Origin of the sequence: Ruminococcus sp. B05 (genome assembly GCF_003628495.1) — a bacterium.
In the GTDB taxonomy this organism is placed as follows: Bacteria; Bacillota; Clostridia; order Lachnospirales; family Lachnospiraceae; genus Schaedlerella; species Schaedlerella hominis.
The window spans coordinates 1-57,671 of record NZ_RBZR01000005.1 but is presented as its reverse complement, the minus strand read 5'-3'; the positions used below and the strand labels follow the sequence as shown (position 1 = coordinate 57,671).

Here is a 57,671-nt window from a genome sequence, read left to right as displayed (position 1 = left end):
GAGCCGGAGTAACAATCGGAAAAGGCAGCGTGGTTCGTGACTCTATTATTATGAGAGATGTTATGATTGGAGAGAATTGTGTGATTGAGAAAGCCATTATAGCTGAAGATACGGAAATCGGTAATAATGTAGTCATTGGTGTTGGAAGTGAAGTTCCAAACAAAGTAAAACCAAATATTTATAGTGGCGGGCTTGCCACAATCGGAGAAAAATCAAAGATTCCGTCAAATGTTCAGATCGGAAAGAATACCGCCGTTAGTGGTGTGACATCCATAGAAGATTACAGTGATGGAGTGCTTGCAAGTGGAGAGACATTAATAAAGGCAGGTGAGCGAGTATGAGAGCAGTAGGAATTATTCTGGCAGGCGGAAACAGTAGAAAGATGCAGGAACTGACAGAAAAACGTGCAGTGGCTGCTATGCCGATCGCAACCAGTTACCGTGCAATTGATTTTGCATTGAGTAATATGACAAATTCCAAAATACAGAAAGTTGCCGTATTGACACAGTATAATGCAAGATCATTGAATGAACATTTGAATTCATCAAAATGGTGGAATTTTGGAAGAAAACAAGGCGGATTGTATGTGTTTACGCCGACAATCACATCAGATAATGGATATTGGTATCGTGGAACAGCAGATGCAATTTATCAGAACTTAGATTTTCTGAAAAAATGTCATGAACCATATGTTGTTATTACATCAGGAGATGCAGTATACAAGTTGGATTATAACAAAGTATTGGAATATCATATTGCTAAAAAAGCAGATATCACAGTGGTCGTTAAAGAACTGAGCGAGAATGAAGATGCAACACGTTATGGTACAGTACGGATGAATGAATCTGCAAGAATCGAAGAATTTGAAGAGAAGCCGATGATTGCTCATTCTCAGACAGTTTCTACAGGAATTTATGTGATGAGAAGAAGACAGCTTATCGATTTGATCGAACGTTGTGCAGAAGAAGAACGTCACGATTTTGTAAATGATATTTTAATTCGTTACAAAAATCTGAAGAAGATTTATGGATATAAAATCAGCAACTACTGGAGTAATATTTCAACAGTAGATGCATATTACAAGACAAATATGGACTTCTTAAAACCAGAAGTCAGAGACTATTTCTTTAAACAGTTACCGGAGATATATTCTAAGGTAAGTGACTTGCCACCGGCGAAGTATAATCCTGGAGCAGTAGTTAAAAATAGTCTTGTAGGAAGTGGTAGTATTATCAATGGTACGATTGAAAATTCGGTTATTTTTAAGAAAGTTTATGTTGGAAATAATTGTGTGATCAAGAATTCAATTATATTAAATGATGTATACCTTGGAGATAATACTTATATTGAAAATTGTATTGTTGAAAGCAGAGATACAATCCGTGCAAATACCAGACATATTGGTGAGAATGGTGTCAAGGTAGTTGTTGAGAAAAATGAAAGATATGCCTTATAAAGAAAAGTGTTAATAGAATCATGCAGACGAGAAAGGAGACTGGAATATGCAGATCACAGATGTGCGCGTTCGTAAAGTCGCAAAAGAGGGAAAATTAAAGGCAGTGGTATCCATTACATTTGATGATGAATTTGTTGTACATGACATCAAGGTAATTGAAGGAGAAAAAGGTTTATTTATTGCGATGCCAAGCAAGAAAGCAATGGATGGGGAATATCGCGATATAGCACATCCAATTAATTCAGGTACCCGTGACCGAATCCAGAGTACAATTTTAGAAAAATACAAACAGGTTTTGGAAGAAGAACCGGAGGCAGCAGTAGAACTCTAATTTCATTAAACGAATAAAGACGACATGCAGCACAGAGTGAGAACGTGTTGCATGTCGTTTTAGTTTGTGGCGCAATCCGAAAGAAATGTAGAACTAAAGATTTACAGCATAATAGGTTTCGGGCAAAAGAAACTCCAAATGTTTATGCGTGCGAGGATGTTTTAAAGTCAGCCGGCAGGCAAATAACTGTAATCCGCAAAAACCAGAAGAGGGATTTTCTGCGGTTCCATATTTGCGGTCGCCGATAATAGGACACCCAAGATGCGACATCTGTACGCGAATCTGATGGTGTCGGCCTGTTTTTAAAGTGATTTCAGCAAGTGTAAAAGCATCTTTTTGTTGCAGTACATTATAATGTAATTCTGCTTTTTTTGCTCCTGGAGTGTCAGGTTTACAAACGGAAGAAGTGTTTGTACGTCCATTTTTTACAAGATAATCTATGCAGTCTCCTTCGTCAGCCGGGAGATGACCAGAAAGCCAGGTACGATAATATTTCCCGAATCCTTCTGACTGAAGCTGGTGATTTAATTCTTTTGCTGCAAAAGGTGTTTTTGCAAAGACAAGCAGCCCGGTGACAGGCTGGTCTAAACGATGAATAACGGCAAGGTAAGGTGGCTGTTTACTGTTTGTGCTGTGAGCAATGTGATTTTTTAAGATACTTACCATATCCGGTGAACCAATGCGTTTACTTTGTGTTGCGATTCCGGCAGGTTTAACACATACGATTAATTCGGAATCTTCATATATAATTTCTGGCTTCATAATATCTGTCCCCTGTTCTTGACTTTTGGCAATATTCTGTCTAAACTGATTATCATATAAAAGAATCATCAGGTCAAGAGAGAGTATAATCCTTTTGAGAAGGAGTAGATGGAAAAATGAAAAATCAAGATTGGGAAAGGTTTGGGGAAGATATAAAAAGAAGTGTGCAGGATGCCGTGGATTCAGGAGATTTCAGTAGATTGAACCAGACAATAACGAATACAGTAAATGGAGCTGCAGATGCATTTGCGGACACAATGCGTAATGTGGGTGATCGGGTAAATCAGAATCGCAGACCACGTTACGGAGAAACTTTTTATGGAATGCCTCAATACGAAAAAAAGACACAACAAAAAAGAGCGAACAGTCAGGAGGGGCAAGTAAATAATAGATATTCAACAGGAGGTTTTGTGACTCCGACAAAGCCTATGCTATATAGAAGTACCAGTGCAGCAAAAGTTGGTGCGATTGTGATGAGTGTATGCGGATACATGATGTCGGGATTTAATTTCCTTGTCTGTATTTCAGCGGTTATAGCACTGGTGGTGGGAGTATCTAATAAGGCAGGAGTACTTGCGGTAGCAATCATATTTGGGATACTTGGGATAGCGACGACATTGATCGGCGTGGCAGGTACGAAAAAAATAGGCGGGATCAAACGTTTCCGACAGTATCTACAGACAATGGGTGGAAAAGAATATTGTGATATACGTAAATTGGCAGAGTATGTTGGGAAAAATGAAAAATATGTTTTGAAAGATATAAAGAACATGATACGGAGAGGCTGGTTTATTCAAGGACACTTGGATACCCAGGAAAAATGTCTTATTTCAAGTCATGATGCGTATCGTCAATATACTGATATGATGGAACAGCAACAAGAACAAAAGGATACGTTAGAAAGACAGCAAAAAGCGGCGGAGGAAGAGCGTAAAAAGAAAGAAGAAAAAGGACTTACGCCGGAAGTACAGGAGATTGTTGAGGCGGGAGAAGAGTATATACGCAAAATTCATGAAAGTAATGATGCAATTCCGGGAGAAGAAATTTCAGCAAAGATTTCCAGAATGGAGATGCTGGTTGATAAAATATTTGACCGAGTAGAGGAAAATCCGGAAACGGTAGGAGATTTACATCGTTTGATGAATTATTATCTTCCGACAACGGTGAAGCTTTTAGAAGCATATGAAGAACTGGACAGACAGCCAATTCAAGGAGATAATATTTTATCTTCAAAAGATGAAATCGAAAAAACGCTGGATACATTGAATGTTGCATTTGAAAAACTGTTGGATGCAATGTTTCAGGATACGGCGTGGGATGTTGCCAGTGACATTTCTGTGTTGAAGACGATGCTTGCACAGGAAGGACTGACAGAGGACGGACTTAAAAAATAAAAAAATGGTTGCGAAAAGAAAAGAGGAAATGTTATGGAAAATAATTTTAAAGATTTTGATACAACGCCTACATTGACATTAGATCCATTTCAAACAGCAGAAGAGAAACAAGAACCGGCTGTGGTAGAAGAAAAGAAAGAAGAAGTTATAGCGGAAGAAAATGTTTTGTCAGAAGAAGAAAGGCAGATGGCGGAGAAATTTGCAGAGCAGATTGATCTTACAAATTCTAATATGATTCTGCAGTATGGAGCAGGCACACAAAAGAAGATGGCGGATTTTTCGGAAAGTGCACTGGAGAATGTGAGAACAAAAGATCTTGGCGAAGTGGGTAATTTGTTGAGTGGTGTAGTAAAGGAACTGAAATCTTTTGATGAAGAGGAAGAAAAAGGCTTTCTGGGAATATTTAAGAAAAGCTCAAACAAGCTCACAGCAATGAAAACAAAGTATGCCAAGGCAGAGACGAATGTAAATCAAATATGTAAAGTGCTGGAATCACATCAGGTTCAGCTTATGAAAGATGTTGCACTTCTGGATAAGATGTATGAATTGAATCTTACTTATTATAAAGAATTAACTATGTACATTGTAGCCGGAAAGAAAAAATTAAATGAAGTCAGAAACGGAGAACTTCAGGATTTGTTACAGAAAGCACAGGCAACAGGGCTTGCAGAAGATGCACAGGTGGCGAAAGATTTAGATTCTATGTGTAATCGCTTTGAAAAGAAATTACATGATCTTGAGCTGACTCGCCAGATTTCGATGCAGACAGCACCACAGATCAGACTGGTACAGGGAAATGATACGTTGATGGTAGAAAAAATCCAGTCGACGATTGTGAATACAATTCCGTTATGGAAGAGTCAGATGGTACTTGGGCTGGGAGTAGAACATTCTGCACAGGCGGCTGCAGCACAGCGTGAAGTGACAAATATGACAAATGAACTGTTGAAGAAAAATGCAGAGAAATTAAAGATGGCAACGATAGATACAGTGAAAGAGTCGGAGAGAGGAATCGTTGATATAGAGACATTAAAACAGACAAACGAGTCTTTGATCTCTACATTAGATGAGGTGATGCATATTCAGCAGGAAGGTCGTGAAAAACGAAAAGCTGCGGAGCAGGAGATGCAGAAACTGGAGATGGATTTAAAACAAAAATTGTTGCAGATCCAGAAGTAATAAGAGGTGGAAATGCAGTTACTTGTCTTGACATTTTTGGGTAATTCGGGTAAAATTGCAACGATATGTGATATGAGCGTTGAACAGGGTTAGTATATGTTGGAGACGGCACAGAGAGGGAATCATTTGCTGGGAGATTTCTGCGGAGATAATATAGAACCTGCCTGGGAGCTTCTGTATGAAAGTACAGCGTAAGTCAGCGTTAATGACAGATAAAGAGAATCACAACAGTGATTAATTAGGGTGGTACCGCCGAGAACTTCGGTCCCTTTTCGTTTGGAAGGGAATGGAAGTTCCCGGCGTTTTTTATTTCCGAAGGCAGGTGCATTTTTAGAAATGAAAAATGTGTTCCGATAAAAATAAAATAAAAAGAAAGGAAAGCAGCAATGGCAAAAGAAAAGAAATTAGTACAGTCAATTACAGCAAGAGATGAGGATTTTGCACAGTGGTACACAGATGTTGTACGCGAAGCAAAGTTATGTGATTATTCAGGAGTAAAAGGATGTCTGAATTATCTTCCGAATGGCTATGCAATCTGGGAAAATATCCAGGCAAATCTTGATAAGAGATTTAAAGAAACAGGAGTGCAGAATGTATATCTTCCTGTTTTGATTCCAGAGTCATTACTTCAGAAAGAGAAAGATCATATTGAAGGTTTCGCACCGGAAGTTGCATGGGTAACAAAAGGTGGCGAAGAGCCTCTTCAGGAGAGATTCTGTATCAGACCTACATCAGAAACATTATTCTGTGATGTATGGAGCAAGACAGTTCAGTCTTATCGCGATCTTCCAAAGGTTTGGAATCAGTGGTGCTCTGTATTGCGTTGGGAAAAGACAACAAGACCATTCCTTCGTTCAAGAGAATTTTTATGGCAGGAAGGTCATACAATCCATGCAACATATGAAGAAGCAGAAGAACGTACATTGATGATGCGTGATGTATACAAGGATTTTGTGGAAAATGATCTTGCAATTCCGCTTGTTACAGGAAAGAAAACACCAAGCGAGAAATTTGCAGGAGCAGAAGACACTTACACAATTGAAGCATTGATGCATGATGGAAAAGCATTGCAGTCAGGTACAAGTCATTTCTTTGGAAATGCATTTGCAGATGCTTATGGAATCAGTTACTCAGATAAAGAGAACAAGCTTCACAGTGTATATGAGACATCATGGGGATTGTCTACACGTATTATTGGAGCAATCATTATGGTACATGGTGATGACAGTGGTCTGGTACTTCCACCACACATCGCACCGGTTCAGACAAGAGTAGTTCCGATTGCCCAGCATAAAGAAGGTGTCTTAGACAAAGCAAATGAATTACTTGCAGCATTAAAGGCAGCAGGATATCGTGCAGAGATTGATGATTCAGAGAAGAGCCCTGGATGGAAGTTTAGTGAGCAGGAGATGCTTGGAATCCCTACACGTATTGAAATCGGACCAAAAGATATCGAAAACGGACAGGTTGTCATTGTACGTCGTGATACAAGAGAAAAGATTGTGGTTGCTTTAGATGAAATCGAAACAAGATTGTCAGAAATTCTTGAAGACATTCAGAAAGCACTTTTTGAGAAAGCAAAAGCGTTTAGAGATTCACATATTCACACAGCAACAAACATGGATGAGATGAAAGACATCGCTGAAAACCAGATTGGATTTATCCGTGCAATGTGGTGTGGAGATGATGCTTGTGAAGAAGCAATCAAAGACCAGACAGGCGGGGTGACATCAAGATGTATTCCAGAAGAACAGGAAGAAATTTCTAATGTATGTGTATGTTGCGGAAAACCTGCTAAACATATGGTATATTGGGGAAAAGCATATTAAGATTTACTGCATCCTCCGTGTCAATCACCTTGTTGGTTGGCACGGAGGATGTACATTTTAAAATAATGCTGAAAACCCCTTGACTTTTCGCTGAAAACATACTAAACTAACAAGCGTGCACACGAGCATACTATGTTTTTGTGCGCTAAATTACAAAAGATAATATGAATTTATTATCTGCAACCCCTCATTCTCATAAGAGATGAGGCAACGAAATCATAGGAGGTGAAAAAGAATGCCAACATTTAACCAGTTAGTTAGAAAAGGACGTCAGACTTCTGAAAAGAAATCTACAGCACCAGCTCTTCAGAAAGGATACAACTCACTGAAGAAACGTGCAACTGATGTATCTGCACCACAGAAAAGAGGTGTTTGTACAGCAGTTAAGACAGCTACACCTAAAAAACCTAACTCAGCTCTTAGAAAGATCGCCAGAGTTCGTCTTTCTAACGGAATCGAAGTAACAAGCTATATCCCAGGAGAAGGACACAACCTTCAGGAACATAGTGTTGTTCTTATCCGTGGAGGAAGAGTTAAGGACCTGCCAGGTACAAGATACCACATCGTTCGTGGAACACTTGATACAGCAGGAGTTGCTAAGAGAAGACAGGCTCGTTCTAAATACGGCGCTAAGAGACCAAAAGACGCTAAATAATAGAACGCCTTAGCAAAGATTGTAACTAAACAGTTAAATCGTATCACAAACAGAACTATGATTAATCGTAGGTTGCGGATTTTATAGAGTCCGGCGGCCACGAGCACATGCAATGCGATTTCCATAGAGAGACACATGTGAGTACCGATGAATTAATCCCGGCGTAATGCCGAAAATCATGATTAAGGAGGGAAGGACCGTGCCACGTAAAGGACATACTCAGAAAAGAGATGTATTAGCGGATCCAATATACAACAATAAAGTTGTTACCAAACTTATCAACAACATCATGCTTGATGGTAAGAAAGGTGTAGCACAGAAGATTGTATACGGAGCATTTGAGAGAGTTGAAGAGAAGGCTGAGAAGCCAGCAATCGAAGTATTCGAAGAGGCAATGAACAACATCATGCCAGTACTTGAGGTAAAAGCAAGACGTATCGGTGGAGCTACTTACCAGGTACCTATCGAAGTTAGAGCTGACAGAAGACAGGCTCTTGCACTTCGCTGGATTACATTGTATTCACGTCAGAGAGGCGAGAAGACAATGGAAGAAAGACTTGCAAATGAAATCCTGGATGCAGCTAATAACACAGGAGCATCTGTGAAGAAGAAAGAAGATATGCATAAAATGGCAGAGGCTAATAAAGCATTTGCTCATTATAGATTCTAATAGGAGGCTACAATGGCTGGAAGAGAATATCCATTAGAGAGAACTAGAAACATTGGTATCATGGCTCATATCGATGCCGGTAAGACTACACTGACAGAGCGTATTCTTTACTATACTGGTGTTAACTATAAAATTGGTGATACTCATGAAGGTACTGCTACTATGGACTGGATGGAACAGGAGCAGGAAAGAGGTATCACAATTACTTCAGCCGCTACAACATGTCATTGGACATTGGAAGATCATACAAAGCCAAAGGCTGGTGCTCTGGAACACCGTATCAACATCATTGATACTCCGGGACACGTTGACTTCACTGTAGAGGTTGAACGTTCACTTCGTGTACTTGATGGTGCCGTAGGTGTTTTCTGTGCTAAAGGTGGTGTAGAGCCACAGTCAGAGAACGTATGGCGTCAGGCAGACACATACAACGTACCAAGAATGGCGTTCATCAACAAGATGGACATCCTTGGAGCTGATTTCTACAATGCTGTAGATCAGATCAAAACAAGACTTGGTAAAAATGCAATTTGTCTTCAGTTGCCAATTGGTAAAGAAGATGAATTCAAAGGAATCATTGATTTGATGGAAATGGAAGCTTATATCTACAATGATGAGAAGGGCGAAGATATTTCTGTTACAGAGATTCCAGAAGAAATGAAAGATGAAGCAGAACTGTACCACACAGAGTTGGTAGAGAAAATCTGCGAGCTTGATGATGATCTTATGATGATGTATCTGGAAGGTGAAGAACCATCTATTGATGATCTGAAAAAAGTTCTTCGTAAAGCTACATGCGAGTGTACAGCAGTTCCAGTATGTTGCGGTACAGCATATAGAAACAAAGGTGTTCAGAAACTTCTGGATGCTATTATCGAATATATGCCAGCTCCAACAGACATTCCTCCAATCGAGGGTGTTGACGAGGATGGTAACGAAGTTGTAAGACATTCTTCAGATGAAGAACCATTCTCAGCTTTGGCATTCAAGATTATGACAGACCCATTCGTAGGTAAGCTTGCTTATTTCCGTGTGTATTCTGGATCTATGAACTCAGGTTCATACGTATTGAATGCAACAAAGAATAAGAAGGAACGTGTTGGACGTATCCTTCAGATGCATGCTAATAAGAGACAGGAACTTGACAAAGTATATGCAGGTGATATCGCAGCTGCTATCGGATTTAAATTCACTACAACAGGTGATACAATCTGTGACGAGCAGCATCCTGTAATTCTTGAGTCTATGGAATTTCCAGAGCCTGTTATCGAGCTTGCTATTGAGCCTAAGACAAAAGCTTCCCAGGGTAAACTTGGTGAATCTCTTGCTAAACTGGCTGAAGAAGATCCTACTTTCCGTGCTCATACAGATCAGGAAACAGGACAGACAATCATCGCTGGTATGGGTGAGCTCCACTTAGAGATCATCGTTGATCGTCTTCTTCGTGAGTTCAAGGTAGAAGCTAACGTAGGTGCACCACAGGTTGCTTACAAAGAGTCTATCACAAAAGCTACAGATATTGACAGCAAGTATGCTAAACAGTCTGGTGGACGTGGACAGTACGGACACTGTAAAGTTAAATTCGAGCCAATGGATGTCAATGGTGAGGAGACATACAAGTTTGAGTCTACAGTAGTTGGTGGATCAATTCCTAAGGAATACATCCCAGCTGTAGGTGAAGGTATCGAAGAAGCTATGAAATCTGGTATCTTGGGAGGATTCCCGGTAGTCGGAGTTCATGCTACAGTATATGATGGTTCATACCATGAGGTCGATTCAAGTGAAATGGCATTCCATATTGCAGGATCTCTTGCATTCAAGGATGCTATGAAACAGGGAGCACCAGTTCTTTTGGAGCCTATCATGAAGGTTGAAGTAACAATGCCAGAAGAATACATGGGAGATGTTATCGGTGATATCAACTCTCGTCGTGGACGTATCGAAGGTATGGATGATCTTGGCGGCGGTAAGATCGTTCGTGGATATGTTCCATTGTCAGAAATGTTTGGATACTCTACAGACCTTCGTTCTAAGACACAGGGACGTGGTAACTACTCAATGTTCTTCGAGAGCTATGAGCCAGTACCGAAGTCTGTACAGGAAAAAGTATTATCAAACAAAAACGCTTAAAATAGTTATAAAACGCTTGAAAAAAGGCTGACTTTGAAATATAATCAAAGTTAGCCGAGTAAAAGCGGATATAATAAGTAAATGCCTGGATTCAGGTTAGATTTTCAAGGAGGACATTCAAAATGGCTAAAGCTAAATTTGAAAGAAACAAACCACATTGTAATATTGGTACAATCGGTCACGTTGACCATGGTAAAACAACTCTGACAGCTGCTATCACAAAAGTTCTGTCTGAAAGAGTTGAAGGTAACGCAGCTGTTGATTTCGAGAACATCGATAAAGCTCCAGAAGAAAGAGAACGTGGTATCACAATCTCTACAGCTCACGTTGAGTATGAGACAGCAAAACGTCACTACGCACACGTTGACTGCCCAGGACATGCTGACTACGTTAAAAACATGATCACTGGTGCTGCTCAGATGGATGGAGCTATCCTTGTAGTAGCTGCTACAGATGGTGTTATGGCTCAGACAAAAGAGCATATCCTTCTTTCTCGTCAGGTTAACGTACCATACATCGTTGTTTTCTTGAACAAATGTGATATGGTTGATGACGAAGAACTTATCGAATTAGTAGAGATGGAAGTTAACGAAGTTCTTGAAGAGTATGAATTCACAGATTGCCCAATCATCAAAGGTTCAGCTCTGAAAGCTCTTGAAGATCCAATGGGACCATGGGGAGACAAGATCATGGAACTTATGGATACTGTAGATGAGTACATCCCAGATCCAGAGCGTGATACAGACAAACCATTCCTTATGCCAGTAGAGGACGTATTCTCTATCACAGGACGTGGTACAGTTGCTACAGGTAGAGTAGAGCGTGGTACACTTCACGTTTCTGATGAAGTAGAAATCATCGGTATCCACGAGGACGTTAAGAAAACTGTTGTAACAGGTATCGAGATGTTCCGTAAGCTTCTTGATGAGGCTCAGGCTGGAGATAACATTGGAGCACTTCTTCGTGGTGTTCAGAGAACAGAAATCGAAAGAGGACAGGTTCTTATCAAACCAGGTACAGTAACATGCCACAAGAAATTTACATGCCAGGTTTACGTATTAACAAAAGATGAAGGTGGACGTCATACTCCATTCTTCAACAACTATCGTCCACAGTTCTACTTCAGAACAACAGACGTAACAGGTGTTTGCGATCTTCCAGAAGGCGTAGAAATGTGCATGCCTGGAGATAACGTAGAGATGACAGTTGAACTGATTCATCCAGTAGCTATGGAAGAAGGACTTCGTTTCGCTATCCGTGAAGGTGGACGTACAGTAGGTTCTGGTACAGTAGCTAAAATTATTGAGTAATCATAATCTAATTTAGATTTAATATTCGATATCAAATCCCTAGAAACTTTATGTTTCTAGGGATTTTTTATATATTAGGAAAGTGTTCTTTCCTAATATATAAAAACGCTCCGCGAGGATGTGCACTGTGGCATATAAGGAAGATGTCGCAAGCGACCGCCGCAGGCACCAGAATGTGCCTTGGCACATTCTTTGGTCTTTTTAGATGGAAATTGATATGATATAATAAAAAGAAGAATGACTACAATTCAGAATGGAGGAAGAAATCATGCTTAATTATCAGAGAACAATTCCAACAAAACTTTATTTTGGTAAAGGTCAGATAAGCCACTTAGAAGAGGCATTAAAATCATTTGGTAAGAATGTGCTATTGACATATGGCGGTGGCTCTATCAAGAAGATAGGACTATATGATGAAGTGATGAAGATTTTGAATGAAGGTGGTTTTAGAGTTAGCGAGTTAAGTGGTATTGATCCAAATCCGCGTATAGAATCTGTTGCTGAAGGTGTAAGGCTATGCCGTGAACAAAATATAGATGTGATACTTGCAGTCGGTGGCGGAAGCACTCTTGATTGTTCAAAGGCAATTGCTGTCGGAACATATTATGAGGGCGACGATATGTGGAAAATGGTTGTGAATGCAGAAGGAATTGCTGAAAAAGCGCTTCCTCTTGTAACGATTCTGACATTAAGTGCTACAGGCTCGGAATACGATGGAGGCGGAGTTATCTCCAATATGAATACGAATCAAAAATTAGGAAGATCATATACTTATCCGGCTGTGTCAATCTGTGATCCGACATATACTTTTTCAGTTTCTCCGTATCAGACAGCAGCAGGTTCAGCTGATATTATGAGCCATATCATAGAAGATTATTTTTCAAGAACAGATGACAGCGATTTGTCTGATGGTATTGCAGAAACAATTCTTCGTTCAGTGATGAAAAATTGTCCAATTGCAATTAAGGAGCCGGATAATTATAGTGCAAGAGCGAATCTGATGACAAATTCTTCCATCGCATGTTCAGGAATACCAGCTTATGGCAAACAGGAGACGGGGTGGCCTTGTCATGCTATGGAACATGAATTGTCAGCATTTTATGATATTACTCATGGAGTAGGACTTGCCATTCTGACACCAAGATGGATGCGTCATATTCTTGCAAAGGACAGTACTGCTACAGGAAGATTTGTAAAATTTGCAAGAAATGTAATGGGCTTAGACGGCGAAGATGAAGCGAAGCTTGCATTAGCAGGTATTGATGCCCTGGAAGAATATTTTAAATCTACGGGCATTCCGATGACACTTACAGAGCTTGGAATAGATGAGGAGCATTTCGAAGTAATGGCAGATCATGCGAATGAAGGCGGATATTTAAAGGATGCATATGTGGCGTTGACAAATGAAGATATTATCCAGATTTACAAAGCATGTTTATAAGTGGATGTAGATGTGGTAAAAATTAAAAGTATACTAGGAGAGTAAAAAAATGACGGTAACAGAGATTGCAAAGCTTGCCGGTGTGTCAAAAGCTTGTGTGTCAAGATATTTTAATCATGGATATGTAAGTGAAGAGAAGAGAAAAAAAATAAAAGAAGTTATTGAGCAGACAGGATATGTTCCTAGTAAAAAAATGCAGTCGCAGCTACAAACAGTGAAACCAACAATCGGAGTAATTATTCCAAAGATAAATTCGGAGAGTATATCGCGGGTTATTGCCGGAATATCCCAGGTTTTAAATCGTGAAGGATATCGTATGTTGCTCGCAGATACAGAAAATAGTATAGAGAAAGAAATCCAGTATTTGCAGTCATTTAAGCAGGATAATCTGGCAGGAATCATATTTAGTGCTACGATTATTACAAAACAGCATCTTGAATTGTTACAATCGTTGACAGTTCCGATTGTTATTTTGAGCCAGAATGTGCCGGAGTTTTCGTGTGTGTATCATGATGATTATGGGGCTGCGGCTGCGATGACAGAAAAGCTGATCGGGCTTAAAAGAAAGAACTATGGAGCAGTTTTTGTTACTTCCGAAGATAAAGCGGCAGGAGATGCGAGATGCAATGGATTTATGGATACGATGAAGAAAAATCATATTCAGCTCAATGATAAAGCAATTACGTATTCTGACTTTTCGTTGGAGTCAGGGTATGATGCTGCAGAAAAACTCTTTTCACAGGCTCCGGATACAGAGGCTGTTTTCTGTGCAACAGATACGATTGCAATTGGAGTAATACAATATTTAAAAGGAATTGGAAAGCGGATACCGGAAGATGTTGCGGTTACTGGAATCGGGCATTCGCGTATGACAGAAATTATATCACCAACAGTGACAACAGCACATTTATTCTATAAATCTACAGGGAGCGAAGGCGCTGATATGTTGATAAAAATAATTGACAGTGGAATAGATATGAAAAATAAATTGAAAATGGGATTTGAAGTGATACAGCAAGAGTCGTGTTGATGTGAAACAAAGAAAGATGAAATATAAGCTAAATATGAAACAGTGTTTCATATTTAGCTTTTTTCGTACAATTTTAAAAAGTGCGATTGATTGTTAAAAATCAAGAGGAACTGTGAAAATATAGTAATACATCTGTCACAAAAAATATGGATTTGGCATTATGCATAATTTTCGATGTGAAAAATTATGAAATAATTCTAATTGAAATTATGAAACAATGTGGTACAATATGAAATAGATATGAAACAAATATAAAAATATATAAAACATGAAGGAGGTATTCAGGTGGATTACAGAAAAGCAGCATCAGAGGTTATTCGTTTGATTGGTGGAAAAGATAACATTGTATCAGCAGCACATTGTGCAACAAGATTACGCATGGTAATTGCCGACAACAGCAAAGTTTCAAAAGAAGCACTGGAAGAAGTAGAGGGAGTGAAGGGTGTTTTTGAAGCGTCCGGACAGTTGCAGATCATTTTCGGGACAGGAGTAGTAAATAAGGTTTACGATGAATTTATTGCAATCGCCGGAATTTCAGCAGCAACAAAAGAAGATGTTAAGAAAGACGCGGCAAGCAAAGGAAATCCTTTCCAGCGTTTTATCAAGACACTCGGAGATATTTTTGTTCCAATCATTCCAGCAATCGTAGCATCAGGTTTTTTGATGGGAATTATGGAATCATTAAATTTCCTGATTAATAATGGATATATTTCTATGTCAAATGAAAGCAGTCTTTTTGTTTTGGCAAATATGTTCTCAAATACAGCTTATGTATTTCTGCCTGTATTGATCGGATTTTCTGCAGCAAAAGTATTTGGCGGAAATTCGTTTTTAGGTGCTGTTATCGGTATGATCATGGTTCATCCGAATTTGCAGAATGCATGGACAATGACAGGCGGAGTAGAACAGTATCTGGATGTATTTGGTCTTTGGAAAGTTCCGCTTGTTGGTTATCAGGGACATGTTATTTCAGTAATCATTGCAGTTTTTGTTATGGCAACAATTGAAAAATGGCTGCATAAACGAGTACCGGCAATGTTTGATCTGTTTGTTACACCGCTTGTATCTGTTTTTGTGACAGGATTTTTGACAATGACAGTGATCGGACCTGTTTTCAACTTTGTGGAATCAAGCATTATCAACGGAATTCAGGCATTGATCACAATTCCTTTTGGAATCGGTTCATTTGTAATGGGAACATTATATGCACCGACAGTTGTAACAGGTATTCATCATATGTATACAATTATTGACCTGGGACAAATCAAAGAATTTGGCTGTACATACTGGCTTCCACTTGCATCAGCAGCAAACATAGCACAGGGTGCCGCAGCGTTGGCAGTCGCATTAAAAACAAAAGACCAGAAATTGAAAGCAATGGCATTGCCATCTTCTTTATCAGCATTTATGGGAATCACAGAACCAGCTATCTTCGGTGTAAATATGAGATTTTTCAAACCATTTATCTGCGCTTGTATCGGTGGTGGATGTGGAGCGATGTTTGCATCAATTACATCTCTTGGAGCAACAGGAACTGGCGTGACAGGTATTTTTGGAATCCTTCTTTGTCTGAATACACCTGTTAAATATATTTTAATGTTCTTAATTACAGCAGGTGTCGCATTTGTTCTTACATGGATCTTCGGATACGAGAATAAAAAAGAGGACGATAAAAAAGTAGAAAAGGATACTTTGAAAGAAACAGTGGTAAATAGCGCAAATGATGATAAAAAAGTACTTTCTCCGGTAGAAGGAAAAGTTGTTGGATTATCTGAAACAGGAGATGAAACATTTGCTTCTGAAGTATTAGGAAAAGGAATTGCAATTGAGCCGGTAAAAGGTGAAGTATATGCACCATTCAATGCGACAGTCAGCACACTTATGGGGCATGCAGTTGGTCTTGAAGGAAAAAATGGAGTGGAATTATTGATTCATATTGGGGTTGATACAGTCCAGTTGAATGGAAAATATTATACATCGCATTGCAGTGAAGGTCAGGAAGTAAAAGCGGGTGATTTGCTTATGGAGTTTGATATGAAAGCAATCAAAGAAGCGGGATTTAAAACAATCACACCGGTTATTGTTACAAATACAGATGATTTTGCAGATATAAAGGTGGAACATGAAGGGGAGATTCTCGTGGGAGAGACGCTTCTTGATATAACAAAATAAAAGAGGATTAAAACGTGAAAAAAGATTTATTATATCAGAAAATCAAAGTAGCCGAAGAACTTGCACTTTCCAAAATGAATAACGATAAATTCAGACAAGGGTATCATTTGATGCCTTTGTCTGGATGGATGAATGATCCGAATGGTCTATGTTTTTATAAAGGAAATTATCATGTGTTTTTTCAACATAGTCCATTAGATGCTAATCGAGGCGATATTTTCTGGGGGCATTATACAAGTAAAGATTTATTGAACTGGAAAAAGCATCCGACATTTTTATATCCGGTAGATTCATGGGATATAAATGGAGTATATTCAGGATCTGCACTTGCGGAAGATGATGCACTGTATTTATATTACACAGGAAATGTAAAGCATCCGGGAGATTATGATTATATTTATGAAGGGCGTGGTCATAATGTAGGGCTTGCGATTACAAAAGATGGAATTTTGCCGGATAGTAATCAGTGCATTTTAGAAAATAAAGATTATCCGGATGATTTGAGCTGCCATGTCAGAGATCCAAAGGTCTGGAAAATGGATGGAAAATACTACATGGTACTTGGTGCAAGAACGCGGCAGGACAAAGGTGAGTTATTGATTTTTGAATCAACGGATAAATATAATTGGAAGCATATCAATGTAATTAAAACAGAAAACGATATGGGATATATGTGGGAGTGCCCGGACATTTTTTGCGTAGATGGACAATGGATTGTGATGACATCTCCACAAGGGATGCAGCCTCATGATGATATTGGTCAAAATGTGTATTCTTGTGGATATTTTCCTTTAAAAGGTGATTTTAGAGGAGAATATGAATTGGGAGAATATTATGAAGCGGATATGGGATTTGATTATTATGCACCGCAGACTTTCGAAGCACCGGACGGACGGCGCATTGTGATTGGCTGGATGGGAATGCCGGATGCAGATTATATCAATCCTACAACTGAAAATATGTGGCAGCATTGCATGAGTCTTCCAAGAGAATTACATTGGGAAAACAATAGGCTGATGGCAAGACCTGTTGAGGAATTGAAAGCACTTAGGAAAAATGAATTTAATTTTGTATGTGAAAAGCAAGTTGGGTTAAAGTCAGAAAAATACAGTGAGTTTATTTTTGAAAATCAAGGTGCTGCGTTGGAAATTCAAATCGGTAAAGGTGTTTGTATTAGTTGGAGAGATGGCGTGGTTAAACTGGTAATGGACGAAAAAACAGGTGCCGGACGTACAGAACGCTTTATAAATCTTCCATCGCTGAATAAAATACAGATTTTTATTGATGCATCTTCGATAGAAGTGTTTTATAATGAAGGTGAGTATGTTATGAGTACACGTTTTTATCCTGAGCAGCCGGAAGAGATACAAGTATATGGCTGTGGTAATGGTGTGCTGTATGAACTTGAACCAATGAAAATTCAGTGGAAGGAATGATTGAATATGAAAAAGTATGATGTAACAGCACTTGGAGAATTGTTGATTGATTTTACGGAAAACGGAGTAAGTGGTCAGGGCAACCCTCTTTTTGAAGCTAATCCGGGTGGGGCACCATGCAATGTTCTGGCTATGTTGACAAAGCTTGGACATAAAACAGCATTTATTGGGAAAGTCGGAGATGACTTCTTTGGAAAGCAGTTAAAAGAAGCAATTGAGGAAGTAGGAATTGATTCAACAGGATTGTGTATGGACAAAGAAATTCATACAACACTTGCGATGGTACATACTTATCCGGACGGTGACAGAGATTTTTCTTTCTACCGTAATCCAGGCGCTGATATGATGCTGAAAGAGTCTGAAGTAAAAGAAGAACTGATCAAAGAGTCTAAATTGTTTCATTTTGGAACCTTGTCAATGACACATGAGGATGTGCGAAAGGCAACAAAAAAAGCCATTCAGATAGCAGAAGAAGCAGGAGATATCATTTCTTTTGATCCAAACCTGCGTGAGCCTTTGTGGAATTCGTTGGATGAGGCGAAAGAACAGATTTTATATGGACTTTCTCATTGTCATATTTTAAAGATTTCTGATAATGAAATTCAATGGCTGACAGGTCAGGAAGATTATACAGATGGAGTGAAGTGGATTTTAGAAAGATACCAGATTCCATTGATTCTTGTATCGATGGGAAAAGAAGGAAGCCGTGCTTATTATGGCGGGAAAATGGTTGAAGTAAAACCATTTATCCAGAAAAATACAATTGAAACAACGGGGGCAGGAGATACGTTCTGTGGCTGTGTATTGCATTATATTTGTGAGCATGGATTGGAAAACCTGACAGAAGAAAATTTATTTGAAATGTTGCAGTTTGCAAATGCGGCAGCTTCAATCATTACAACAAGAAAAGGTGCACTTCGTGTGATGCCGGAAGAAAAAGAAATTGCCGGATTATTAGGATAATGGTTTTGACATTTCTAAAGAGACGTATTATTTTTCGTGTCTTAAAGGAGTTAGATAAATGACAAAATTTACAGAAATGATTCGGGATTTATTTGAAGAGACAGAGCAGAAACAATTGGCAACGTTTGACGAATCCATAACCAACCCGGATAATGTAGTGATATACGAACAAATACAATATGGTGCAGAAAAGCAATGGAATACATTAGATATATACAGACCAAAGGACAGTGTAGGTGAATGCCTTCCAATATTGGTGAATGTCCACGGAGGAGCCTGGATGCAGAGTTCAAAAGAGCGATACAAATATTATTGCTGGAAACTTGTGCAGAAAGGCTTTGCTGTGGTTAATATCAATTATAGACTTGTTCCGCATGCGTATTTTCCGGCACCTGTTGAAGATTTAAATACTGTAATGACCTGGATTTTGGAGCATGCAAAAGAATATAATATGGATCCGTCTCATATTTATGGAACAGGTGATTCAGCTGGCGCCCAGATATTAGGGCAATATGCCGCAATCAGTTCTAATGAGAAGTATGCCGGGCAATTTACATTTCAGATACCGAAAAAAAATGTGTTTGAGGCAATTGTATTAAATTGCGGAGTATACCAGGTAAATTACGAATGCAGACGATCTGACCTTGTTCGAATGATTGCATTTGAATATTTGAATTTAGAAAATAAAAATCCAGAGCAGATAACAGAAGAGGAATACCACTCGTTGTATGAACAGAAAATAGATTTGTTTGAATTTGGCAAATATGTTACATCACAGTTTCCGGATACTTTGCTTGTGACATCTGAGACAGACTTTGTGAAAATGCATAGTCTTGAATTGATGCGCTATTTAATGGAACAAAATGTTAATGCCAGATTGTATATGTGTGTTTCAAAAGAACATGAATTAAATCACGTGTTCAACATCAATTTGAAGCTTCAAGAAGCAGAGCGGTGCAACAATGAGGAAATGGAGTTTTTGATATGTCATACAAAGCAAAATTAATCATAGCGGATGCAGAACATATACTTCAATACGAGAAAAAGATACTCTCTCAGATAGCACCTCAATATGTGAAAAAATACCGGGAGCATAAGATTGAGGAAGACAAAAAACAAGAATTAATGGCAGGATATCTGTTGAAAATGTACTTAAATATTGAGCATGAGGAACAGCTTATCATAAATGAAAATGGAAAACCATTTCTTAAAGCCGGGGAGCCTTTTTTCAATCTGTCACACAGTGGTAACTATGTGGTACTTGCAATTGCGGATTGCGAGATAGGTGTAGATATAGAACATATTATGCAGTGCCATGAAGCAACCGTAAAGAAAGTATACTCACCTCGAATGCAGGAAGAATTAACTGATTTATCGGGAGAAGAAAAAAATGAGAAATTCTCACAGCTATGGACGGAATTTGAAGCAAGATTAAAGTTAAAAGGAATCGGATTTGAAGAAGGCTGGAAAGAGCTTCGAGATATGAATTGTTATATAGATACCAGAAGAGTGGAGAATTATTTTATTAGTGTCGCAACGGAAGAAGAAATATTTCTTGAGGTAATATTTAAATCGATATAGACTATTAAAGGGGAAATCAGTAAATGCAAATTTCCCCTTTTTTCTTCTTATATTTTTATAGTGTTAATTGACAATATCCGTTGTTGAAAATCCTCCTTAAGACTATTCTAATAATATGGGAACAATTTCAACCGATTCTCACCGGAACGATCCGGTTTCTTTAAAGTGACTTCACCGGTAGCGGCCCATTCAACACCGCGTACAAGCATTGTAATGAAGTTAAATCGATCCAGAGCCTCCCAATGACCGATTGATGTGACGAATACACGCCCTTTTCCGTATGTATTTGTCCAGATAACAGGAGTATATTCATTGACTCCAGGCATATTCTCAAGCTTGCCGTCCGGAATCTCAACAGGATGATGAGCAGGTGGAAAACCTGGAATACGATAATTTTCTACGTCATCATAAACAGATGCCAGAACGTGCACATCAGCTTCAGGATGAATGATAAGCTGTGTAAACAGATCATCGAATACATTCATCCATTTATTATCAATTCCTTTGGTGATTGGATGATTTTCATCCATCGTTTCTACATAAAAGTCATCTTTCGGGCAGCGTCTGCAGCCTTTGTCCATAGAACAGTATCCTCCAAGGAGTTTTCGCCATTCATCAGGCCAGTCAGAATCTACCCAGATTGAGGAATGATAGAATACGATCCCTTTTCCTTTGGCAACAAAATCATAGATGGTAGACTCTGTCTGTTCACCGAAGCGGCGGGCGTGGTCGGTCGGCCATGTTTTACCATCATAATCAACAAACAGAACATCATATGGCTCTAAAAAAGCCGGAGTGATATTGCGGAATTCTTCTACGATAGCAACGTGGAATCGTCCGGTGGCTTCCATAAGATCGCGTAGGCGCTGTGTGATTTTACGTCCTTGATGCTCGGCTGTAAGCAGGCCGGTTACTAATAATACGTTTAATTTATCCATAAGTACATCTCCTTATAACTGGTAAAATGATTGCTACCACCCTATATTGTTTCATATCATATAGGGAACAATATAAGGTGGCAGCAATTGTTTTAGATTATTTATTACTCATCAAGTTCAAAGAAAAGTGTTGTATATCTTCCCATATCGTGAAAAACAGGACGTACCCTTACAGGAAGTTTATCTGTGATTTCCCTAGCCTTCTTTTTGTTGATGCCAAGAATAACGGCATTGATGGAAGGACCTTCGTCTAATTTTACTTCACCACAAACATACTTTAATCCTTGATCTTCAAGTTCAAGTCTTGCATTTAAAGCACCTGTGAATACAAAAGTAATTAATTCGCCTTTCCCGGACAATTCAGTCCATTCTGTCTCGTGATAACCACAAGAATTACATGCATGATGAGGTGGGAATTCAATCGCACCACATTCTTTGCATTTCTTTGCATAAATTTTTCCGTCTTTTAAACCATTCCAGAACTTTTCTACAACATGTTCCGGATTCCAGAATTCTTCTGTGCTGATTCTATTCAAATCCATGATAATCCTCCTTTAGAAATTGGCTCTCAAAATCGTTGCACGGACATTCTGTGCACCGCCGAAACCTCTTAAGAATGTATGCTTAGGCATTTTTTTGACCTGACGTTCTCCGGCTTCACCGCGCATCTGAGTTACAGCTTCAAATACGTCGGCCATTCCGGATGCACCAAATGCATGACCATAAGAAGTGCGGCCTCCATTTGTATTCATCGGTTTGTCACCATCAAATGCAAGACGTCCGTCTAACGCATATTTCCATCCTTCACCTTTTGGTAGATATCCAATCTCTTCTGCAGCAAGAAATGCAGATGATCCGATAAAATCATTTACGAATACTAAATCCATGTCATCAGCAGTAAGTCCGGTCATTTCAAATACCTGACGGGCAGCCTCAGCAGTAGCTTTTTTCTCAAGATGTGGAACGATAGCATCCAGTACAGAAGCACCTGTTCCTAAAACTTCGATTGGTTTGTCCGAAAACTTGTGTGCGATTTCAGTAGGAACTACGATACAGCAGGCAGCTCCGTCGGCTACACAAGAATCACTGGATGTTCTTAAGTATTGAGTCATTTTTGGATTGTGAGGGGATTTCATATACTCCCATACATCATCATATCCTGCATCTTTAGCAAGCTTATCATAAGGTGTTCTGCGGATGGCTCTAGGGCAAAGTTCAGCAGCACGGCGGAAATGATATGCCTGATGATTCAAAACATCATCAATCTGTTCAGCAGACAGATGGTTTTCTTTTGCATAGAAATTAATCCAGTCATCGTGATTCATACCAGGACCGCCACCGAGATATCTTCCGTATGCACGGTCAAAGATAGAATCCAAATCCGGGAAAAGAACTTCTGTGGTAAGTGCTGTACGCATGTGGTCAGGAGTATTTCCGTCAGGCATGCCTGTTCCTTGATCGCAACAGCCTGTAAGGACAACATCATACGCACCACTGGCTACAGCAAACACAGCTTCTTCCAGCGCAATGTATCCGGTGCAGCAGCCTTCTGAGTGGGAGAGAGAACCTTTTCCTCTCATGCCGAACCAGTCAGCAACCTGAAGATTTGGGGTAATACAGTTATTTAGCACATGTGGATTTGCAGAACCATGGAAGAAATACTGCACATCACGTGGTTCAACATGAGCATCTTTCATTGCATCCAAAGCAGCGTATCCAAATAATTCTCCGTTGGTAAGTCCTTTATATTGAGGATTTGTAACTCCGTTAAAAAATGGTGTTGCACCAACTCCGACAATGGAAACACTTCTCATATTTTTACCTAGTTTTACATTGTGTACCATAATGCCACCTCTTACATCTCTTCCATAACGAAGTCTGCCAGATCGCCGATTGTTTTATACTTTCCGAATCTTGCAACAGGAATCATTACATCAAAATCATTTTCAATGGATGCACTCATAGCTACACGCTGTGTAGAAGCTACACCTAATTCCTCTGCGATATCTGTGTTTTCATTGATTTTGTCTGCATCTGCATGAAAAGCCATTGCAGCATATTCAATTAATTTTGAAATTACTTCTTCTCTTGTCATATTTCGTCCCTCCAAAGATTTAATAGTTTATAGATTTATTTTATAACTGAAAATAGGAGAGATACTAGAACACTATTTTGGAAAGTGTATAAAAATATTATTCGTTATCTTCAGGAATGTTCATTTTAATATCGAAATCCGGTCTGGTAGATTGAAAATAATGAAGATAATTAGCACCGACACGCATCGTATTTAAGAGATTGAGAATATCAGTTGTCGAAAGAACATCCGCCTCATCCTCTTCTTCCAGCCAGTAACGGGCTGCAAGGAAATGCATCTCAATCAGGAGATTTGTGAAATAACGGCGAAGGGTGTCATCAGGCAATCCATCATCATCCATCATTTGATTAATATGTTCAGATAGGATGTTTTTCAATTTCTTCATAAAATAAACATCCGAATGTTTTGGGTCAAGCATGACAGCAATTTCCTTTTTGTTTTTCTTACAGAATTTAAACCAGGCAGTCATAAGCTGCGGTGGAGCATAATCAAAGCTGTCTTCAAATTTTCCTGTGGAACAAGAAGAGGAAGGCTGTGACTTTGAAGCGGCATTATAAAAGCGATTGACGTCATCTAAAAGAGTGTTTTCAATTTGCTCCATTAAATCATAGATGTCGGAATAATATTGATAAAAAGTACCACGAGTAATATTTGCCTGAGCACAAAGCTCTTTGACTGTTATTTTATCCCAGCATTTTGATGGGATTAGCTTTAGATATGTATCGATAATGTTCTGTTTTGTCTGTTCTGATTTTGGCTTTTTGGTAATTATGTCTGCCATAAGCCACCTCCTTTATAAATTGGTTTTTTACAGAAATAAATATGCCAATATTATATCTCAGTCGCATTTTTTTAGCAAGGAATGGGGAAAGTACGTGGAAAAGTACATTCCATTGTCTTGACATTTTCAAAGTAAACATTCAGAATAGTAGAAGTATAGGAAATATGTAACTAAAATAAGAGAAAATGAGGAGCTAAAGATTATGAGAATTGGAATTGGTAATGATCATTCTGCACTGGAGCTGAAAGCAGAGGTTATTGAGTTCTTAAAAGAGAAAGGTCACGAAGTTGTTGATTATGGAACAAAAACTTCGGAGAGCTGTGATTATCCTATTTATGGAGAAATCGTTGGAAGAGCGGTTGTTTCAAAAGAGGTTGATTGTGGTATTTTAATCTGTGGAACAGGACTTGGTATTTCACTGGCAGCAAATAAAGTAAAAGGTGTACGTGCAGCTGTATGTAGTGAACCATATACAGCAAAGATGTCACGACTTCACAATGATTGTAACATTCTTGCGTTTGGGGCGAGAGTAGTCGGTGCTGAGCTGGCAAAAATGATTGTTGAGACATGGCTGGATACAGATTTCGAAGGTGGAAGACACCAGAGAAGAGTTGATCTGATCATGGATATCGAAGAAAAGAACGAGTAATTTTAAGACCAGAATTACGCGGGATTAAAAAACAGAGAAAATTAAAAAAGACTTCATATATAATGATATGCTGCTTGCCAGGCAGACAAAGCAAATATCATATACATGAGGTCTTTTTTTATTATAAGATAGTATTTAATATATCTTCAAGAACATCTTCTACACAGTCTGTAACATAAGTTGCGTGGTAAGAGACACCGGGAGCACAGTTGGACATTGCATAGCTTGTACCGACATACTGAAGCATCTCAATATCGTTGTACTGGTCACCGAAAGCAATACATTCTTCCGGTTTGATATGAAGTACATCCAAAAGCTTAGAAAGGGCAGTGCCTTTATTTGTGCCAGGAGCAATAAAATCAATCCAGATATTACCGGAAGTGACAACCTTTATCTCAGAACCAAACATATCTTGAAGATATTTGAGATATTTATCAATAATATGAGGTCCATCTATCATATTGCAGATTGCGATTTTTAAGATAGGTCCGTCTACGGAGCGAATATCGTCAACGATTGTTGTCGTATTATGCATTACATTTACAATATGATTTACAAAATCAGGATGTACATCTTCAATAAAGCAAGAATCTTCACGGGAAACAACAATATCAAAATTGGCTTCTTTCTTTATTTCGTTCAAGATTCTTGAGCAAAGCTCCGGGTCGATTGTGGAGCGGGAAATAACCTCACCGTTATGAATGCATACGGAACCATTCTCTGCGATATAAGAAATATCATCTTTTAAAGCATGAAATACACGGCGTTCATTGTCATATTGACGTCCACTGGCAGCTACAAAGTGGATTCCTTTCTGAGTAAGTTGTGAAATCAAATCAATGGCGCGTGGTGTCAATTCCTGTGCTTCATTTTGTAATAATGTGCCGTCTAAATCACTGGCGATTAATTTTATCATAAATAATTCCTCCGAATTGTAGATTTTTACTTGTGAACAGTAACATTTTACTTCATTTTATATTTTTTGTACATAACATTTTAGGTTGTATCTCGGAAAGAAAAAGAATATAATAAAACATGAACTTGAAAGAGAATCTTAAGAGAAAGATTATAAAAGGGGTATTAATTATGGGAAAATATTTCGGAACAGATGGATTTCGTGGAGAAGCAAATGTTGTATTAACAGTAGAGCATGCATTTAAGGTAGGACGCTTCCTGGGATGGTATTTTGGACAGGAACATCAGGCTTGTATTGTTATTGGTAAGGATACAAGAAGAAGTAGTTATATGTTTGAATATGCACTGGCAGCAGGACTGACTGCGTCAGGTGCAGATGCTTATCTGCTTCACGTAACAACAACACCAAGTGTTTCTTATGTAGTAAGAACAGAAGATTTTGACTGTGGTATTATGATTTCAGCAAGTCATAATCCATATTACGATAACGGAATCAAAGTAATCAATGGTCAGGGACATAAGCTGGAAGCAGAAGTAGAAGCGAAGATAGAGGCTTATATTGATGGAGAAAGCGGTGAAGTACCACTTGCAACAAAAGAGAATATCGGACGTACTGTAGATTATGCAGCAGGAAGAAATCGTTACGTAGGACACTTAATTTCAATTGCAACACGTTCATTCAAAGATAAAAAAGTTGGATTAGACTGTGCAAACGGAAGTTCATCTGCGATTGCAAAGAGCGTATTTGATGCATTGGGCGCTAAGACATATGTTATCAGCAACGAGCCGAATGGCGTGAATATCAATACAAACTGTGGATCTACACACATCGAACAGATGCAGGCATTTGTAAAAGAAAAACAGCTGGATGTAGGATTTGCTTATGACGGAGATGCAGACCGTTGTATCGCAGTAGATGATAAGGGTAATGTTGTAGATGGAGATTTAATCCTCTATGTATGTGGAAAATATTTGAAAGAACAGGGAAAACTGGTTGGAGATACAATTGTTACAACAGTTATGTCTAACTTAGGTCTGTACAAAGCTTGCGATAAGATTGGTATGAAATATGAGCAGACAGCAGTTGGAGATAAATATGTATATGAAAATATGCTTCAGAACGGATTTATCCTTGGAGGAGAGCAGTCAGGACATATCATTTTCAGCAAACATGCAAGAACCGGTGATGGTATTTTGACATCTCTTATGATTATGGAAGTAATTATGGAGAAAAAACAGAAATTATCTCAGCTTTGTGAGGAAGTAAAGATTTATCCACAGTTATTACAGAATGTACGAGTGGTAGATAAGAAGACAGCAACAGAAAATCCAAAGGTACAGGCAGCTGTTGAGAAAGTGGCAGAGGAACTTGGAAGCGACGGAAGAATTTTGGTTCGTGAGAGTGGAACAGAGCCAGTGATCCGTGTTATGGTTGAAGCTGCAACAGATGAGATTTGCCAGAAATATGTAGCACAGGTTGTTGATGTAATCAAGGCAGAGGGGCTGGAGGCATAGGCTTAAAGGTTTCATATGTGTTCAATAAAAGGATGGTGTTTACCTAAAAGTGTGGTGAACACCATCCTTTCTTTTAGGTGGTTACAATCCAGGTCTGATAACCGGCCCGGCGAAGTCTCTGTTCCATTGTAGCAGCCTGATCGAGAGTTTCAAAATCGCCGACACGTATTCGGTAGAAACCATCTTTTTCTTCAATTTGTGCCGGGAAATCCATTTCCAATAACTCGTTTAACATGCGTTCGGCATATGACGGATTACGATAAGACGCAACCTGAACATGGAATCTTTGTGGTTTGGCAGAGGCATTGATTTGATTGAGTGTATCTAAGATCCCAGAGGCGATTGCCTGTGCAATGTCAGAAAAATTTTCATCAAATAATTGATTGTCAGTTTTTGAATTGATAAATCCAACTTCTACAAGCACCGCCGGCATTTTTGTGCGTTTCAGCACGACCAGATTTGGACGTGCCTTGACTCCGAGATTGACAAATCCAACCATTTCTAATTGCTCATTGATATTTTCAGCCATTTGTAGTTTAATTCCAGAGAGACTGTAGACAAGGGACTCGACGCCGGATACGACATTGTCGGTAGGGAAAGAATTGCGATGGATAGAGATGAAAAAATCTACTCCTGCATTGTTGGCTTTCATCGCTTTCTCATACGGTGTTTCGTAAATATCGGTTGTTCTGGTATATTCTACATCGATGCCGTTATCTTGAAGAATTTCTCCGATTGCAAGAACAAGCTGCAGGGTATCGTCTTTTTCCTGACGGCCGTTATATACAGCACCAGGGTCACGACCGCCATGTGCTGATTGTAGTTTACGCAAATTTTGATATGTATTCCCCAGTATATATGGGGAGTTAGAAATGTATTGAGATTAGATAGCCTTTTTCTCCAAGTCCTCACAGTAAACGCTTGAAAATAAATGTTCCAGCTCATTTCCGAAGTTGTATGAGATTTTAAGTTTGCGGTTTTCATAAACTGTTATCTGGTCTATCATTTCCACAATAATATCTCTGTCTAATTCTTCAATGTCTTTCAGTTCCAACAACCGCCTTAACCACGGTGTTTCAAAAACATCTTCTGTTACACTTTCCTTTTTCTTTTCTTCCAGCGTTTCAATCTGTTTGGAGTAAAGCGTTTCTTTTTGTTGATAGTCCTCTCGATAAGAAAGAAATTCTTCTTTAGAAATCAGTTCGTCTTTATAATCTTCATAAATTGACTTTTTCAACTTCTTCACTCTTTCAAGCTCTGCTTTTAACTTTGTCAGTTCTATGTCTGTTGATTTTCTGATTTTTGTTGCTGTGAAAGATTGTGATTTTACAAGTTCCTGCAAGTTCTCTACATTGCGGATAATCTGCTTTAAATCTCCCAGCACAATATCATTCAATACTTGAAACGGGAGCGTGTGCGGAGTGCAATAATCTTTTCCACTTCTTTTGTAAGTTCCACAATAGAATGAATAGGACTTACTTCCGTCAGCACGTCGCCAGAAATTTTTCATCATTGCCCGACCACAATCGCCACACTTGATAAAACCTGCAAAGATATTTTTATTTGTTTCTAAATCAATATCCCTATGCTTTTTCGTCAGCAGTTTTTGTACCTTATCCCACAGTTGACGGTCTATAATCGGTTCATGTGTATTTTCAACCCTTATCCAGTTTTCTTTCTCAACTGGACGCTGTTTGCTTCTCATACGTTGATGTTTCTTTCCTTGTACCATATTTCCAATATAAAGCTCATTTTGTAACATCACTTTAATCGTGGAATACGTCCAGTAAGAAGTTTTCTCTAAACGGTTGCAATTTTTGTAATTTTCGCCGTTGAGCTTTTTATATTCTGACGGACAAAGGATACCCTCTGCATTTAGTATTTTGGCAATGCTTTGTTTTCCTATTCCTTGTGCATACATAGTAAATACTCTTTTTACAACTTCGGACGCATATTCATCAATCACAAGTTTATTTTTATTTGCAGGAGATTTCTTATAACCATAACTTGTAAAAGCTCCGATAAATTCTCCTGCTTTCTGCTTTGATTTTACAGTCGCTTGAATTTTATTAGAAATATCTCTGGCATACTGTTCGTTGAATATATTTTTAATAGGAAGTAACATATCGTATGCCTGCTTCATACTATCAATTATCAGCAAAGACACCGTATGTTGCACCAGCGATTGAGTAGTTCCCGTTACCGTCTGTAATGCTGGTATTACTGGAAGTCTTTTGCAGTTTCGCATTTCCGACATTTAATTTCGCCCAGAATTGCCCTAATTCCTGCCCCTCGCCAGAGTAGATATAACCGCCACATTCATAGCGTCCTTTATTCTCTTTGACAAAGGCTTTTGCACCAGCGAAGACTTCGTCCTGCGTAGCCTTTGGAATTTCATCATAAGAAGCTCGCACGTTATCACATTGCCAGCCAAGATGTACGCTCAATCTCTGCCAGACAACACATTGTTCCAACAGATAAACTTGTTTGTAGTTCAGTTCCTTGTGAGCTTCGCTATACTGTTTGACATACTCTAAGGATAACGCCACATCTGAAATCTGGTCGGCACTCATGCGTGAGCTTGCGTCAGTTCTGGTCTTGTAGCCATTCTTAAAATCTGTATTGATGTCAATACAATAGGCAGTTTCGCCCTCAACTTTCATCATGCCCTCATTGAATGTCGAACCGATAGAACCGTCATTCATTACTTTTTCAATGATACCGACACGCTCTGCACTTTCCGTCCAGTATTGCTTGTTTTCTGCATGAACGGGTGTACTCGGTAAAGCAGTAACGACAGTTGCAAAAGCTAAGAAGCCCGTACACAATCGCTTTAATATCTTTTTCATAAATCTAATGCTCCTTTCATTTTAGGTAATAAAATAGCCGTCCAATAAGAACGGCTGGAAATAGAAAAGGAACGTCATTTTAGGCGTTCCATAGTCTATGAGTTATTCAATTTTTTCTTGTTTCAATACTGATGTGCTGTACCATATCTTTGCATATCTAGGAAAACTTGCGTATCAAGGCTCATTCGTTAATAGTAAATAAGTAGTAAATTGATGTGTTTGTTTCCTTGAAAATGCTGATAGATACTGTGTTTTAGCGGATAATCAGATTTTTATTGTGTTTTTAGTATAAAATAGACGCTCATTTCTGAACGTCTACATTACGGAAAGGCTTGTCCTCTCACACATATTCTATTTTAGTAGGTACAACAGTTGCCTTTCTCCTTGTATTTTCGTTGTTTTCATTACTTGCGTTATCTACAACCCCCATGACCGGCATCCAGCATAATTGAATAAGGCATAAAGATACCTCTTGCGAGAAGTTTCTATTTATAGTATGCAGGGCATAGAAAAAGGTTCGTGATCAAATCACGAACCTTCTTAATTATATGGAATATATCAGCTTCGCTGACCAGAATCATGCGCCAAGTCTCACGGACGTTCGACTTGAATTTAATTGGATTCTGTATTAGTATCATCTACGGAATCAGATGTTTCGTTCTCTTCTTTGGAAGTATCCTGAACAATCTCAGGCAAGTAGACATGTACCAACTCTACTCGGTTTTTGTCCAGTTTCTCTACTACCATACGAATACCGTCTTCGGTAGTGAACTCATCGCCGACTTCCGGTAATCGATCCAGATGCTCAATCATAAATCCACCGAGGGAATCAAAGTCTTCGGATTCCAATTCCTGATGTCTGACATCCAATTTCAGACGATCGTTCAAATCAACGAGACTGACAGAACCTTCAACGATATACTCTAAATCGTTTATCTTACGAATGAAATCTTCTTCGTTCTCATCGTATTCGTCATGAATCTCACCGACAATCTCTTCCAAAATATCTTCCAGTGTGATAATACCTGCAGTTTCGCCATATTCGTCTAAAACAATCGCGATATTAATGGATGCATCACGCATCTCAACGAGTAATTCAGAAATATTCTTATATTCATAAGTGAAATAAGCTTCTCTCAAAATATCGCGGACTTTGAAATGTTCTCTGTCGTCAAAGAGCAACAGATCTTTCATGTTGATTGTACCGATCACGTTGTCTGTTGTATCTTCATAAACAGGAAGGCGGGTAAACTTATCCTCTTTATAAATATCAATTAATTCAGTGTATGTATTGTTCACATCGGCAAATGTTACGTGAACACGAGGAACCATAACATCTTTTGCTTTCGCATCACCTAAGTCGAACACATTATATATCATTTCCTTCTCTTCAGATTCAATGACACCATCTTCGTGGCTGACATCTACGATTGTACGAAGCTCGTCTTCTGTCATTGCCTTGTTGGCTTCGTCCGGATTGATTCGTAATAATACGAGAATACCGCGTGAAAATAAATTCACAATAAAAATGAACGGTGTCAGGATCGTCATTAAAAAGTGAATGACCCTGATATAAGAGAGAGAAAACTTAACAGCACGAAGTGTTGCCATACTCTTAGGAGTAATCTCTCCAAATACAAGAATTAATACTGTCAGTACAGCTGTGACAATACTGACCATGTATCCACCGAAACTGTAAGCCAATGTAGTAGCCAGAGAAGAGGCAGAAATATTAACAATATTGTTGCCGATCAAGATTGCACTGAGCATCTTTGTCTTCTGGTTCTCGATAACATCCAGAACCAATGCTGCCCGCTTATCCCCGTCATCTGCCATAGAGCGCATAGTAATCTTGCTGACGGTTGTTAATGCCGTCTCAGCAGAGGAGAAAAATCCTGATAAAAATAATAAAATAATAAGTACTATAAATTGTATCGCGTCACCCGAGTCCAATGTTTTAATCAACTCCTTTGAAATCTATTTTTAAATACGAGTACACGAATCTAATATACATCATTTCTATGAGTTTTGCAACACCTGTAGGCTTTGTATAGTTGAATTTCAGCACAAAGTATTGTATTATGTAAACTGTTTAGAGCTCCTCATAGAGCGGAAAATGAGAGGAAGATAATTAGATGAATATATATGAAGAATTATGTAAGATTGTTTCTGAAGATCAGATTTTAAAAGACGAGCCGATGGGTAAGCACACAACATTTCGAGCCGGTGGCAAGGCGGATTATTTAGTGATGCCTTCAAATGAAGAACAGGTACGGGATTTGGTATTGCTATTGAAAAAGGAAAATGTTCCTTATTATGTGATGGGCAATGGAAGTAACCTGCTTGTCAGAGATCAGGGATTTAAAGGTGTGATCATTCAAATCGCACGCAAGATGAATCAGATCCGCGTAGAAGGCGAGACAATTTATGCACAGGCCGGAGCTTTACTTTCAAAAATTGCAGCACAGGCATTGGGAGAAGGACTGACTGGTTTTGAATTTGCATCAGGTATTCCGGGAACCTTAGGCGGTGCGGTGATGATGAATGCGGGTGCATATGGCGGAGAGATGAAGCAGGTTATTGTGAATGCATGTGTGTTAACTTCAGCAGGTGAGATTGCTGTAATTCCGGCAGATTTGATGGAGCTGGGATATCGTACCAGTGTATTTGCAAAGAATCAGGATATTATATTGAGTGCACAGCTGAAACTGGAATATGGGAATGAAGCTGTTATCCGTGAGTACATGGATGAACTAAAAGAACAGAGAGTGAGCAAACAGCCGTTAGAATATCCAAGTGCAGGTAGCACATTTAAGAGACCGGAAGGATATTTCGCAGGAAAATTAATTCAGGATGCAGGACTTAGAGGTTTTCAGGTTGGTGGAGCCCAGGTATCAGAAAAGCATTGTGGATTTGTGATCAATAAAGATCATGCAACAGCGACAGATATCTTGTCATTGATGGAGCAGGTGTCTGATAAAGTAGAGGCAGAATTTGGCGTACGATTGGAACCGGAAGTAAAGATTATTGGTGAAAAGTAAAAGAGGTATGAAGATGAAATTAGTAATTGTGACGGGTATGTCAGGAGCAGGAAAATCAATTGCATTGAAGATTCTCGAAGATCTGGGCTATTTTTGTGTCGATAATCTTCCGATACAGCTGATGCCAAAATTTGCGGAGATTCTGACAACTCCAAATTCAGAATTGAAGCAGGTAGCACTTGGGATTGATGTGCGAAGCGGACAGGCTTTGGATGGATTAGAAGAACAGCTGAATGCGATGGATAAGGCCGGGATCGATTACGAGATACTGTTTTTGGATGCACAGGACGATGTCCTTGTGAAGCGTTATAAAGAGACAAGAAGACAGCATCCGCTTGGAGGAGCCGGTCATATAGATGTCGGGATTGCAAAAGAACGTGAGAAGATTTCGTTCTTAAAGATGCGTGCAACCTATATATTAGATACAAGTAAGATGCTTACAAGAGAGTTGAAAAAAGAGCTGGAGCAGATTTTTGTAGATGGCAAAAATTTTAAAAATCTATATATTACGGTAATGTCATTCGGATTCAAATATGGAATCCCACAGGATGCGGATTTGGTTTTTGATGTACGTTTTTTACCGAATCCATATTATATCAGTGGATTGAAAGAAAAAACAGGAAATGACAGAGAGGTGCAGGAATATGTGATGAACAGTCCGCGGGCAGAAGAATTTTTAAAAAAGTTTACGGATTTGATTCAATTTTTGCTGCCAAATTATATATTAGAAGGAAAAAACCAGTTGGTCATTGCAATTGGATGTACAGGAGGAAAGCATCGTTCTGTTACTGTGGCAAATGCATTGTATCAGGTTGTGAAGCAGGATGAAAATTATGGTGTTCGTATTGAACACCGAGATATTGAGAAAGATGCTATTACAAAGGCAAAATAGAGGTATAACATGTCATTTTCAGGAAATGTAAAAGAAGAACTGTCAGAACACTGGAGCAGTGCAAGGCACTGTCAGATTGCAGAATTGGCAGCAATTCTTGGACTATGTGGCTCGATCATTATTAATAGTAGAAATGAATATCGGGTAAAAGTACACACAGAAAACAAAGCGGTTGCAAGAAAAGTCTTTACATTGATTAAAAAAACATTTAATATAGAATCTGATATATCAATAAGAAGAAACATTCAAAAGCAAAGCGTATCGTATTCGGTTGTTGTAAAACAGCACCAGGATGCACTTCGAGTATTACAGGCGGTTAAGTTGATAGATGAACATTTGGATGGATTTGAAGAGGTCCGGATTGTGAATCCTATCGTAGTACAACAGACCTGCTGTAAGAGAGCATTTATTCGGGGAGCATTTTTGGCAGCGGGTTCCATGAGTGATCCTAAGAAAGCATACCATTTTGAAATTGTGTGTGCTGCAGAACCAATGGCAGAACAGATACGGGAATTAATGAGCAGCTTTTCAATGGATGCAAAGATTGTCCAGAGAAAGAAATCATATGTCGTATATCTCAAAGAAGGCTCACAAATCGTTGATATATTGAATATTATGGAAGCGCACGTTTCGTTGATGGAACTTGAGAATGTACGAATTTTGAAAGAAATGCGCAATACAGTGAACCGAAAGGTGAACTGTGAGACGGCAAATTTGAATAAAACCGTATCGGCAGCGGTTAAGCAGTTGGAAGATATTACATATCTAAGAGATACGATTGGATTAGAAAAGCTGTCAGAGGGATTAGAGGAAGTGGCATTGGCCAGACTTTCGCACCCAGATGCATCATTAAAAGAATTAGGAGCTCTTTTGTCGCCGCCGGTTGGGAAGTCAGGAGTGAATCACAGACTTCGAAAACTGGGAGATTTGGCAGAAAAGGTTAGAAAAGAGCAAGGAGGAGTATTATGATTGAAACACCAGTTATCGTGAAACATGAAAAAGGCTTAGATGCAAGACCAATTGCTTTGCTTGTACAGGAAGCAAGTCAGTACGCAAGCAAGATCTTTATTCAGGTTGATAATAAGAAGATTAATGCAAAGAGCATCATGGGTATGATGAGCTTGAATTTATCGGATGGTGAAGAAGTAACTGTTTTGACAGATGGTGAAGATGAAGTGAAGGCAGCAGAGGGAATTAAGACATTTCTTGCAGAAGCAAAATAGAAGGCATCTTTTGTTCAGACAACAGATGAGAACAATAGTGAAGTATTCACGAAAACAAATAGAATAAAAAAAGAGGTTGTGTGTAAAGCACAGCCTCTTTTATCACCTGTAGAAACGTTCGACTTGAACAGCTTTCAGCAGGGTGTTTTGGCAACTTAAAAAAGTGGAAAGGAGCGGATGAATATGAAGAAACTATTATTTATTTACAATCCAAACGCAGGAACTGGTATGTTAAAGCCCAAATTGGCAGATGTACTCGATATATTTACCAAGGCAGGTTATGAAGTTACAGTGTACCCGACACAGCGTTATCACGATGGACTTGCTAAGACTTTATCTTATACAGGCGATTATGATCTGGTAGTGTGCAGCGGAGGAGATGGAACATTAGATGAAGTTGTGACCGGTATGGCACAGAGAGAGAAGAAAGTACCGATCGGATATATTCCGGCCGGAACGACAAATGATTTTGCAAGCAGCCTGCACATTTCAAAGGATATGCTTGGAGCAGCCGACACAGCGGTAAATGGAGTACCATTTCCATGTGATATCGGTCATTTTAATGATGATTATTTCGTATATATTGCAGCTTTTGGGCTGTTTACGGATGTATCATATGAGACAGATCAAAATATGAAGAACGTTCTGGGACATCTGGCATATGTACTGGAAGGAACAAAGCGTATTTTTAATATTCCTTCTTACCATATTAAAGTGACACATGACGGAGAGACAATCGAAGATAATTTTGTGTATGGAATGGTGACAAACTCCAGATCAGTAGGTGGTTTTAGAAGTATTATCGGGAGAAATGTAGCGTTTGATGATGGTGTGTTTGAAGTGACATTAATCAAAACACCGAAGAATCCGATTGAGTTGAATGAAATCGTAGCGGCATTGCTGGTAAAACAGATCAATTCGGATCATATGTATTCTTTCCGTTCCGGTCATGTTAAGTTTGAATCGGAAGAAGAAATTCCATGGACTTTGGATGGAGAATATGGGGGAAGACATGATGAAGTTATTGTGGAAAATCTGAAACAAGAATTGGAAATTATGGTAAAACCGACTTCAATCGGTCATTTGGAACGAAAAAAAGAGTTGGTCCGCCAGGAAGAAGAAAGAGAAGAACAGGCGTAAATTCACAGGATGATAGCTTCTTTATATTGATGAAATAAAAAAATATAAAAAAATGAAAAAAACACTTGCATTATGTGAAAAAGTGTGATAAAGTATATCTTGCTTGCGGGTGAGAAATAAACAAGCAGGCAAGATAATTAAATAAGGCTCCGTGGTCAAGCGGTCAAGACGCTAGCCTCTCACGCTGGAATCAGGGGTTCGATTCCCCTCGGAGTCACTAAAGAGTGGGTTGTTACTCAAAGCAGGCAAAACCGGGTTTTTAGACATAGAATATGAGTTCTATTCTGAAAATCTGGTTTTTTCTATTTCTGCGAAATATAGATTTGGGGATTCAATAAAAGGGATAGAATATGAAGGACTGTATCTGAGGAAAACAAACTCTGCAATTAAGACTTTTAAAGTATAAGGAGGAATGGGTTATGAAGATTATCAGAACCAAGGATTACGAAGAAATGAGTCGAAAAGCAGCGAATTTAATTTCTGCACAGATCCTGCTGAAGCCTGACTGTGTATTAGGGCTTGCAACAGGATCTACTCCAATTGGTATTTATGATCAATTAGTTGAGTGGAATAAGAAAGGTGATTTAGATTTCTCCACAGTTAAGACGGTGAACTTGGATGAGTACAAAGGTCTGACAAGAGACAATGAGCAGAGCTATTACTATTTCATGCATCATCATTTATTTGACAGAGTAAACATCGACGAAGAGAATACACATGTACCGAACGGACAAGTTGAGAATGGTGATGAAGAATGTCTTCGTTATGAAGCATTGATCGAATCTATGGGGGGCGTCGATCTTCAGTTACTTGGATTAGGAAGAAACGGACATATCGGATTTAATGAGCCGGCAGCAGATTTTCCAAAGATCACACATTGTGTAGATTTGACAGAAAGCACAATCGAAGCAAATAAGCGTTTCTTTGCTTCAGCAGATGAAGTGCCAAGACAGGCTTACACAATGGGAATTGGGACAATTATGAAAGCGGACAAGATTCTTGTTGTGGCAAATGGAGAAGATAAAGCTGATGCAGTTGCAGCGATGGTACAAGGCAAAATTAATCCGGAGGTGCCGGCATCTATACTCCAGCTTCACAATAATGTAATACTTGTAGCTGATGAAGCAGCACTTTCTAAATTAAAATAAAACAACGAACAATGTTAAAAAAATAACAGATTGTTAAAAATAAGACGGATTTCGAATATTTTATTGTGAGAATTATAGATTGTCTTTTTTTCCATGATGGGCTATAATAGTTACAGATTTAAAAGAAATAGTACTTGCTGTAATCGGGCAAGCCTTAAGAAGTGGAGGAAAGAAATATGTTAGTATCAGCAACAGAGATGCTTCAGAAAGCAAAAGCAGGACATTACGCAGTAGGACAGTTTAATATCAACAACTTGGAATGGACAAAAGCAATCCTGACAACAGCAGAGGAATGCAAATCACCAGTTATCCTTGGTGTATCTGAAGGTGCTGGAAAGTATATGACAGGTTACAAGACAGTTGTTGGAATGGTTAAAGGTATGATGGAAGAACTTGGAATTACAGTTCCTGTAGCATTACACCTTGATCATGGTAGCTACGAAGGATGTCTGAAGTGTGTAGAGGCTGGATTCTCATCAATCATGTTTGACGGATCACACTATCCAATCGATGAGAACGTTGCTAAAACAACAGAGTTAGTTAAACTTGCTCATGACAATGGTATGTCTATCGAAGCAGAAGTAGGATCTATCGGTGGAGAAGAAGACGGAGTTATCGGTAAAGGTGAATGTGCAGATCCAGAAGAGTGTAAGAGAGTAGCAGATCTTGGTATCGACTTCCTTGCAGCAGGTATTGGTAATATTCATGGTAAATACCCAGCAAACTGGGAAGGACTTAGTTTTGAAACTCTGGATGCAATCCAGCAGAAAACAGGTGATATGCCACTCGTACTTCACGGAGGAACAGGAATTCCGGAAGATATGATTAAGAAAGCAATCAGCCTTGGCGTAGCTAAGATCAACGTTAATACAGAGTGTCAGCTTTCATTCGCAGCTGCTACACGTGAATACATCGAAGCAGGAAAAGATCTGGAAGGAAAAGGATTCGACCCAAGAAAACTTCTCAAACCAGGTGCAGACGCAATTGCTGCTACAGTAAAAGAAAAGATGGAACTGTTCGGATCAGTTGGAAAAGCTGAGTAATTTTAGTTCCTGAGTATATGAGATGATTTCTCGTAAATAAAGAAAAAACATCGGTCCCGGCAAATGTCGGCACTGATGTTTTTTCTTTTTTATATAATCTTGATATTATCATAATTCTGATAAGCTTTAGATAAACTGGAATCTGTTAAAATGATACAGTCTGTAAAATCAGCAAATGTAACAGAAGAAATAACTCCAAATTTTGAACTATCACAAAGAATATAAGATTCTTTGCAATGAGCGAAAGCAGTTTCTTTTACCTTTGCTTCCTGAACATCCGGAGTTGTGCAGCCTTGTTGGATTGTCAGTCCGTTGCTGCCAAAAAATCCTTTTGTAAAATGAAATTTCTGTATTGCTTCGCAAGTGTCAGCTCCAATTAATGCTTCCGTATGCATCTTTACCATTCCGCCCGGAAGATAAACTTCGAACCCACGATTGCAGAGTTTTCGCGCATGGGCAATCGCATTTGTTACAAACACGGCTTTAGAAGCCGAAATATATTCGATAATATATCCGGTCGATGTGCCGGCATCGAGATAGACAACATCTTTGTCAGTGATTAGTGAGGCAGCATATTGTGCAATTGTAATCTTAGAATCACGGTTTAGGATTTCGCGTTCAGAGACGGAAATATCCTTCGTGATTTCCTGTGAGGATGCAAGTGCACCACCATGTACCTTTACTAATAATTGCTTTTTATCCAATTCTGTAAGATCTCTTCGAATTGTAGATTCAGATGCATCAAAAAGTTCCATTAATTCTTGTACGGTTGCTTTTCCATTTTCATTTACAAGCTTTAAAATCGCATTTTTTCTTTCATCAATCAGCATAATCTTTCGTCTCCTTCGTTTTGAATGAATGATAATGACAGATTTTGATTCTTATTTCATTATAAAAGAATCAAAAATGAATGTCAAACAAAGCGAAACGAGCATTTTGCACGAAAACAAGGATTAAATTTTGTCTATATTTACATGAATGAATATGACTGAAAGTGATTGACAATGACTGAAAACGAGAATATAATCAAAGCATAAATCAAATCTCGTCAAAAACATTTAAAAAACGTCATAAGAAGGCAGGAGGGAATAATGAATGGTTTATACAGTAACATTTAACCCATCACTTGATTACATTGTGAATGTTTCTGATTTTAAATTAGGTCAGGTGAACAGAACAGAAAAAGAGGTGATGTTTCCGGGGGGAAAGGGAATTAACGTATCCATCGTTTTAAAGAATCTTGGAATGGAAAGTACAATCCTGGGATTTACAGCAGGATTTACCGGTGAAGAGATTCAGAGAAGAGTCAAAGAAATGGGATGCGTAGAAAAACTGATTCCTATCGCAAATGGTTATTCAAGGATCAATCTAAAACTTCGTTCCAACGAAGAGAGTGAGATCAATGGGATGGGACCGGTAATCGGAAAAGAAGATATCGACAAGCTTTACCAAATGTTGGATACATTAAAAGCAGGAGATGTACTTGTTCTTGCAGGAAGCATTCCGGCATCTATGCCATCTACAATGTACAGTGACATTATGGAATATCTTCAGAATAAAGAAGTTATGATCGCAGTAGATGCAACAAAAGATTTGTTGGTAAATGTACTGCCATTTCATCCATTTGTAATCAAACCGAATAATTATGAGCTCGGAGAGATTTTTGATGTAACATTGAAAGATAAGAAAGATGTCATTGTTTATGCCAAAAAGTTACAGGAACAGGGGGCAAGAAATGTTCTGGTATCTATGGCAGGTGACGGAGCGGTGCTGGTTGCAGAAGATGGTTCTGTATATGAAAGCGAAGCTCCAAAAGGAAAGGTTGTCAATTCTGTAGGAGCAGGGGATTCAATGGTAGCAGGCTTTTTGTATGGATATCTGACGACACAAAATTATGAGATAGCATTTAAAAATGGTGTTGCAACAGGAAGTGCGAGTGCATTTTCAGAAAATCTTGCAACAAAAGAAGAAGTGGAAGCAATTTTAAACACATTATAAAAAATGGGAGGTTTCAGTTATGAGGATTCGGGATTTACTTGCACCGGAAAGCATTTGTCTGAATGGAGCCGCAGCAGACAAAAAAGATGTACTAAATCAGATGGTCGATCTGATGGCAAAAAGCGGAAAGGTATCTGATAAGGAAAATTATCTGGCAGCTGTATTTGCAAGAGAAGAGGAAGGGACAACAGGAGTAGGAGACGGAATTGCAATTCCTCATGGAAGATGTACAGGAGTAAATAAGCCGGGACTTGCAGCTATGGTACTGCCACAGGGAGTTGAGTATGAGGCTCTGGATGATGAGCCGGTTAATCTGATCTTTCTTATTGCTGCACCGGAAGGGGCTGGAAATGTACACATCACAATTTTGAGCAAGTTGTCGATGATGCTGATGGATGACACATTTACAGAATCTCTTCGCAAAGCAAAATCAGTAGAAGAGTTTCTTAATATTATAGATGCAGCAGAGACGGAAAAGGATGATGCAGATGCTGCAAAGGAAAAAGCGGCAGCCCAGACGGATCTTGCAGCAGATAAAGAGAAAGACAATCAGAAATTAATTCTTGCGGTAACAGCATGTCCAACCGGAATTGCCCACACATATATGGCAGCTGAGAGCATTGAGAAGGCAGCAAAGAAAAAAGGATACCTTGTAAAAGTAGAGACAAGAGGATCCGGTGGAGCTAAAAATGTTCTGACAGAAGAAGAAATCGAAGCCGCAGACGGAATTATTGTAGCAGCAGATACAAATGTTCCGATGGATAGATTTGATGGAAAAGCATTGATTGAATGTCAGGTTTCACATGGAATCAACAAGGCTGATGAGTTAATCGATACAATTGTTTCAGGACAGGCAGAAATTTATAAGGCGGCTGCACCTACTAAAAAATCAAACGCACAGTCGATGAGCGGCGGTGTGGGGCATACAATTTACAAACATTTGATGAATGGTGTATCTCACATGCTTCCATTCGTTGTAGGCGGAGGTATCCTGATCGCGATTGCGTTTTTGATCGATGGGTTATGTATAGACTTAAATGCTTTGAGTGCGGCAGAGAGAGCAAACTTTGGTACAATCACACCAATCGCAGCAACATTTAAAACAATTGGTGGCGTTGCATTTGGATTTATGCTACCAATCCTTGCAGGATTTATCGCAATGAGTATTGCTGACAGACCGGGACTTGTGGCAGGTTTTGTAGGCGGAGCAATCGCAGCAAACGGAACATCGGGATTTCTGGGAGCATTGGCAGCAGGTTTCCTTGCAGGATTTATTGTAAATCTGATTAAAAAAGTATGTGAAAAATTACCGGATTCACTGGAAGGTATCAAACCGGTATTACTCTACCCTGTATTTGGCGTACTATTGATGGGATTGAGTATGACATTTATTATTGAACCAATCGTTGGAGTTATTAACACTGGATTGAACAATGGTCTGGGAAGCTTAAGTGGAATGAATGCAGTTCTTCTTGGAGCAATCCTCGGAGGAATGATGTCAATCGATATGGGTGGCCCATTCAACAAGGCAGCTTATGTATTCGGTACAGCATCTATCGCAGCAGGAAACTATAACATTATGGCAGCAGTTATGGTAGGAGGAATGGTTGCACCATGTGCGATCGCTCTTGCAACACTCTTATTTAAAAATAAATTTACAGTGGAAGAACGTAAATCCGGACCTACAAACTTTGTTATGGGCCTGTCATTTATTACAGAAGGAGCAATTCCATTTGCTGCATCAGATCCGCTGCATGTACTTCCAGCTTGTATTGTCGGATCTGCACTTGCAGGAGCTTTGTCTATGGCATTTAACTGTACACTGATGGCACCTCATGGTGGAATCTTTGTATTCCCTGTTGTAGGTAATCCGATCATGTATGTGGTTGCACTTGTGGCAGGAACTATTGTAGGAGCAATTTTACTTGGTATATTGAAAAAAACAGTAGAAAATGAGTAGAATTGTAAAAATGTACAGAGTTTTCATAAAAATAAGCGTAATATAAGAAAAAATGAATGAAATTTTACCGGGGGTAAAATTAATGCTTGCCTTTTAAAAAGGTTTGAGTTATATTGTAAGCAGGAAATGAAACAGGGGCGTTCCAAGGATACTTGGAGTGCCTCTTTTTTTTCTGGACATAAACTATTTTGGGAAAAGGAGAAGAACAATGAGCACAGAATTATTAAATGTGGCTGACATTTTTGGAGAAAACGTATTTAACGATACGGTTATGCAGGAACGTTTACCAAAAAAGATTTATAAAAACTTAAAGAAAACAATTGAAGAGGGAAAAGAGCTGGATCTTGAGACAGCAGATGTCATTGCTCATGAGATGAAAGAATGGGCAATCGAAAAGGGAGCGACACATTACACACACTGGTTTTTACCATTGACAGGTGTTACAGCAGAGAAGCATGATTCATTTATTTCGGCTCCACTTCCAAGTGGAAAAGTATTGATGAGTTTTTCAGGAAAAGAACTGATCAAAGGGGAACCGGATGCATCTTCATTCCCATCAGGCGGACTTCGTGCTACATTTGAGGCCAGAGGATATACAGCATGGGATTGTACTTCACCTGCATTTGTCAGACAGGATGCAGCGGGAGCTACACTTTGCATTCCTACAGCATTCTGTTCTTATACAGGAGAAGCTCTTGATCAGAAGACTCCACTTCTTAGATCAATGGAAGCTATCAATACACAGGCACTCAGACTTCTCCGTTTATTTGGAAATACAACATCAAAAAAGGTAACTCCATCTGTTGGTGTTGAACAGGAATATTTCCTGGTTGATGCAGAGAAGTTTATGCAGAGAAAAGATTTAATCTATACAGGACGTACATTGTTTGGAGCTATGCCTCCAAAAGGACAGGAGTTGGACGATCACTATTTCGGAACAATCCGTCAGAGAATTGCATCCTTCATGAGAGATGTTAACATCGAGCTGTGGAAAGTCGGTGTATCTGCAAAGACACAGCACAATGAGGTTGCACCGGCACAGCATGAGCTTGCTCCGATTTATGCAGAAGCGAATATCGCAGTAGATCACAACCAGATCATCATGCAGACATTGAAGAGAGTTGCATGTCAGCATGGTATGAAGTGTCTGCTTCATGAGAAACCATTTGCGGGAGTTAATGGTTCAGGTAAACATGATAACTGGTCTATCACGACAGATGATGGAATCAATATGTTAGAGCCAGGTAAGACACCTCACGAAAATACACAGTTTTTACTCGTACTTGCATGTATTTTAAAGGCAGTATACAAACATGCAGATTTGCTTCGTCAGTCAGCAGCTGATCCGGGAAATGACCACAGACTTGGAGCAAATGAGGCACCACCGGCAATTATCTCTGTATTCCTTGGAGAACAGCTTGAGGATGTAAGACAGCAGCTGATCAGCACAGGTACAGCTACACACAGTTTGAAAGGTGGAAAATTGGAAACAGGTGTTACAACACTTCCGGATCTTTCCAAAGATGCTACAGATAGAAACAGAACATCACCATTTGCATTTACAGGAAATAAATTTGAATTCCGTATGGTTGGCTCTCGTGACTCTGTTGCAAATTCAAACATCGTATTGAACACAATCGTTGCGGAAGCATTTGCAGATGCTTGTGACGTTCTTGAAAAGGCAGATGACTTTGAACTTGCAGTACATGACCTGATCAAAGAATACATGATCGAAAGTGATAAAGTTGTATTTAACGGAAATGGTTATTCTGATGAGTGGGTAGCAGAAGCAGAGAGACGTGGACTTCCAAATATTAAATCTATGGTAGAGTCTATTCCTGCAATTACAACAGATAAAGCAGTTGCATTGTTCGAGAGATTTAGTGTGTTTACAAAAGCCGAGCTTGAATCACGTGCAGAGATTGAGTATGAAGCATATGCGAAAGCAATTAATATCGAGGCTCGCACAATGATCGATATGGCAAGTAAACAGTTTATCCCGGCTGTTATGAAATATACAAAACAGCTTGCGGATACAGTGATCGCTGTAAAAGAAGCAGGAGTGGACGCAGAAGTTCAGGCAGAAGCACTTAGAGAAGTTTCAGTACTTTTAAAAGAAGCAAAAGAAACACTTGCTACATTAAAGAAAGCAACAGAAGAAGCAGCAGAAAAAGAAGAAGGAGAAGTTCAGGCAACATACTATCATTCAGAAGTTGTTCCTGCAATGGAAGCACTTCGTGTGCCGGTTGACAAGCTGGAAATGATTGTGGACAAAGAAGCTTGGCCAATGCCTTCGTATGGAGATTTGATCTTCGAGGTTTAATACATAAAAAATATATAAGGCCAGAAGTTCTGATAACAAAGAGAAGCGGATTCCGAAATGGAGTTCGCTTTTTCTGTTGCATTATAAACTGACAAAATAACTAAGATTCTGTTATAATGATAAACAGTGATAATTAAACGGAGGAAATGGTATGGAAATGTATCAGGAATTATTAAAAGAGACGGAGGAAAATGGAAGTGCAGCACTGATAACTACATTGGGAGAGTCATTAGAAAAGAATGTGTTTCGAAAAGAAGAAGCATCTGAGATTATCCAAAATGCGGTCGAGGAAGCGAAAATGGAAGGAGAACCGCGACTTGTAGAAGACGGCGATAAAAAGTATTTTGTAGAATCATTTTGCCGTGAAGAGCGCCTGATTATTCTTGGAGGGGGACATGTAGGACTGGCACTGGCAGAGTTTGCTGCAAGAGTCGGTTTTCAGGTATGTGTGGTGGACGACAGACCATCATTTGCAAACACAGTGCGTTTCCCGTGGGCAGCAGAAGTATTGTGTGAGGGATTTGCAAGTGCAATTGAAAAGCTTCAGATAAATGAATATGACTACATTACAATTCTTACAAGAGGACACAGACATGATGGGGACTGTCTGCGTGCATTGTATAAACAGAAAAAAAGTGCATATCTTGGTATGATTGGTTCCAGAAGACGAGTAAAACAATTGAAAGAACAGCTTCACGAAGAAGAGAACATTTCACAGGAATGGTTAGATTTTATTCATTCTCCGATTGGATTGAGCATTGGAGCAGTCAGTCCGGAAGAAATTGCGATTGCAATTTTAGCAGAAATTATTCAGGTGAAGCGTACAGAACAGAGAACAGATAAGGTAATGTCGTCTGATGTGGATATGAGAGTGATGGAACGATTGGCTAACCCGGATGAAAAAAGAAAAGAACAAGGGAAGGCCGTTGTGACAATCATTGAGACAAAAGGTTCTACACCGAGAAAATCAGGAGCAAAGATGATCGTATATGAAGATGGTACAATTGAAGGTACAATCGGAGGTGGATGTGCAGAGGCAGGCATATCACAGACAGCAAGACAGATTATTCAAAAAGGCGGTTATCTGATCCAGCATATAGATATGACAGGAGCAGTAGCGGAAGATGAAGGAATGGTTTGTGGCGGTGTTATGAAAGTGTTAATTGAGAAGGCATAAAAGACAGCAGTGACAGGATGGAGGAAGTTATAGAAGATGCAGTCAGCAGTAGAATTAAAACAGTTATTAGATAGAATTGATCACAGAGGATATCCGGCATATAAAGATACAAAAGGACAATATCAGTTCCAAGGATATGTCTTTTCCATTGATCATGTGCAGGGAGACCCATTTGCATCCCCATCAAAGGTGAGTGTGCAGGTGAAGGGGAGTACAGCAGGATTTCCGGAAGAATTATATAAAGGCAGACACCAGAGGGCAGCGCTGCAAGATGAGATGACGCGTCAGTTTTACCGTGCAATTCAAAAGTATGCTTTTCGGGCAAAAGGCTCCGGGAAAAGCGGATTGATATCCGTGAGTAAATGTGGCCAGGAAGTGTTGGAACGTACTGCGTGTGAAATAAATCCGAAAAACGGAGATGTTAAGCTTCGTTTTGAAGTGGGATTTCCGGCAAATGGACGCACGATCAATGCACGAGAACTGGAAAAGATTGTATTTGGATTTCTTCCGGAGTGTGTAGAACAGAGCTTGTTTTATAAAAATTGTGATAAGAAACGTGTTCGTTCTATAATTGATCTTGCAGAGGATCAGCAATATATCAGAGACGAATTAGAAAAGAATGATTTGATTGCATTTGTGGCAAATGGAGCAATCCTTCCGAGAGAATCCGGTGTTTCGGATAAACCGATGAAGGGGGCAGTGAGATTTCAGTCGCCAAAGGAAATGGAAGTTACCATGAAATTGCCACACAAAGGGGAAATCTCCGGGATGGGAATCCGGCGAGGTATTACATTGATTGTCGGTGGTGGCTATCACGGAAAATCAACGTTGTTAAAAGCATTGGAACTGGGTGTGTATAACCATATCCAGGGGGACGGAAGAGAGTATGTGATCACGAAAGACGATGCAATGAAGATTCGGGCAGAAGATGGAAGAAGCATCAAAAAAACGGATATTTCGATGTTTATTAATGACCTTCCAAATGGAAAGGATACGAGAGGATTTTACACAGAAGATGCAAGTGGAAGTACGTCGCAGGCGGCAAATGTTATTGAAAGCATGGAAGCCGGGGCAAGTGTGATGCTGATTGATGAAGATACAAGCGCGACTAATTTCATGATTCGTGACGAATTGATGCAAAGAGTCATTCATCGGGATATGGAGCCGATCACTCCATTTATCGATCGAATTTTAGAACTGTATCAGGTATATGGCATTTCTACGGTGATAGTAGCAGGTAGTTCAGGTGCATATTTTCATATTGCGGATACAATCATCCAGATGGATCGTTATGAGCCAAAAGAGATTACAAAGCTGGCAAAAGAGACAGCGAAAGATTTTCCGGCGATGAGCGGGATGGAAAATCCGGCGGAAAAACCGGTTTTCATAAGATGTCCAAGACAAGGCAGAGGATTTAAACCGAATGACAGAATCAAAATGAAAACGATGGGAAAAGAGATGGTTCAACTTAATCGGGAGAACATTGATCTTAGATATGTGGAACAATTGGCAGATACCGAGCAGGTCAGTGCATTAGGATACTGTGTGAGATATGCGGAAAAGCATTTATTCCAGGGGAAAGATAGCATACAAAATGTAGTGGATAAACTGGAAGAAAAGATTTGCAGGGAAGGTCTTTCGAGTCTTTGTGAGAGTAATGCAAGTGTGGCAAATCTTGCAATGCCAAGAAGACAGGAAATATTTGCATGTCTGAATCGATATCGGGGGTTAAATCTATGAGATTTTTTCATTTATCTGATCTGCATATTGGAAAGCAGCTTCATTCATATAACCTGAGGCAGGATCAGGAGCATATTTTGCAGGAAGTAGTATCTTATGCAGAAAAAATAAGACCGGATGCAATTGTATTTGCCGGTGATATTTATGATAAATCGGTGCCGTCTGCGGAAGCCGTGAGGATATTTGATGAGTTTCTCACAAAGCTTTCGAGTCTGGAACCTGCGATTCCGATTTTGATAATCGCAGGAAATCATGATTCTGCACAGAGGCTGAATTATGCCAGTCAGATATTGAAACGGCAGAACATTTATATAGCCGGAAATGTACCGGAAACAGAGGATGAATATTTAAAAAAACTGACTTTACAGGATGAAGAAGGCAAGGTTAATTTTTATTTTCTTCCGTTTTTGAAGCCGGGATATGTCAGAGGTGTGTTCGATGAAGAGATTCCGGAGAGTTATGAAGCGGCGGTAAGAAAAATACTGGAGCGGGAACATATTGATTGGAATGAGAGAAATGTATTGATATCCCATCAGTTCTATGCAGGAAGAGGACAGAAGATGGAGCGGTCAGAGTCTGAGACAGCATCAGTGGGCGGTCTGGATCTGATTGACAGCAGTTGCGTACAGAATTTTGATTATGTGGCACTGGGACATTTGCATGGGGCACAAAGAGCGGGAGCAGAGCATATCCGTTATTGTGGAACTTTGTTAAAATATTCGGTCAGTGAAGCAAATCAGAATAAAACACTGCACTTAATTTCACTTGGAAAAAAAGAAGATGCAGTACAGGTAGAAGAACTTCCGTTACATCCGCTTCGGGATGTGCGAAAAGTAAGAGGAGAGCTCGAAGAAATCATTGCGGATGCGAAGCTTGAGAATAAAGATGATTATATCAGTGTGACATTGACAGATGAGGTGGATCCATATAAACCAAAAGAGCAGTTAGAGAGAGTATATTCGCACATTTTGGAAGTACGAATGGATAATACAAGAACTCGTAAAAAACTAGAAGAGTTTGAAGAGGAAGCAGTGGTGTCAGACCCGCTGACTGTATTTGAAGAATTTTTTGAGGAAATGCAGGGAAGAGCGATGAATGAGGAAGAGAAGTCCCTTCTTGTAGAAGTATTAGAAGAAGCAGGAGAGTGAGAAAATGAGACCAGTCAAATTAATAATGTCAGCATTTGGTTCTTATGCAGGAGAGGAGATTGTTGATTTTTCAAAATTAAATACAGGACTTTTTCTCATTAGTGGGGATACCGGTTCGGGAAAGACAACCATATTTGATGCGATCACATATGCGCTCTACGATAAGACAAGCGGTGGAAAGCGTGAAGGAAATATGATGCGAAGCCAGTATGCTGAGGATGATGTGGAGACTTATGTGGAGTTTACATTTTCATATCGAGAGCAGATTTATACTATCCGAAGAAATCCAGAATATCAAAGACTTGGAAAACGGCGTCTGGCAGATGGCTCTCCACGTTACGTGAAAGAAACTTCAAAGGTAAGTCTGCTTATGCCGGATGGAAAAGAATTCAGGGGAAAGAAACGGGAAATTGATGCAAAGATTGAAGAAATCATGGGATTGGATGCAAATCAGTTTATGCAGATTGCAATGATCGCACAGGGAGATTTCTTAAAACTATTACATGCTGAATCAAAAGAACGAAAACTGATATTTTCAAAAATATTTCAGACTAATTTGTACTATCGGGTTGAGGAAAAACTAAAAGAGCGTGCAAAGCAGCTTTATATTCAGGTGGAGGAAACCAGAAAAGACATATTGAGAGAGATGGAGCGGGTAGAACTGCCGGACGAAATAGAAGACCGGGAAGAACTGGAAAAGAGATGGCGGCTCTTATCGAGTCTTGATATGCCTCCAATTGAGGAAGTGATGGATTGTCTGAGAGACATTGTGGAAATAGGCAAGAATTGGGAGAAAGAATCTGAGAAGCAGACCAATGCATTGCAGAAAAAAATCGAGACATTAAATCTTCAGATTCAAAGACAAGAGGAAATCAATGCATTGTTTCAGGCATTGGAGAAGGCACAGCAGGAGGAAGAAAAATTAAAGGAAAAAACGTCAGAGATTGTATTGCTTAAAGCCCGGATTACAGAGAGTAAATCTGCACAGAAGATTCTGGTGGAAGAACTGAAATTGCAGAAATTAAAGTCAGAATATGAGAAGGTTGAAAAGGCAGTAGGGGAATTAAAAGAATGGTTTGAAAATGTGATGCAAAAAGAATTAAAGTTGCAGGAAATTTATGAGAAATCACAGGAAATGTGGGAGAACAATAACGATTCACTGCAAGAACAGATCATTTGTCTATCTAATCTACTGCCGCATTATGAGAAAATCCGAAAGCTGGAACAGGATAAAGAAAATGCAGTTGTGATTTTGAAAAAACATATGGAAAACAGCAGAATGGCATCTGAGAAATATGAAAATCTATATCAGCGATTTTTTGAAGAGCAGGCCGGAATTTTGGCAGGACAGCTAAAAGAGGGAAGAGCGTGTCCGGTGTGCGGTTCCTTGACACATCCACACCCTGCAAGGATTAACCAGGATGCGCCGAATCAGCAGCAGGTAGAGAGTGCAAAGAAGGAGCGTGATGCTGCAGAAAAAAAACGTTCACAGGCGACAGAAGGTTTTCAGCAAATTCAGGGAGAATTAAAATCAGAATATGCACAGCTCGAGGAAGTTCTGGAGATGCAAAAGAAGGATGCAGAAGAAAGATGGGACGAAGAGCGTGTCAGGGAAAAACTAAAGGTCTTAAAACAAGAGCGTAATATTTTGCAGTCGGACTATGAAAAAGCACAGAAAAATATGCAAACGTTCAATGAAGAAAAAACGCATAAGAAAGGTCTGTTAGAGAGTAGGGAGGAGCAACGATTTGAGCTTGCGCAGAGTGTATCTGAACAAACAAAAGTGTGGGAGCAGGTATTTAAGGCAGAAAAATTCCAGAGCATAGAAAGCTATGAACAGGCAAAGACCGGAATTTCTAAGATAGAAAAGCAGGAGGCGGAAATTCAGAAATATGAACAGGAGTGTGTTCGCGTTCAGACAACGATTCAGAATTTGAAAGAGCAGACGGCGTCAAAACAGCGGATAGATGTGAAAGAAGAACAGGAAACAGCAGCGAAATACCAGAGCGAGTGGAAGGAATGGAAAGCAAAGCATCTGGCAAGACATAGTGTGCAGAATAAAAATAAAGAGGCACAAAAGAAATTGAAGAGCTATGCAGAAAAATCCGGCATACTTCAAAAGCGGTATGAGATGGTTGGCAACTTAAGCAGGACTGCAAATGGAAATCTGGCAGGAAGTGCAAAATTAGACTTCGAAACATATGTACAGCGGAAATATTTCAAACAGATTATTGCAGCGGCAAACAGAAGGCTTGTAAAAATGACTTCCAATGAATTTATTTTACAGTGTCGGGAAGTGAAAAACTTAAGCAGCAGAGGAGAGGCCGGTCTGGATTTGGATGTGTACCATATGGTAAGTGCAACTACAAGAGATGTAAAGACATTGTCAGGAGGAGAGTCCTTTATGGCAGCACTTGCAATGGCATTGGGACTTTCTGATATAATCCAAAATACAGTGGGAGCAGTACAACTTGAGACGATGTTTGTAGATGAAGGGTTTGGTTCATTAGATGATGAAGCAAGAGAACGTGCAGTACAGATACTCAAAGAGCTGGCGGGAGAAAAAACTCTTGTGGGAATCATTTCCCATGTAAATGAACTGAAAGAAGAAGTAGACTGGCAGCTACAAGTAAGAAAGACCGAAAAAGGCAGCCAGGCAAGATGGAATTTTTAATAGGTGCCAACGGGGGGAGGCCAATCGGGGACGGAGTTTAGTGGCTTTTTTTGCTCGCAAAAAAAGCCCGCAAAATCCGGGCCCCACTGGGCAGGCCCCCCCCGTTTGGCCCCGGGGGGGGGCCAAATGTGGGTGACTTTTTTTGTTTTTTTTTTTTCCACAAAAAAAACCCCACTAAACTCCGTCCCCGATTGGCACTCCCCTCCCCGTTGGCACTCCTCTCACTTTCAAAACATCCTCACACTTCTAACACAGAACGTTCACAAAAATCTGTTACCTTTGTATCAGTTTGATAGATTAGGGAGGTAAAGCGTTGATAGAGGTAAAAGATTTAGTGAAAAAATACGGAAGTCATCTGGCTGTGGACCATCTGAGTTTTACATTGGAATCAGGTAAGATTTATGGTTTTCTGGGGCCAAATGGTGCCGGGAAATCTACAACAATGAATATCATGACAGGATATCTGGGTGCGACCAATGGAAGTGTTCTGATTGACGGGCATGACATTTTGAAGGAGCCGGAAGAGGCGAAGAAACAAATCGGGTATCTGCCGGAGCTTCCACCATTATATATGGATATGACAGTACAAGAGTATTTGGAATTTGCGGCAGAGTTAAAGAAATTGCCAAAAGAGAAAAGAGAGTCCGATATCAGTGAAGTAATGAAATTGACAAGACTTCAGGATGTTTCAGATCGTCTGATCAAGAATCTTTCAAAAGGATATAAACAGAGAGTTGGGCTGGCACAGGCTATTTTAGGGTTTCCGGAGATTATTATTTTGGATGAGCCTACAGTTGGGCTGGATCCAAAACAGATTATAGAAATTCGTGAGCTGATCAGAACACTCTCAAAGAAGCATACCGTTATTTTAAGTTCACATATTCTTGCAGAGGTAAGAGAGGTATGTGATTATATTCTGATTATTTCAAAAGGGAAATTAGTTGCAAGCGATACACCGGAGAATCTGGAACTGTTAAGAAACGGAGCGTCCAGCCTGGAGTTAGAGGTGAAAGCTGCACCGGAGACTGCTCGGGCAATTTTGTCAACAATTGATGACATTGATGCGATGGAAATGCATAGTGAAAATGAAAATCTTACGAGAGTAAAGCTTGAGACAAAAAATGGGGCAGATATCCGTGAAGCAGTATTTTATGCATTTGCAGAAGAAAAGTGCCCATTGTTGGAAATGAAGACTGCAAAGGCAAGTCTGGAAGACATCTTTATGGAACTGACACAGAAGGAGGAATCGAACGATGCTGGCAATTTATAAAAGAGAATTCAAGTCCTATTTCCAGTCTATGGTGGGATGTGTTTTTGTTGCATTTCTCGTTGCATTTACGGGAATTTATTTTACCGCATATAATTTGAACGCAGGATATCCGTATTTTTCTTATACATTGTCTGGCTCGCTGATCGTATTTATTGTAGGGATTCCGCTTATCACGATGAGAAGCTTTGCGGAGGAAAGAAAAAACAAAACAGATCAGTTGTTGTTGACGGCACCGGTGAGTCTTACAAAGATTGTGTTAGGAAAATATTTGGCAATGATTTCAGTTGTCGCAATCCCAAATCTTATCTTTTGTCTCTTTCCGCTATTGATCAAGATGAATGGAACAGCATACTTAAAGACAGATTATATTTCAATCGGAGTCTTTTTCCTTCTGGGATGTGTTTATGTAGCGATAGGGATGTTTATGTCAGCATTGACAGAGAGCCAGATGATTGCATTTATCACAACATTCGGACTTTTATTGATATTATATCTGTGGAACGGAATCATCGGATTTCTCCCATCCTCTGCGATTGGTTCGCTGATCGGCTTGATTGTTGTTTTCACGCTCATAATTGCTTATGTTTATCATATGACAGAAAACTGGATGCTTAGTGCGGTTTTAGAAGTGCTCGGTATTGTAGCGAGTGTTGCTACATACATTGTGAAATCCAGTTTATTTGAAAACCTGTTAACAAAAATACTCGGAAAGCTTGCATTGGCAGACGTATTTACGGATATTACGAATAATCACATTGTTGATATTACAGGAATTGTACTGTATTTGTCTGTAATTGCGATACTTATTGTTCTGACGATACAGGCAATTCAGAAGAGACGTTGGAGTTAGGAGGTTCGGGCTGTGGAAAAGATTAAGAAATTATTTCAGACAACAGGAACGAAACAGGGCTCATTTAGCATAGGAGTAACGGCAATTGTAATAGCGATTGTAGTAGTTGCGAATATGATCATAGGCCAGTTACCTGAAAAATATCGAAATATTGATGTGAGCAGCACAAAAATATATGAAATCAGTGATACAAGTAAAGATTTGCTGAAAGAACTGGATCACAAAGTAACATTGACAGTACTGGCTGTGAAGGATGAGACAGATGATCGTATTACAACATTTTTAAGTAAGTATGCAGGACTTTCAAAAAATGTTTCTGTAAAATGGATTGACCCGGTGCTGCATCCGTCTGCATTGACAGAGAATAATGCAGAAAAAGATACAATTGTTGTAAAATGTGAAGACACAGGAAAAAGTACGACAGTAGCATTTAGTGACATCATCGTGCAGGATATGTCATCCTATTATTATACAGGAAGTGCATCGGAGTCAGAGTTTGATGGAGAAGGTCAGCTGACAAGTGCGATCAATTATGTGACAAGTGATGCCAGCCAGACGGTTTATAGAACATCTGGGCATGGAGAGTCTACATTTTCAACAACGATATCAGATTTAATGAAGAAGAACAACTATAATGTAGAAGAATTGAATTTGGTTATGAATACAGAAATCCCGGATGACTGTGACCTTCTTATGATGTATGCACCGACAAATGATCTGTCACAGGAAGAGGCGGACGTCTTGAAGAATTATCTGAAGTCAGGCGGTAAAGTGATGCTGATTCTTGGAGATACAACTTCAGAGCAATTGCCGAATTTAATGGGCATTTTATCTGATTACGGAATGAAAGAAGCTGATGGATATATCGCAGATCCAAAGCGTTGCTATCAGGGAAATGCATATTATCTCTTCCCACAATTATCTGTGTCCGGGGACTTGGCAAATGGAATTTCATCTCAGATGGTTCTTCTTGCAAATACACATGGTCTGGAATTGAGTGACCCTGCAAGAGATACGATTTCAGTAAATGCATTTATGTCTACAACAAATAATGCATATGCGGTGACGGAGGATGCGCAGACAGAAGGCAGTTATACACTTGGAGTTGTCGCGACAGAGAGTATCAGTAAGGATGATGGAGAGGATACCAAGGACGAAAATAGTACAGATGACAGTGAGACACGAAAGAGCCGTCTGACAGTGATTTCTTCAGCAAGTATGATTGATTCTCAGATTACAGATGCATTTACGACATTAGAAAATACAACATTATTTATGAATGCAGTGACAGCAAACTTTGATGGTGTCAAAAATATTTCCATTGAGCCAAAAAGTCTTTCCGTAGAATATAATACAGTGCAGCATTCAGGTCTTTTGAGTCTGCTGGTAATCTTCGGGGTTCCAATCGTACTTTTGATTGGTGGATTTTCAGTATGGTATCGCAGAAGAAAAGCGTAATTACAAATTAAAATCTGAATAGAAAGAAAGGCGTGCCGTATGGATAAAAAGAAAAAGCAGATGTGCATACTTTGTGGCGTGTTACTTCTCTTGCTGGTAGTATATTTTGGAATTCAGACAATGATAAAGCATCAGGAGAAGAAAACAAAGGAAGAAAAAGAAGCATCGACAATTTATATAACAGATGTAGAAGATGTGTCTCTGATTAATTACGATGTCGGAGAAGGGACGCAAACATTTGAAAAACAGGATGGAAACTGGGTCTATGTAAAAGACCCGGATTTCCCGTTAGACGAGAGTTATCCGGAACAGATTGTAGAAACCTTTGGAAAGTTGAAGGCAGAACGTGAGTTGGAAGGCGGAGATGAGCTTGCAGATTATGGTCTGGATGACCCGGCTTATCGGATTCAATTGACAGATGAAAATGGAGATAAGACATCGGTTTATTTTGGAAATGATTCCGGGGATGATTCATATTATGTAATGGTGGATGATACAAAGAAGGTCTATACAGTAAACAGCGAGGTACTCCAGGACTTACAGCATAGTCTGGAAGATATGGCGAAGTTAGATGAATACCCGACGATTGGAAGCGGTAATCTTAAGAAAGAAGTTATTACACAGAACGGACAGGCAACCACATATGATTCGGAAAATGATGATGATACTGAGAAGATCGCAGCGGTAGCAGGAGGTCTCGGAGTAGTGAGTCTGGATAAAGTTGCGGATTATTCCGTGGAAGATGAGCATTTGTCAGAGTATGGGCTGGATGAAAAATCCAGAATTACAGTAGAAGCAACCTATTCAGAAGAGAAAAAAGAAAAGGTGCTGACTCTTTATATTGGAAAAGAGGATGGCAGTGGAAACCGTTATGTGATGATCAACGATTCTAAGATTGTATATTTGATTTCAACAGAAATCTGTAACAACATTTTGAATGTAGAGGATTAAGAAACGTTTTCAGTGTGTTAAAAACCGCGTGGCAAATATTTTTAGAAACATTTAAGAAATAATTTATTGACTTTCAGTTAAAAAGAGAGGAAAATGTCCTTCTATAGGAAAGCGAGGTTGAAATCAATGAAAGATAAAATGATGCGTTTTTTGCAGGGAAGATATGGAGTGGATGCATTGTCGAAGTGTTTGCTCGGAGTTGGTCTGGTTGCCGTGATACTGGCAGCATTTTTTGGAGGAAAGGCTGCGGGAAATATATTGTATATCATTGGATGGGTTGCAATCATTTATTGTTATTTCCGTATTTTTTCTAAGAATATTACGAAACGTTATGCAGAAAATCAAAAATATCTCGCAAAGACATATAAGCTTCGTAGTTTTTTCTACAAGCAGAAAGAACTGATGAAACAGAGAAAAGTTTATCATATTTATAAATGTCCGAGTTGTAAGCAGAAGATTCGTATTCCACGTGGAAAAGGAAAGATTGAAGTGAGATGTCCGAAATGTGGAACGACATTTATAAAGAAAAGCTGATGTATAAGTGAATTATGAGAACGTTGGAAAACGGTGCCAAAGATTATTGGTGCCGTTTTCTAAAATTATGATATAATGAGCGAAAAAGAAAAGGAAGCGACGCCGCAGGCGGCATTTACTTTTCTTGAGCCATTAGTGAGCGAACAGTCTGCGAAGCAGACGGTAGAGCGCGTAAGCGTGGGTTCGTGATGTAATAAATTACAAATGCGAGAGAAACGGAGAAAAGAGATGATAGATCCATATCAGATACTTGGGGTGTCGCAAGATGCGTCAGAAGATGAGATAAAAAAAGCATATCGTTCGTTGAGCAGAAAGTATCATCCGGATGCGAATATTAACAATCCCAATAAAGAAGAAGCAGAAGCTAAATTCAAGGAAGTGCAGCAGGCATATCAGAAGATTATGGATGAGCGTGCAAGAGGATATTCCGGAGGTGGCACATACGGGAATGGAAGTCCGTTTGGCAATACATATGGGGATCCGTTTGGCGGCATGTATGGCAATCCATTTGGCGGTGCATATCAGGGCAATCAAGGTGGAGCAGGTGCTTCGGGAGAGTCAGAGACAGACATGCATCTTCGTGCAGCGGCAAACTATATTCAAAGCGGACATTTTGCAGAAGCATTGAATGTATTAGATGGAATTAAAGAAAGAAGAGCATTGTGGTATTTTTACAGTGCGTCGGCAAATTCCGGAGTTGGAAATAATGTGACCGCACTCGAACATGCACAAAAAGCGGTAGAATTGGAACCGAATAACCTGCAGTACCAGATGCTGTTGCAGCGTCTCCAAGGTGGCGGAGGCTGGTATCAGCAGAGACAGGGAATGTATGGATATCCTGTCGGTACAGGAGATGCCTGTATGAAGGCTTGCATAGCAACGGCATTGTGTAATCTGTGTTGCGGTGGAGGGTGCTGTTATGTGCCAGTTTCTCCGGGCGGTGGTTTCATGTAACTAATAGAGCCGGTTGGGGACGGAGTTTTGAGAGCCGATTGGGGACGGAGTTTGGTGGCTTTTTTG

General features: G+C 39.4%; 50 protein-coding genes, 1 tRNA gene, 1 pseudogene and 1 other annotated feature (1 of these 53 running past the window's edge). Of the genes and pseudogenes, 40 read left to right on the top strand and 12 right to left on the bottom strand.

Annotation, left to right across the window (positions count from 1 at the left end; genetic code table 11):
• The 3 genes in view from D8Q48_RS05725 to spoVG are tightly spaced (at most 46 nt apart) and all read left to right on the top strand, a layout consistent with a single transcriptional unit that may run on beyond the window.
• Positions 1-341, top strand: partial view of a glucose-1-phosphate adenylyltransferase gene (locus D8Q48_RS05725; RefSeq protein WP_117990223.1) — the end only. Its footprint begins 934 nt before the window's first position; 341 of the gene's 1,275 nt are visible here — the last part of the coding sequence; the start codon falls outside the window, past its left edge; it ends in the stop codon at positions 339-341.
• Positions 338-1,456 (top strand): glucose-1-phosphate adenylyltransferase subunit GlgD, encoded by a 1,119-nt coding sequence (gene glgD / locus D8Q48_RS05720; RefSeq protein WP_117990224.1) that lies wholly within the window; start codon positions 338-340, stop codon positions 1,454-1,456. The genes D8Q48_RS05725 and glgD overlap by 4 nt, the downstream gene beginning before the upstream one ends.
• Before the next feature lie 46 nt (positions 1,457-1,502).
• On the top strand, positions 1,503-1,787 hold the full coding sequence (gene spoVG, locus D8Q48_RS05715) for a septation regulator SpoVG (RefSeq protein ID WP_117990225.1): 285 nt from the start codon (positions 1,503-1,505) through the stop codon (positions 1,785-1,787).
• A 93-nt stretch (positions 1,788-1,880) separates the two neighbouring features.
• Here the strand turns inward: spoVG and D8Q48_RS05710 are convergent, their stop codons facing one another.
• Entirely contained in the window at positions 1,881-2,549 is a 669-nt protein-coding gene (locus tag D8Q48_RS05710) for an RNA pseudouridine synthase (protein ID WP_117990248.1), read from the bottom strand.
• A gap of 116 nt (positions 2,550-2,665) precedes the next feature.
• Here D8Q48_RS05710 and D8Q48_RS05705 point away from each other — a divergent pair, with 116 nt between their 5' ends.
• From D8Q48_RS05705 to D8Q48_RS05640, 14 genes are all read left to right on the top strand, one after another.
• Positions 2,666-3,943: a 5-bromo-4-chloroindolyl phosphate hydrolysis family protein gene (locus tag D8Q48_RS05705; protein ID WP_121055808.1), complete on the top strand. Its 1,278-nt coding sequence runs from the start codon at positions 2,666-2,668 to the stop codon at positions 3,941-3,943.
• Positions 3,944-3,976: 33 nt separating this feature from the next.
• Positions 3,977-5,122 (top strand): toxic anion resistance protein, encoded by a 1,146-nt coding sequence (locus D8Q48_RS05700; RefSeq protein WP_121055806.1) that lies wholly within the window; start codon positions 3,977-3,979, stop codon positions 5,120-5,122.
• 70 nt (positions 5,123-5,192) lie between these two features.
• Positions 5,193-5,395, top strand: a binding site (T-box leader).
• A gap of 113 nt (positions 5,396-5,508) precedes the next feature.
• Complete coding sequence (proS, locus tag D8Q48_RS05695) at positions 5,509-6,951, top strand: proline--tRNA ligase (protein WP_022074830.1); 1,443 nt, start codon at positions 5,509-5,511, stop codon at positions 6,949-6,951.
• A gap of 235 nt (positions 6,952-7,186) precedes the next feature.
• Complete coding sequence (gene rpsL, locus D8Q48_RS05690; RefSeq protein ID WP_117990228.1) at positions 7,187-7,606, top strand: 30S ribosomal protein S12; 420 nt, start codon at positions 7,187-7,189, stop codon at positions 7,604-7,606.
• A 199-nt stretch (positions 7,607-7,805) separates the two neighbouring features.
• Positions 7,806-8,276 (top strand): 30S ribosomal protein S7, encoded by a 471-nt coding sequence (gene rpsG, locus D8Q48_RS05685; protein ID WP_207667541.1) that lies wholly within the window; start codon positions 7,806-7,808, stop codon positions 8,274-8,276.
• A gap of 12 nt (positions 8,277-8,288) precedes the next feature.
• Positions 8,289-10,406, top strand: coding sequence for an elongation factor G (fusA, locus tag D8Q48_RS05680; protein ID WP_117990229.1), 2,118 nt, complete (start codon positions 8,289-8,291; stop codon positions 10,404-10,406).
• Positions 10,407-10,528: 122 nt separating this feature from the next.
• Positions 10,529-11,716 carry an elongation factor Tu gene (gene tuf / locus D8Q48_RS05675; RefSeq protein ID WP_117990230.1) on the top strand — a complete coding sequence of 396 codons (1,188 nt, stop codon included), beginning with the start codon at positions 10,529-10,531 and terminating at the stop codon, positions 11,714-11,716.
• A gap of 268 nt (positions 11,717-11,984) precedes the next feature.
• Positions 11,985-13,157 carry an iron-containing alcohol dehydrogenase gene (locus D8Q48_RS05670; protein ID WP_121055804.1) on the top strand — a complete coding sequence of 391 codons (1,173 nt, stop codon included), beginning with the start codon at positions 11,985-11,987 and terminating at the stop codon, positions 13,155-13,157.
• Between the two features lie 49 nt (positions 13,158-13,206).
• Positions 13,207-14,187 (top strand): LacI family DNA-binding transcriptional regulator, encoded by a 981-nt coding sequence (locus D8Q48_RS05665; protein ID WP_121055802.1) that lies wholly within the window; start codon positions 13,207-13,209, stop codon positions 14,185-14,187.
• A gap of 285 nt (positions 14,188-14,472) precedes the next feature.
• A complete protein-coding gene (locus D8Q48_RS05660) occupies positions 14,473-16,359 on the top strand; it encodes a sucrose-specific PTS transporter subunit IIBC (RefSeq protein WP_121055800.1) in 1,887 nt (628 codons plus the stop codon).
• A 14-nt stretch (positions 16,360-16,373) separates the two neighbouring features.
• Positions 16,374-17,795, top strand: a complete 1,422-nt coding sequence (locus D8Q48_RS05655) for a glycoside hydrolase family 32 protein (RefSeq protein WP_243116240.1) — start codon at positions 16,374-16,376, stop codon at positions 17,793-17,795.
• Between the two features lie 6 nt (positions 17,796-17,801).
• Positions 17,802-18,758, top strand: coding sequence for a carbohydrate kinase (locus D8Q48_RS05650; protein WP_186864472.1), 957 nt, complete (start codon positions 17,802-17,804; stop codon positions 18,756-18,758).
• A gap of 58 nt (positions 18,759-18,816) precedes the next feature.
• A complete protein-coding gene (locus D8Q48_RS05645; RefSeq protein WP_118724753.1) occupies positions 18,817-19,764 on the top strand; it encodes an alpha/beta hydrolase in 948 nt (315 codons plus the stop codon).
• Positions 19,743-20,339, top strand: a complete 597-nt coding sequence (locus tag D8Q48_RS05640) for a 4'-phosphopantetheinyl transferase superfamily protein (RefSeq protein ID WP_118688313.1) — start codon at positions 19,743-19,745, stop codon at positions 20,337-20,339. Before D8Q48_RS05645 ends, D8Q48_RS05640 begins: the two co-directional genes overlap by 22 nt.
• 107 nt (positions 20,340-20,446) lie before the next feature.
• Here the strand turns inward: D8Q48_RS05640 and D8Q48_RS05635 are convergent, their stop codons facing one another.
• The 5 genes from D8Q48_RS05635 to D8Q48_RS05615 form a co-directional block, all read right to left on the bottom strand.
• Positions 20,447-21,277 carry a ThuA domain-containing protein gene (locus D8Q48_RS05635; protein WP_121055796.1) on the bottom strand — a complete coding sequence of 277 codons (831 nt, stop codon included), beginning with the start codon at positions 21,275-21,277 and terminating at the stop codon, positions 20,447-20,449.
• 104 nt (positions 21,278-21,381) lie between these two features.
• Positions 21,382-21,819: a zinc ribbon domain-containing protein gene (locus D8Q48_RS05630; protein ID WP_117990236.1), complete on the bottom strand. Its 438-nt coding sequence runs from the start codon at positions 21,817-21,819 to the stop codon at positions 21,382-21,384.
• Positions 21,820-21,831: 12 nt separating this feature from the next.
• Positions 21,832-23,121, bottom strand: a complete 1,290-nt coding sequence (locus tag D8Q48_RS05625; protein WP_022074515.1) for a thiolase family protein — start codon at positions 23,119-23,121, stop codon at positions 21,832-21,834.
• Between the two features lie 11 nt (positions 23,122-23,132).
• The gene (locus D8Q48_RS05620; protein ID WP_022074514.1) at positions 23,133-23,372 is read right to left on the bottom strand and encodes an acyl carrier protein; all 240 of its coding nucleotides are present in this window, start codon (positions 23,370-23,372) and stop codon (positions 23,133-23,135) included.
• Positions 23,373-23,469: 97 nt separating this feature from the next.
• A complete protein-coding gene (locus D8Q48_RS05615; protein WP_118737643.1) occupies positions 23,470-24,153 on the bottom strand; it encodes a TetR/AcrR family transcriptional regulator in 684 nt (227 codons plus the stop codon).
• A gap of 202 nt (positions 24,154-24,355) precedes the next feature.
• Between D8Q48_RS05615 and rpiB the strand changes: the two genes are divergently transcribed.
• Positions 24,356-24,802: a ribose 5-phosphate isomerase B gene (gene rpiB, locus D8Q48_RS05610; protein ID WP_121055794.1), complete on the top strand. Its 447-nt coding sequence runs from the start codon at positions 24,356-24,358 to the stop codon at positions 24,800-24,802.
• Positions 24,803-24,923: 121 nt separating this feature from the next.
• On the opposite strand, the gene D8Q48_RS05605 is transcribed toward rpiB, so the two are convergent.
• Positions 24,924-25,718, bottom strand: coding sequence for a Cof-type HAD-IIB family hydrolase (locus tag D8Q48_RS05605; protein WP_022074511.1), 795 nt, complete (start codon positions 25,716-25,718; stop codon positions 24,924-24,926).
• 170 nt (positions 25,719-25,888) lie between these two features.
• Between D8Q48_RS05605 and glmM the strand changes: the two genes are divergently transcribed.
• Positions 25,889-27,232, top strand: a complete 1,344-nt coding sequence (gene glmM, locus D8Q48_RS05600; RefSeq protein ID WP_121055792.1) for a phosphoglucosamine mutase — start codon at positions 25,889-25,891, stop codon at positions 27,230-27,232.
• Positions 27,233-27,305: 73 nt separating this feature from the next.
• On the opposite strand, the gene D8Q48_RS05595 is transcribed toward glmM, so the two are convergent.
• The 4 genes and pseudogenes from D8Q48_RS05595 to D8Q48_RS05580 form a co-directional block, all read right to left on the bottom strand.
• A complete protein-coding gene (locus tag D8Q48_RS05595; RefSeq protein WP_121055790.1) occupies positions 27,306-28,064 on the bottom strand; it encodes an N-acetylmuramoyl-L-alanine amidase in 759 nt (252 codons plus the stop codon).
• A 51-nt stretch (positions 28,065-28,115) separates the two neighbouring features.
• Positions 28,116-29,357, bottom strand: a complete 1,242-nt coding sequence (locus tag D8Q48_RS05590; RefSeq protein WP_243116239.1) for a recombinase family protein — start codon at positions 29,355-29,357, stop codon at positions 28,116-28,118.
• Between the two features lie 28 nt (positions 29,358-29,385).
• Positions 29,386-30,081, bottom strand: a pseudogene (locus D8Q48_RS05585) (hypothetical protein); the annotation flags it as partial.
• Positions 30,082-30,693: 612 nt separating this feature from the next.
• Positions 30,694-32,034 carry a hemolysin family protein gene (locus D8Q48_RS05580; RefSeq protein ID WP_117990770.1) on the bottom strand — a complete coding sequence of 447 codons (1,341 nt, stop codon included), beginning with the start codon at positions 32,032-32,034 and terminating at the stop codon, positions 30,694-30,696.
• A 182-nt stretch (positions 32,035-32,216) separates the two neighbouring features.
• Between D8Q48_RS05580 and murB the strand changes: the two genes are divergently transcribed.
• From murB to fba, 8 genes are all read left to right on the top strand, one after another.
• Positions 32,217-33,122 (top strand): UDP-N-acetylmuramate dehydrogenase, encoded by a 906-nt coding sequence (gene murB / locus D8Q48_RS05575; protein WP_117990773.1) that lies wholly within the window; start codon positions 32,217-32,219, stop codon positions 33,120-33,122.
• A gap of 13 nt (positions 33,123-33,135) precedes the next feature.
• Complete coding sequence (gene rapZ, locus D8Q48_RS05570; RefSeq protein ID WP_022074503.1) at positions 33,136-34,014, top strand: RNase adapter RapZ; 879 nt, start codon at positions 33,136-33,138, stop codon at positions 34,012-34,014.
• A gap of 9 nt (positions 34,015-34,023) precedes the next feature.
• A complete protein-coding gene (gene whiA, locus D8Q48_RS05565) occupies positions 34,024-34,983 on the top strand; it encodes a DNA-binding protein WhiA (protein WP_022074502.1) in 960 nt (319 codons plus the stop codon).
• Positions 34,980-35,237, top strand: coding sequence for an HPr family phosphocarrier protein (locus D8Q48_RS05560; protein WP_117990775.1), 258 nt, complete (start codon positions 34,980-34,982; stop codon positions 35,235-35,237). Before whiA ends, D8Q48_RS05560 begins: the two co-directional genes overlap by 4 nt.
• 183 nt (positions 35,238-35,420) lie before the next feature.
• Positions 35,421-36,377, top strand: a complete 957-nt coding sequence (locus D8Q48_RS05555) for a YegS/Rv2252/BmrU family lipid kinase (protein ID WP_117990778.1) — start codon at positions 35,421-35,423, stop codon at positions 36,375-36,377.
• A 145-nt stretch (positions 36,378-36,522) separates the two neighbouring features.
• A tRNA-Glu gene (locus D8Q48_RS05550) sits at positions 36,523-36,594 on the top strand.
• 202 nt (positions 36,595-36,796) lie between these two features.
• Positions 36,797-37,525 carry a glucosamine-6-phosphate deaminase gene (gene nagB / locus D8Q48_RS05545; RefSeq protein WP_118688305.1) on the top strand — a complete coding sequence of 243 codons (729 nt, stop codon included), beginning with the start codon at positions 36,797-36,799 and terminating at the stop codon, positions 37,523-37,525.
• A gap of 176 nt (positions 37,526-37,701) precedes the next feature.
• Positions 37,702-38,568: a class II fructose-1,6-bisphosphate aldolase gene (gene fba / locus D8Q48_RS05540; RefSeq protein WP_118688304.1), complete on the top strand. Its 867-nt coding sequence runs from the start codon at positions 37,702-37,704 to the stop codon at positions 38,566-38,568.
• 89 nt (positions 38,569-38,657) lie between these two features.
• Here fba and D8Q48_RS05535 read toward each other — a convergent pair whose 3' ends face one another.
• Positions 38,658-39,398, bottom strand: a complete 741-nt coding sequence (locus tag D8Q48_RS05535; protein ID WP_118724758.1) for a DeoR/GlpR family DNA-binding transcription regulator — start codon at positions 39,396-39,398, stop codon at positions 38,658-38,660.
• A gap of 265 nt (positions 39,399-39,663) precedes the next feature.
• Between D8Q48_RS05535 and pfkB the strand changes: the two genes are divergently transcribed.
• From pfkB to D8Q48_RS05470, 13 genes are all read left to right on the top strand, one after another.
• Positions 39,664-40,566, top strand: coding sequence for a 1-phosphofructokinase (gene pfkB, locus D8Q48_RS05530; protein WP_121055788.1), 903 nt, complete (start codon positions 39,664-39,666; stop codon positions 40,564-40,566).
• 19 nt (positions 40,567-40,585) lie between these two features.
• Positions 40,586-42,526, top strand: a complete 1,941-nt coding sequence (locus tag D8Q48_RS05525; RefSeq protein ID WP_121055786.1) for a fructose-specific PTS transporter subunit EIIC — start codon at positions 40,586-40,588, stop codon at positions 42,524-42,526.
• Positions 42,527-42,734: 208 nt separating this feature from the next.
• Positions 42,735-44,849, top strand: a complete 2,115-nt coding sequence (locus D8Q48_RS05520) for a glutamine synthetase III (protein ID WP_117990794.1) — start codon at positions 42,735-42,737, stop codon at positions 44,847-44,849.
• A gap of 151 nt (positions 44,850-45,000) precedes the next feature.
• Positions 45,001-46,026: an XdhC/CoxI family protein gene (locus tag D8Q48_RS05515; protein ID WP_117990796.1), complete on the top strand. Its 1,026-nt coding sequence runs from the start codon at positions 45,001-45,003 to the stop codon at positions 46,024-46,026.
• A 36-nt stretch (positions 46,027-46,062) separates the two neighbouring features.
• The gene (locus tag D8Q48_RS05510) at positions 46,063-47,766 is read left to right on the top strand and encodes an ABC-ATPase domain-containing protein (protein WP_121055784.1); all 1,704 of its coding nucleotides are present in this window, start codon (positions 46,063-46,065) and stop codon (positions 47,764-47,766) included.
• Positions 47,763-48,914, top strand: coding sequence for an exonuclease SbcCD subunit D (locus D8Q48_RS05505; protein ID WP_118724763.1), 1,152 nt, complete (start codon positions 47,763-47,765; stop codon positions 48,912-48,914). Before D8Q48_RS05510 ends, D8Q48_RS05505 begins: the two co-directional genes overlap by 4 nt.
• A gap of 4 nt (positions 48,915-48,918) precedes the next feature.
• Positions 48,919-51,588, top strand: a complete 2,670-nt coding sequence (locus D8Q48_RS05500; RefSeq protein WP_121055782.1) for an SMC family ATPase — start codon at positions 48,919-48,921, stop codon at positions 51,586-51,588.
• Positions 51,589-51,901: 313 nt separating this feature from the next.
• Positions 51,902-52,858, top strand: coding sequence for an ATP-binding cassette domain-containing protein (locus D8Q48_RS05495; RefSeq protein ID WP_121055780.1), 957 nt, complete (start codon positions 51,902-51,904; stop codon positions 52,856-52,858).
• The gene (locus D8Q48_RS05490) at positions 52,842-53,708 is read left to right on the top strand and encodes an ABC transporter permease subunit (RefSeq protein WP_121055778.1); all 867 of its coding nucleotides are present in this window, start codon (positions 52,842-52,844) and stop codon (positions 53,706-53,708) included. The genes D8Q48_RS05495 and D8Q48_RS05490 overlap by 17 nt, the downstream gene beginning before the upstream one ends.
• A gap of 12 nt (positions 53,709-53,720) precedes the next feature.
• Positions 53,721-55,166, top strand: a complete 1,446-nt coding sequence (locus D8Q48_RS05485; RefSeq protein ID WP_121055776.1) for a GldG family protein — start codon at positions 53,721-53,723, stop codon at positions 55,164-55,166.
• 39 nt (positions 55,167-55,205) lie between these two features.
• Positions 55,206-56,117: a DUF4340 domain-containing protein gene (locus D8Q48_RS05480; protein ID WP_121055774.1), complete on the top strand. Its 912-nt coding sequence runs from the start codon at positions 55,206-55,208 to the stop codon at positions 56,115-56,117.
• 126 nt (positions 56,118-56,243) lie between these two features.
• Positions 56,244-56,651, top strand: coding sequence for a hypothetical protein (locus D8Q48_RS05475; RefSeq protein ID WP_117990817.1), 408 nt, complete (start codon positions 56,244-56,246; stop codon positions 56,649-56,651).
• 228 nt (positions 56,652-56,879) lie between these two features.
• On the top strand, positions 56,880-57,605 hold the full coding sequence (locus tag D8Q48_RS05470; protein ID WP_118724770.1) for a DnaJ domain-containing protein: 726 nt from the start codon (positions 56,880-56,882) through the stop codon (positions 57,603-57,605).
• The last annotated feature ends 66 nt before the right edge of the window (positions 57,606-57,671 follow it).

What these genes read in the sequence shown, in the direction of transcription:
- whiA (WP_022074502.1), top strand. Translation starts at nt 34,024, where the DNA reads ATGTCATTTTCAGGAAATGTAAAAGAAGAACTGTCAGAACACTGGAGC.
- D8Q48_RS05700 (WP_121055806.1), top strand. Translation starts at nt 3,977, where the DNA reads ATGGAAAATAATTTTAAAGATTTTGATACAACGCCTACATTGACATTA.
- glmM (WP_121055792.1), top strand. Translation starts at nt 25,889, where the DNA reads ATGGGAAAATATTTCGGAACAGATGGATTTCGTGGAGAAGCAAATGTT.
- fusA (WP_117990229.1), top strand. Translation starts at nt 8,289, where the DNA reads ATGGCTGGAAGAGAATATCCATTAGAGAGAACTAGAAACATTGGTATC.
- D8Q48_RS05605 (WP_022074511.1), bottom strand. Translation starts at nt 25,718, where the DNA reads ATGATAAAATTAATCGCCAGTGATTTAGACGGCACATTATTACAAAAT.
- D8Q48_RS05515 (WP_117990796.1), top strand. Translation starts at nt 45,001, where the DNA reads ATGGAAATGTATCAGGAATTATTAAAAGAGACGGAGGAAAATGGAAGT.
- D8Q48_RS05640 (WP_118688313.1), top strand. Translation starts at nt 19,743, where the DNA reads ATGTCATACAAAGCAAAATTAATCATAGCGGATGCAGAACATATACTT.
- glgD (WP_117990224.1), top strand. Translation starts at nt 338, where the DNA reads ATGAGAGCAGTAGGAATTATTCTGGCAGGCGGAAACAGTAGAAAGATG.
- D8Q48_RS05590 (WP_243116239.1), bottom strand. Translation starts at nt 29,357, where the DNA reads ATGTTACTTCCTATTAAAAATATATTCAACGAACAGTATGCCAGAGAT.
- D8Q48_RS05520 (WP_117990794.1), top strand. Translation starts at nt 42,735, where the DNA reads ATGAGCACAGAATTATTAAATGTGGCTGACATTTTTGGAGAAAACGTA.
- D8Q48_RS05630 (WP_117990236.1), bottom strand. Translation starts at nt 21,819, where the DNA reads ATGGATTTGAATAGAATCAGCACAGAAGAATTCTGGAATCCGGAACAT.
- D8Q48_RS05560 (WP_117990775.1), top strand. Translation starts at nt 34,980, where the DNA reads ATGATTGAAACACCAGTTATCGTGAAACATGAAAAAGGCTTAGATGCA.
- D8Q48_RS05670 (WP_121055804.1), top strand. Translation starts at nt 11,985, where the DNA reads ATGCTTAATTATCAGAGAACAATTCCAACAAAACTTTATTTTGGTAAA.
- D8Q48_RS05480 (WP_121055774.1), top strand. Translation starts at nt 55,206, where the DNA reads ATGGATAAAAAGAAAAAGCAGATGTGCATACTTTGTGGCGTGTTACTT.
- D8Q48_RS05525 (WP_121055786.1), top strand. Translation starts at nt 40,586, where the DNA reads ATGAGGATTCGGGATTTACTTGCACCGGAAAGCATTTGTCTGAATGGA.
- proS (WP_022074830.1), top strand. Translation starts at nt 5,509, where the DNA reads ATGGCAAAAGAAAAGAAATTAGTACAGTCAATTACAGCAAGAGATGAG.
- spoVG (WP_117990225.1), top strand. Translation starts at nt 1,503, where the DNA reads ATGCAGATCACAGATGTGCGCGTTCGTAAAGTCGCAAAAGAGGGAAAA.
- murB (WP_117990773.1), top strand. Translation starts at nt 32,217, where the DNA reads ATGAATATATATGAAGAATTATGTAAGATTGTTTCTGAAGATCAGATT.
- D8Q48_RS05665 (WP_121055802.1), top strand. Translation starts at nt 13,207, where the DNA reads ATGACGGTAACAGAGATTGCAAAGCTTGCCGGTGTGTCAAAAGCTTGT.
- fba (WP_118688304.1), top strand. Translation starts at nt 37,702, where the DNA reads ATGTTAGTATCAGCAACAGAGATGCTTCAGAAAGCAAAAGCAGGACAT.
- D8Q48_RS05510 (WP_121055784.1), top strand. Translation starts at nt 46,063, where the DNA reads ATGCAGTCAGCAGTAGAATTAAAACAGTTATTAGATAGAATTGATCAC.
- D8Q48_RS05535 (WP_118724758.1), bottom strand. Translation starts at nt 39,398, where the DNA reads ATGCTGATTGATGAAAGAAAAAATGCGATTTTAAAGCTTGTAAATGAA.
- D8Q48_RS05555 (WP_117990778.1), top strand. Translation starts at nt 35,421, where the DNA reads ATGAAGAAACTATTATTTATTTACAATCCAAACGCAGGAACTGGTATG.
- rpsL (WP_117990228.1), top strand. Translation starts at nt 7,187, where the DNA reads ATGCCAACATTTAACCAGTTAGTTAGAAAAGGACGTCAGACTTCTGAA.
- tuf (WP_117990230.1), top strand. Translation starts at nt 10,529, where the DNA reads ATGGCTAAAGCTAAATTTGAAAGAAACAAACCACATTGTAATATTGGT.
- D8Q48_RS05645 (WP_118724753.1), top strand. Translation starts at nt 18,817, where the DNA reads ATGACAAAATTTACAGAAATGATTCGGGATTTATTTGAAGAGACAGAG.
- D8Q48_RS05650 (WP_186864472.1), top strand. Translation starts at nt 17,802, where the DNA reads ATGAAAAAGTATGATGTAACAGCACTTGGAGAATTGTTGATTGATTTT.
- D8Q48_RS05500 (WP_121055782.1), top strand. Translation starts at nt 48,919, where the DNA reads ATGAGACCAGTCAAATTAATAATGTCAGCATTTGGTTCTTATGCAGGA.
- D8Q48_RS05710 (WP_117990248.1), bottom strand. Translation starts at nt 2,549, where the DNA reads ATGAAGCCAGAAATTATATATGAAGATTCCGAATTAATCGTATGTGTT.
- D8Q48_RS05620 (WP_022074514.1), bottom strand. Translation starts at nt 23,372, where the DNA reads ATGACAAGAGAAGAAGTAATTTCAAAATTAATTGAATATGCTGCAATG.
- rpiB (WP_121055794.1), top strand. Translation starts at nt 24,356, where the DNA reads ATGAGAATTGGAATTGGTAATGATCATTCTGCACTGGAGCTGAAAGCA.
- nagB (WP_118688305.1), top strand. Translation starts at nt 36,797, where the DNA reads ATGAAGATTATCAGAACCAAGGATTACGAAGAAATGAGTCGAAAAGCA.
- D8Q48_RS05490 (WP_121055778.1), top strand. Translation starts at nt 52,842, where the DNA reads ATGCTGGCAATTTATAAAAGAGAATTCAAGTCCTATTTCCAGTCTATG.
- D8Q48_RS05615 (WP_118737643.1), bottom strand. Translation starts at nt 24,153, where the DNA reads ATGGCAGACATAATTACCAAAAAGCCAAAATCAGAACAGACAAAACAG.
- D8Q48_RS05625 (WP_022074515.1), bottom strand. Translation starts at nt 23,121, where the DNA reads ATGGTACACAATGTAAAACTAGGTAAAAATATGAGAAGTGTTTCCATT.
- D8Q48_RS05505 (WP_118724763.1), top strand. Translation starts at nt 47,763, where the DNA reads ATGAGATTTTTTCATTTATCTGATCTGCATATTGGAAAGCAGCTTCAT.
- pfkB (WP_121055788.1), top strand. Translation starts at nt 39,664, where the DNA reads ATGGTTTATACAGTAACATTTAACCCATCACTTGATTACATTGTGAAT.
- D8Q48_RS05470 (WP_118724770.1), top strand. Translation starts at nt 56,880, where the DNA reads ATGATAGATCCATATCAGATACTTGGGGTGTCGCAAGATGCGTCAGAA.
- D8Q48_RS05635 (WP_121055796.1), bottom strand. Translation starts at nt 21,277, where the DNA reads ATGGATAAATTAAACGTATTATTAGTAACCGGCCTGCTTACAGCCGAG.
- D8Q48_RS05475 (WP_117990817.1), top strand. Translation starts at nt 56,244, where the DNA reads ATGAAAGATAAAATGATGCGTTTTTTGCAGGGAAGATATGGAGTGGAT.
- D8Q48_RS05705 (WP_121055808.1), top strand. Translation starts at nt 2,666, where the DNA reads ATGAAAAATCAAGATTGGGAAAGGTTTGGGGAAGATATAAAAAGAAGT.
- rapZ (WP_022074503.1), top strand. Translation starts at nt 33,136, where the DNA reads ATGAAATTAGTAATTGTGACGGGTATGTCAGGAGCAGGAAAATCAATT.